This is a genomic window from Gottfriedia sp. ABJ_BB2_2 (genome assembly GCF_055484705.1).
Genome location: NZ_JBVFKR010000013.1, coordinates 1 through 57199, shown reverse-complemented (window position 1 = coordinate 57199; position 57199 = coordinate 1). Strand labels below are relative to the sequence as shown.

General features: G+C 33.7%; 68 protein-coding genes (1 of these 68 cut by a window edge). 12 read left to right on the top strand and 56 right to left on the bottom strand.

Translation table 11 applies throughout. The annotated features are described in order from the left end of the window. Window positions 1–492, top strand: partial view of an ATP-dependent Clp endopeptidase proteolytic subunit ClpP gene (clpP, locus tag ACX6U0_RS19505; RefSeq protein WP_088000792.1) — the 3' portion only. It extends 102 nt beyond the left edge of the window; the window shows 492 of its 594 coding nt (coding positions 103–594); its start codon lies beyond the left edge, outside the window; the stop codon is at window positions 490–492. Between the two features lie 172 nt (window positions 493–664). Next, window positions 665–829, top strand: coding sequence for a hypothetical protein (locus tag ACX6U0_RS19500; protein WP_464961520.1), 165 nt, complete (start codon window positions 665–667; stop codon window positions 827–829). A 38-nt stretch (window positions 830–867) separates the two neighbouring features. Here ACX6U0_RS19500 and ACX6U0_RS19495 read toward each other — a convergent pair whose 3' ends face one another. The 30 genes from ACX6U0_RS19495 to ACX6U0_RS19350 all read right to left on the bottom strand — a co-directional run bounded on the left by ACX6U0_RS19495 (window position 868) and on the right by ACX6U0_RS19350 (window position 26783). Continuing rightward, entirely contained in the window at window positions 868–1377 is a 510-nt protein-coding gene (locus ACX6U0_RS19495) for a DinB family protein (RefSeq protein WP_464961519.1), read from the bottom strand. A gap of 69 nt (window positions 1378–1446) precedes the next feature. Then, on the bottom strand, window positions 1447–1872 hold the full coding sequence (locus ACX6U0_RS19490) for a DUF1801 domain-containing protein (protein WP_464961518.1): 426 nt from the start codon (window positions 1870–1872) through the stop codon (window positions 1447–1449). A 222-nt stretch (window positions 1873–2094) separates the two neighbouring features. After that, entirely contained in the window at window positions 2095–2352 is a 258-nt protein-coding gene (locus ACX6U0_RS19485) for an HPr family phosphocarrier protein (RefSeq protein ID WP_464961517.1), read from the bottom strand. 22 nt (window positions 2353–2374) lie between these two features. Further along, window positions 2375–3325, bottom strand: a complete 951-nt coding sequence (gene whiA, locus ACX6U0_RS19480; protein WP_088000800.1) for a DNA-binding protein WhiA — start codon at window positions 3323–3325, stop codon at window positions 2375–2377. A 41-nt stretch (window positions 3326–3366) separates the two neighbouring features. Next, window positions 3367–4359, bottom strand: coding sequence for a gluconeogenesis factor YvcK family protein (locus tag ACX6U0_RS19475; RefSeq protein ID WP_464961545.1), 993 nt, complete (start codon window positions 4357–4359; stop codon window positions 3367–3369). Beyond that, window positions 4356–5240, bottom strand: coding sequence for an RNase adapter RapZ (gene rapZ / locus ACX6U0_RS19470; protein WP_464961516.1), 885 nt, complete (start codon window positions 5238–5240; stop codon window positions 4356–4358). The genes ACX6U0_RS19475 and rapZ overlap by 4 nt, the downstream gene beginning before the upstream one ends. A gap of 30 nt (window positions 5241–5270) precedes the next feature. Next, the gene (locus tag ACX6U0_RS19465; RefSeq protein ID WP_464961515.1) at window positions 5271–5729 is read right to left on the bottom strand and encodes an NUDIX hydrolase; all 459 of its coding nucleotides are present in this window, start codon (window positions 5727–5729) and stop codon (window positions 5271–5273) included. A gap of 398 nt (window positions 5730–6127) precedes the next feature. Further along, the gene (gene trxB / locus ACX6U0_RS19460; protein ID WP_464961514.1) at window positions 6128–7075 is read right to left on the bottom strand and encodes a thioredoxin-disulfide reductase; all 948 of its coding nucleotides are present in this window, start codon (window positions 7073–7075) and stop codon (window positions 6128–6130) included. A 136-nt stretch (window positions 7076–7211) separates the two neighbouring features. Then, complete coding sequence (locus tag ACX6U0_RS19455; RefSeq protein WP_464961513.1) at window positions 7212–8711, bottom strand: tetratricopeptide repeat protein; 1500 nt, start codon at window positions 8709–8711, stop codon at window positions 7212–7214. A 191-nt stretch (window positions 8712–8902) separates the two neighbouring features. After that, window positions 8903–9409 carry an acyltransferase gene (locus tag ACX6U0_RS19450; RefSeq protein ID WP_464961512.1) on the bottom strand — a complete coding sequence of 169 codons (507 nt, stop codon included), beginning with the start codon at window positions 9407–9409 and terminating at the stop codon, window positions 8903–8905. Next, window positions 9406–10053: a pyrophosphatase PpaX gene (gene ppaX, locus ACX6U0_RS19445; protein WP_464961511.1), complete on the bottom strand. Its 648-nt coding sequence runs from the start codon at window positions 10051–10053 to the stop codon at window positions 9406–9408. Before ppaX ends, ACX6U0_RS19450 begins: the two co-directional genes overlap by 4 nt. Window positions 10054–10075: 22 nt before the next feature. Beyond that, window positions 10076–11017 (bottom strand): nucleoside recognition domain-containing protein, encoded by a 942-nt coding sequence (locus ACX6U0_RS19440; RefSeq protein WP_464961510.1) that lies wholly within the window; start codon window positions 11015–11017, stop codon window positions 10076–10078. A gap of 33 nt (window positions 11018–11050) precedes the next feature. Beyond that, window positions 11051–11863: a prolipoprotein diacylglyceryl transferase gene (gene lgt / locus ACX6U0_RS19435; protein ID WP_464961509.1), complete on the bottom strand. Its 813-nt coding sequence runs from the start codon at window positions 11861–11863 to the stop codon at window positions 11051–11053. A 22-nt stretch (window positions 11864–11885) separates the two neighbouring features. Beyond that, the gene (gene hprK, locus ACX6U0_RS19430; RefSeq protein ID WP_464961508.1) at window positions 11886–12842 is read right to left on the bottom strand and encodes an HPr(Ser) kinase/phosphatase; all 957 of its coding nucleotides are present in this window, start codon (window positions 12840–12842) and stop codon (window positions 11886–11888) included. Window positions 12843–13108: 266 nt separating this feature from the next. After that, complete coding sequence (locus ACX6U0_RS19425; protein ID WP_192603326.1) at window positions 13109–13483, bottom strand: phage holin family protein; 375 nt, start codon at window positions 13481–13483, stop codon at window positions 13109–13111. A gap of 5 nt (window positions 13484–13488) precedes the next feature. After that, the gene (locus ACX6U0_RS19420) at window positions 13489–13680 is read right to left on the bottom strand and encodes a PspC domain-containing protein (protein WP_464961507.1); all 192 of its coding nucleotides are present in this window, start codon (window positions 13678–13680) and stop codon (window positions 13489–13491) included. A 222-nt stretch (window positions 13681–13902) separates the two neighbouring features. Next, window positions 13903–16761 (bottom strand): excinuclease ABC subunit UvrA, encoded by a 2859-nt coding sequence (uvrA, locus tag ACX6U0_RS19415; protein ID WP_464961544.1) that lies wholly within the window; start codon window positions 16759–16761, stop codon window positions 13903–13905. A gap of 14 nt (window positions 16762–16775) precedes the next feature. Next, a complete protein-coding gene (gene uvrB / locus ACX6U0_RS19410) occupies window positions 16776–18764 on the bottom strand; it encodes an excinuclease ABC subunit UvrB (RefSeq protein WP_464961506.1) in 1989 nt (662 codons plus the stop codon). A gap of 248 nt (window positions 18765–19012) precedes the next feature. Beyond that, on the bottom strand, window positions 19013–20248 hold the full coding sequence (locus ACX6U0_RS19405; protein ID WP_464961505.1) for a hypothetical protein: 1236 nt from the start codon (window positions 20246–20248) through the stop codon (window positions 19013–19015). Window positions 20249–20260: 12 nt separating this feature from the next. Then, window positions 20261–21109 (bottom strand): hypothetical protein, encoded by an 849-nt coding sequence (locus ACX6U0_RS19400; RefSeq protein ID WP_464961504.1) that lies wholly within the window; start codon window positions 21107–21109, stop codon window positions 20261–20263. Continuing rightward, the gene (locus tag ACX6U0_RS19395) at window positions 21106–21795 is read right to left on the bottom strand and encodes an ABC transporter ATP-binding protein (RefSeq protein ID WP_192603330.1); all 690 of its coding nucleotides are present in this window, start codon (window positions 21793–21795) and stop codon (window positions 21106–21108) included. The genes ACX6U0_RS19400 and ACX6U0_RS19395 overlap by 4 nt, the downstream gene beginning before the upstream one ends. Further along, window positions 21792–22187, bottom strand: coding sequence for a GntR family transcriptional regulator (locus ACX6U0_RS19390; RefSeq protein WP_464961503.1), 396 nt, complete (start codon window positions 22185–22187; stop codon window positions 21792–21794). The genes ACX6U0_RS19395 and ACX6U0_RS19390 overlap by 4 nt, the downstream gene beginning before the upstream one ends. 174 nt (window positions 22188–22361) lie before the next feature. Beyond that, window positions 22362–22844 (bottom strand): DUF1648 domain-containing protein, encoded by a 483-nt coding sequence (locus tag ACX6U0_RS19385; RefSeq protein WP_464961502.1) that lies wholly within the window; start codon window positions 22842–22844, stop codon window positions 22362–22364. Window positions 22845–22876: 32 nt separating this feature from the next. Next, window positions 22877–23083 carry a transcriptional regulator gene (locus ACX6U0_RS19380; protein ID WP_464961501.1) on the bottom strand — a complete coding sequence of 69 codons (207 nt, stop codon included), beginning with the start codon at window positions 23081–23083 and terminating at the stop codon, window positions 22877–22879. 3 nt (window positions 23084–23086) lie between these two features. Continuing rightward, the gene (locus ACX6U0_RS19375) at window positions 23087–23386 is read right to left on the bottom strand and encodes a YxlC family protein (RefSeq protein ID WP_464961500.1); all 300 of its coding nucleotides are present in this window, start codon (window positions 23384–23386) and stop codon (window positions 23087–23089) included. Next, a complete protein-coding gene (gene sigY, locus ACX6U0_RS19370; protein WP_464961499.1) occupies window positions 23379–23918 on the bottom strand; it encodes an RNA polymerase sigma factor SigY in 540 nt (179 codons plus the stop codon). The genes ACX6U0_RS19375 and sigY overlap by 8 nt, the downstream gene beginning before the upstream one ends. A gap of 233 nt (window positions 23919–24151) precedes the next feature. Then, a complete protein-coding gene (locus ACX6U0_RS19365; RefSeq protein WP_464961498.1) occupies window positions 24152–24757 on the bottom strand; it encodes a flavin reductase family protein in 606 nt (201 codons plus the stop codon). Window positions 24758–24768: 11 nt separating this feature from the next. Continuing rightward, on the bottom strand, window positions 24769–25374 hold the full coding sequence (locus ACX6U0_RS19360) for an alpha/beta hydrolase (protein ID WP_464961497.1): 606 nt from the start codon (window positions 25372–25374) through the stop codon (window positions 24769–24771). Continuing rightward, the gene (locus ACX6U0_RS19355) at window positions 25375–26319 is read right to left on the bottom strand and encodes a ring-cleaving dioxygenase (protein ID WP_464961496.1); all 945 of its coding nucleotides are present in this window, start codon (window positions 26317–26319) and stop codon (window positions 25375–25377) included. Between the two features lie 26 nt (window positions 26320–26345). Next, a complete protein-coding gene (locus tag ACX6U0_RS19350) occupies window positions 26346–26783 on the bottom strand; it encodes a MarR family winged helix-turn-helix transcriptional regulator (RefSeq protein ID WP_464961495.1) in 438 nt (145 codons plus the stop codon). Between the two features lie 178 nt (window positions 26784–26961). On the opposite strand from ACX6U0_RS19350, the gene ACX6U0_RS19345 reads away from it, so the two are divergent. After that, window positions 26962–27789, top strand: a complete 828-nt coding sequence (locus ACX6U0_RS19345; protein WP_464961494.1) for a DUF2935 domain-containing protein — start codon at window positions 26962–26964, stop codon at window positions 27787–27789. Window positions 27790–27873: 84 nt separating this feature from the next. On the opposite strand, the gene ACX6U0_RS19340 is transcribed toward ACX6U0_RS19345, so the two are convergent. Continuing rightward, window positions 27874–28386: an AAA family ATPase gene (locus tag ACX6U0_RS19340; RefSeq protein WP_464961493.1), complete on the bottom strand. Its 513-nt coding sequence runs from the start codon at window positions 28384–28386 to the stop codon at window positions 27874–27876. Between the two features lie 134 nt (window positions 28387–28520). Between ACX6U0_RS19340 and ACX6U0_RS19335 the strand changes: the two genes are divergently transcribed. Next, window positions 28521–29174, top strand: coding sequence for a glycosyltransferase (locus ACX6U0_RS19335; RefSeq protein ID WP_464961492.1), 654 nt, complete (start codon window positions 28521–28523; stop codon window positions 29172–29174). Between the two features lie 45 nt (window positions 29175–29219). On the opposite strand, the gene ACX6U0_RS19330 is transcribed toward ACX6U0_RS19335, so the two are convergent. Then, window positions 29220–30011, bottom strand: coding sequence for an EcsC family protein (locus tag ACX6U0_RS19330; protein WP_464961491.1), 792 nt, complete (start codon window positions 30009–30011; stop codon window positions 29220–29222). Window positions 30012–30510: 499 nt separating this feature from the next. Between ACX6U0_RS19330 and ACX6U0_RS19325 the strand changes: the two genes are divergently transcribed. Further along, complete coding sequence (locus ACX6U0_RS19325; RefSeq protein ID WP_464961490.1) at window positions 30511–31260, top strand: TerC family protein; 750 nt, start codon at window positions 30511–30513, stop codon at window positions 31258–31260. A gap of 98 nt (window positions 31261–31358) precedes the next feature. Here ACX6U0_RS19325 and ACX6U0_RS19320 read toward each other — a convergent pair whose 3' ends face one another. The 3 genes from ACX6U0_RS19320 to ACX6U0_RS19310 all read right to left on the bottom strand — a co-directional run bounded on the left by ACX6U0_RS19320 (window position 31359) and on the right by ACX6U0_RS19310 (window position 32754). Beyond that, window positions 31359–31712 carry a VOC family protein gene (locus ACX6U0_RS19320; RefSeq protein WP_464961489.1) on the bottom strand — a complete coding sequence of 118 codons (354 nt, stop codon included), beginning with the start codon at window positions 31710–31712 and terminating at the stop codon, window positions 31359–31361. A 101-nt stretch (window positions 31713–31813) separates the two neighbouring features. Continuing rightward, complete coding sequence (locus tag ACX6U0_RS19315) at window positions 31814–32197, bottom strand: YkvA family protein (RefSeq protein ID WP_464961488.1); 384 nt, start codon at window positions 32195–32197, stop codon at window positions 31814–31816. A gap of 191 nt (window positions 32198–32388) precedes the next feature. Then, window positions 32389–32754, bottom strand: coding sequence for a hypothetical protein (locus ACX6U0_RS19310; protein ID WP_464961487.1), 366 nt, complete (start codon window positions 32752–32754; stop codon window positions 32389–32391). A 282-nt stretch (window positions 32755–33036) separates the two neighbouring features. Between ACX6U0_RS19310 and ACX6U0_RS19305 the strand changes: the two genes are divergently transcribed. Further along, entirely contained in the window at window positions 33037–34779 is a 1743-nt protein-coding gene (locus tag ACX6U0_RS19305) for an ABC transporter ATP-binding protein (RefSeq protein ID WP_464961486.1), read from the top strand. 246 nt (window positions 34780–35025) lie between these two features. Beyond that, on the top strand, window positions 35026–35643 hold the full coding sequence (locus ACX6U0_RS19300) for an RraA family protein (RefSeq protein ID WP_464961485.1): 618 nt from the start codon (window positions 35026–35028) through the stop codon (window positions 35641–35643). 147 nt (window positions 35644–35790) lie between these two features. Here ACX6U0_RS19300 and ACX6U0_RS19295 read toward each other — a convergent pair whose 3' ends face one another. From ACX6U0_RS19295 to ACX6U0_RS19270, 6 genes are all read right to left on the bottom strand, one after another. Further along, the gene (locus tag ACX6U0_RS19295; RefSeq protein ID WP_464961484.1) at window positions 35791–36453 is read right to left on the bottom strand and encodes an amino acid ABC transporter permease; all 663 of its coding nucleotides are present in this window, start codon (window positions 36451–36453) and stop codon (window positions 35791–35793) included. Window positions 36454–36465: 12 nt separating this feature from the next. Further along, the gene (locus ACX6U0_RS19290; protein WP_464961483.1) at window positions 36466–37104 is read right to left on the bottom strand and encodes an amino acid ABC transporter permease; all 639 of its coding nucleotides are present in this window, start codon (window positions 37102–37104) and stop codon (window positions 36466–36468) included. Between the two features lie 90 nt (window positions 37105–37194). Further along, window positions 37195–38001: a transporter substrate-binding domain-containing protein gene (locus ACX6U0_RS19285; RefSeq protein ID WP_464961482.1), complete on the bottom strand. Its 807-nt coding sequence runs from the start codon at window positions 37999–38001 to the stop codon at window positions 37195–37197. A 15-nt stretch (window positions 38002–38016) separates the two neighbouring features. Continuing rightward, complete coding sequence (locus tag ACX6U0_RS19280) at window positions 38017–38745, bottom strand: amino acid ABC transporter ATP-binding protein (protein ID WP_464961481.1); 729 nt, start codon at window positions 38743–38745, stop codon at window positions 38017–38019. A 231-nt stretch (window positions 38746–38976) separates the two neighbouring features. Further along, window positions 38977–39849: an RNA polymerase sigma factor SigJ gene (gene sigJ / locus ACX6U0_RS19275; RefSeq protein WP_464961480.1), complete on the bottom strand. Its 873-nt coding sequence runs from the start codon at window positions 39847–39849 to the stop codon at window positions 38977–38979. A 20-nt stretch (window positions 39850–39869) separates the two neighbouring features. Further along, a complete protein-coding gene (locus ACX6U0_RS19270) occupies window positions 39870–41180 on the bottom strand; it encodes a phytoene desaturase family protein (RefSeq protein WP_464961479.1) in 1311 nt (436 codons plus the stop codon). Between the two features lie 175 nt (window positions 41181–41355). Here ACX6U0_RS19270 and ACX6U0_RS19265 point away from each other — a divergent pair, with 175 nt between their 5' ends. The 3 genes from ACX6U0_RS19265 to ACX6U0_RS19255 are packed head-to-tail and all read left to right on the top strand — an operon-like array spanning window position 41356 to window position 42732. Next, window positions 41356–41682 (top strand): PadR family transcriptional regulator, encoded by a 327-nt coding sequence (locus tag ACX6U0_RS19265; RefSeq protein ID WP_464961478.1) that lies wholly within the window; start codon window positions 41356–41358, stop codon window positions 41680–41682. Beyond that, window positions 41682–42086 (top strand): permease prefix domain 1-containing protein, encoded by a 405-nt coding sequence (locus ACX6U0_RS19260; protein WP_464961477.1) that lies wholly within the window; start codon window positions 41682–41684, stop codon window positions 42084–42086. Before ACX6U0_RS19265 ends, ACX6U0_RS19260 begins: the two co-directional genes overlap by 1 nt. Window positions 42087–42096: 10 nt before the next feature. Further along, window positions 42097–42732: a hypothetical protein gene (locus tag ACX6U0_RS19255; RefSeq protein WP_464961476.1), complete on the top strand. Its 636-nt coding sequence runs from the start codon at window positions 42097–42099 to the stop codon at window positions 42730–42732. 227 nt (window positions 42733–42959) lie between these two features. Here ACX6U0_RS19255 and ACX6U0_RS19250 read toward each other — a convergent pair whose 3' ends face one another. The 4 genes from ACX6U0_RS19250 to ACX6U0_RS19235 all read right to left on the bottom strand — a co-directional run bounded on the left by ACX6U0_RS19250 (window position 42960) and on the right by ACX6U0_RS19235 (window position 45491). Then, window positions 42960–43598, bottom strand: coding sequence for an NAD(P)-dependent oxidoreductase (locus ACX6U0_RS19250; RefSeq protein WP_464961475.1), 639 nt, complete (start codon window positions 43596–43598; stop codon window positions 42960–42962). Window positions 43599–43736: 138 nt separating this feature from the next. Then, complete coding sequence (locus ACX6U0_RS19245) at window positions 43737–44165, bottom strand: Rrf2 family transcriptional regulator (RefSeq protein WP_464961474.1); 429 nt, start codon at window positions 44163–44165, stop codon at window positions 43737–43739. A gap of 226 nt (window positions 44166–44391) precedes the next feature. Further along, window positions 44392–45009 carry a LysE family translocator gene (locus ACX6U0_RS19240; RefSeq protein ID WP_464961473.1) on the bottom strand — a complete coding sequence of 206 codons (618 nt, stop codon included), beginning with the start codon at window positions 45007–45009 and terminating at the stop codon, window positions 44392–44394. 11 nt (window positions 45010–45020) lie between these two features. Then, window positions 45021–45491 (bottom strand): Lrp/AsnC family transcriptional regulator, encoded by a 471-nt coding sequence (locus tag ACX6U0_RS19235; protein ID WP_464961472.1) that lies wholly within the window; start codon window positions 45489–45491, stop codon window positions 45021–45023. A gap of 227 nt (window positions 45492–45718) precedes the next feature. Between ACX6U0_RS19235 and ACX6U0_RS19230 the strand changes: the two genes are divergently transcribed. Beyond that, complete coding sequence (locus ACX6U0_RS19230) at window positions 45719–46345, top strand: hypothetical protein (protein WP_464961471.1); 627 nt, start codon at window positions 45719–45721, stop codon at window positions 46343–46345. A gap of 370 nt (window positions 46346–46715) precedes the next feature. On the opposite strand, the gene ACX6U0_RS19225 is transcribed toward ACX6U0_RS19230, so the two are convergent. From ACX6U0_RS19225 to ACX6U0_RS19185, 9 genes are all read right to left on the bottom strand, one after another. Beyond that, complete coding sequence (locus ACX6U0_RS19225) at window positions 46716–47111, bottom strand: VOC family protein (protein WP_464961470.1); 396 nt, start codon at window positions 47109–47111, stop codon at window positions 46716–46718. Window positions 47112–47130: 19 nt separating this feature from the next. After that, the gene (locus ACX6U0_RS19220; protein WP_464961469.1) at window positions 47131–47679 is read right to left on the bottom strand and encodes an NADPH-dependent FMN reductase; all 549 of its coding nucleotides are present in this window, start codon (window positions 47677–47679) and stop codon (window positions 47131–47133) included. A gap of 120 nt (window positions 47680–47799) precedes the next feature. Then, window positions 47800–48741, bottom strand: a complete 942-nt coding sequence (gene panE, locus ACX6U0_RS19215; protein WP_464961468.1) for a 2-dehydropantoate 2-reductase — start codon at window positions 48739–48741, stop codon at window positions 47800–47802. Window positions 48742–48834: 93 nt separating this feature from the next. Further along, the gene (locus ACX6U0_RS19210) at window positions 48835–49482 is read right to left on the bottom strand and encodes a response regulator transcription factor (RefSeq protein WP_464961467.1); all 648 of its coding nucleotides are present in this window, start codon (window positions 49480–49482) and stop codon (window positions 48835–48837) included. Between the two features lie 16 nt (window positions 49483–49498). Next, a complete protein-coding gene (locus ACX6U0_RS19205) occupies window positions 49499–50617 on the bottom strand; it encodes a GAF domain-containing sensor histidine kinase (protein ID WP_464961466.1) in 1119 nt (372 codons plus the stop codon). Beyond that, window positions 50617–51060 (bottom strand): SRPBCC family protein, encoded by a 444-nt coding sequence (locus ACX6U0_RS19200; RefSeq protein ID WP_464961465.1) that lies wholly within the window; start codon window positions 51058–51060, stop codon window positions 50617–50619. The genes ACX6U0_RS19205 and ACX6U0_RS19200 overlap by 1 nt, the downstream gene beginning before the upstream one ends. Window positions 51061–51090: 30 nt before the next feature. Then, window positions 51091–51633, bottom strand: a complete 543-nt coding sequence (locus ACX6U0_RS19195) for a GNAT family N-acetyltransferase (RefSeq protein WP_464961464.1) — start codon at window positions 51631–51633, stop codon at window positions 51091–51093. Window positions 51634–51733: 100 nt separating this feature from the next. Then, window positions 51734–52723, bottom strand: a complete 990-nt coding sequence (locus tag ACX6U0_RS19190) for a GNAT family N-acetyltransferase (RefSeq protein WP_464961463.1) — start codon at window positions 52721–52723, stop codon at window positions 51734–51736. A 112-nt stretch (window positions 52724–52835) separates the two neighbouring features. Then, window positions 52836–53624 (bottom strand): YwqG family protein, encoded by a 789-nt coding sequence (locus tag ACX6U0_RS19185; protein ID WP_464961462.1) that lies wholly within the window; start codon window positions 53622–53624, stop codon window positions 52836–52838. Between the two features lie 188 nt (window positions 53625–53812). On the opposite strand from ACX6U0_RS19185, the gene ACX6U0_RS19180 reads away from it, so the two are divergent. Further along, on the top strand, window positions 53813–54553 hold the full coding sequence (locus ACX6U0_RS19180; protein ID WP_464961461.1) for an MBL fold metallo-hydrolase: 741 nt from the start codon (window positions 53813–53815) through the stop codon (window positions 54551–54553). 62 nt (window positions 54554–54615) lie between these two features. Here ACX6U0_RS19180 and ACX6U0_RS19175 read toward each other — a convergent pair whose 3' ends face one another. Continuing rightward, window positions 54616–54984, bottom strand: a complete 369-nt coding sequence (locus ACX6U0_RS19175; protein WP_464961460.1) for a VOC family protein — start codon at window positions 54982–54984, stop codon at window positions 54616–54618. 123 nt (window positions 54985–55107) lie between these two features. After that, a complete protein-coding gene (locus ACX6U0_RS19170; RefSeq protein ID WP_464961459.1) occupies window positions 55108–56844 on the bottom strand; it encodes an aromatic amino acid hydroxylase in 1737 nt (578 codons plus the stop codon). Window positions 56845–57199: the final 355 nt, after the last annotated feature.

Genomic DNA, 57199 nt, shown 5'->3' with positions numbered 1-57199 from the left:
GCAATAGATGATAACGTAGCTAACTCGATTGTCTCTCAGCTTTTATTCTTAGCTGCTGAAGATCCAGACAAAGATATTTCACTTTACATAAATAGTCCTGGTGGAAGTATTACAGCTGGTATGGCTATTTATGACACAATGAATTTTATTAAGCCTCAAGTATCAACTATCTGTATTGGTATGGCTGCTTCAATGGGTGCATTCTTATTGGCTGCCGGTGAAAAAGGCAAAAGATTTGCTCTTCCAAATGCGGAAGTAATGATTCACCAACCATTAGGTGGTGCTCAAGGTCAAGCAACAGAAATTGAAATTGCTGCAAAACGTATCTTATTCTTACGTGATAAGTTAAACGGAATTCTTGCAGAGCGTACTGGTCAACCTTTAGAAACAATCGAGCGTGACACAGAACGTGATAACTTCATGACATCTGAACGTGCGTTAGAGTACGGTTTAATTGATAAAGTAATTTCTAGCACTGCTACAATTAAGTAATAAGTATAGAAACTAGTCGATTTTTTCGGCTAGTTTTTTTATTTTTTATTCTGTTTCCTCGCGTCCCTTCCCACTTGTTCTATAAAACTTGAATGAAGCTCGAAATTTCGTTAAGACTAACGTTAGAGAATTGTCTATAACATTTCTATTTAATTTTGGAGGTCTAAACAGAATGGACAAAAAAAAGAAGCCCCTTCATCTTGAGGAGCAACTAAAGATCACTGCGGATTTAAACAATCTTGAACCAGGTGAGTCCGTAAATGAACATCGAACCATTGAAACGGCAAATATCATATTAGCTGGCGAAGAAATTAAACAACAAAATAACAATCTTTAAAAAAGAATCCTCCAATGGAAAGTTTGGGGGATTTTTATTTAGTTTCTCAAAAATGCCACTATATCTTCTAAATCTGACTTCTGACGTAGATGATGGCGGAAGTGCATGTCGACCAAATCATACCATTCCCTAGCATTGAGCCAGCCGAATCCACCATGTTTAACCTTGTAATTCGGATTAATTTGATTTACTTTCAAATGCCAATATCGCATCTTTTTCTCTACCTGTTCTAGCCGACTCATAAGGACTTCATTACAATCCGAATTATTTGGTGGAGCATTTAATTCATCTGGCAACTTAATTTTAATAGGAGGAAATCCACCGTTCTTAAACAAGTTCTCTCCAAACTCTGTTTTTTCGAGTATTTGCTCTTCCTTAGTAATCGCACATGCTTCCACATTTTCAAGGTATTCAAAAGCAACTAAAATTAAATGGTCGTACATTTGACAAATGGACCATACCCCATCTGCCGGTATATACCTTAGTTGTTCTAACGAATAATTTTGAAGGGCGTTTTTGTAGGTTTCGATTACGCTTATCTCACTCATTTCAACACTCCTTCTTCACATTCATTGCATCATAGACAAAAGAGTTTTCAATACACTTACTAAAAGGAATTACTTATGATCGGGATAGCTTTGCTTCATAAACTTTACTGTATTCTCAATTAAAGACCTCAAGACATTTACATCAACATCAGCTAATTTGTTTATGTACACACATGATTTCCCAGTTGTATGTTTACCTAAATTCTTTAATAAAGACTCTCGATATGGATCATCAGGTGCTAAATATAAGCTAACCTTCGCTTTACGTGGAGAAAAGGCAACTAATGGTGAATCACCTTCGTGGCCAGTTTTATATTTATAATGATATGCACCAAAACCAATAATACTTGGTCCCCACATCTTTGCTTCATAACCTGTTACTTCAGTAAATAGATCTAATAATTTATATGCATCCTCACGTTTTTTAGGATTTTCAATATCTTCAATAAACTCGATAACACTATTATTCGTTTCTTTCGTTTTTGGTTCATACATATTGATAAACCCTCCTTTTCTTTAGGAATTATTTGTAAATCATTGAATTGAATTGGCTACATTTAAATTCTTCTACAAGAAAAAATTTTATCCTTCAGATTCAATCCAAATACATGCCTATTTTCACAATCGTAAGCTATTAACAAAGAGGTTTTTACATTTTTCCTATGGGTCTATAAAACCTAAAAAGGACATTCCATTAAAAATGAATGTCCTTCTACATTATATTTCTTCTCCGATAAACTTAAGCATTTCTTGCATTGCTTCGACCTCGTCGTCGCCAGTTACAGTGATGACTACTTCTTCGCCAAATGGTACAGCAAGACTCATTACGCCCATAATGCTTTTTACGTTAACTTGTTTACCTTTATATGCTAACAATACCTCCGAACGAAATCTTGTTGCAATTTGTACAAATTGTGCTGCTGGACGAGCTTGTATGCCAGTTTCTAATAATACTTTCCCTCTTTTTTCTAACAAAGTACGTCCCTCCCTATTTTTATTATTTTATTTTTATCGGTTCACCAGCTCGAAGTTTATCAGCAATTTCATCAATTTTTCTTAGTCGATGATTAATTCCTGATTTACTAATTGATCCGCTCGATACCATTTCACCTAATTCTTTTAAGGTTACATCCTCATACTCTACACGTAGTTCTGCAATTTCACGTAATTTAGGAGGTAAAATATCTAAACCAACTGAGCTTTGAATATATCTAATATTTTCAATTTGGCGGAATGCCGCACTAATTGTTTTATTTAAGTTCGCAGTTTCACAATTTACTAGACGATTAACACTGTTTCTCATATCTCTCACAATTCGGATATCTTCAAATCGTAATAAAGCCGAGTGTGCACCAACAATATTTAAAAACTCAGTAATCTTTTCTGCTTCTTTTAAATAAGTAATATAGCCTTTTCGACGTTCTAAAGTCTTCGCATTCAAACCAAATTCGTTCATTAAACGACAAATGGCTTCTGTATGTTCTTTGTATAATGAAAAAATTTCTAAGTGATAAGAAGATGTCTCCGGATTATTTACCGATCCTCCAGCTAAAAATGCCCCTCTTAAATATGAGCGTTTACAACATTTCTTTTCAATTAATTCTTTTGCAATTTCATTCGTAAATGTAAACCCTTCACCTGTAATATATAGGTCATTTAAAATGTGCTTTGCTTCTTCTTTAATGCGAACAATGTATACATTATTCTTTTTTAAACGCATCTTTTTACGAACGAGTAATTCAACGTCCACATCGTAAACACGTTTTATTAATACATATATTCTTCTAGCAATCGCAGCGTTTTCAGTAACAACATCTACAATAAATTGGCGATTTGCAAATGATAATGAACCATTCATTCGAATTAATGAAGATAATTCGGATTTAGAGCAGCAATCCTTAATTTCAATTGTTGTTAATTCTTTCTTTGTCTCGGATGCAAAGGACATTTGAATCACCCCCTCCTTTTAACACTTTTTAAAAATTTATTTCATTTTACCTTTTTACCTTTTTTAACTTTAATTTTAGTTGGAATTAAATCACATAAGATTTCAGCCAATTTTACAGTATCATGCCTAATGACATTATCATCATATTTAATGATTGGTTTCGTAACAACTTCAAGTTTTAATTCATTTAATTGATCTAAATCAAACAATACTTGTTGTGATAATTCTTCGTTATATCGTTTTAAAATATTATTTGGGATTTTTCCTTCATTAACGATAATAGTGTCAATAAAGCTTGAATCCATGTGGTCATTTAAAGCTTTTACATGATCGCTTGCACTATAATGTAATGTTTCACCAGCCTGCGTCATTACATTACAAACATATACCTTTTTTGCTTTAGCAGAAATAACAGCCTTACCAATGTCTGTTACTAATAAATTAGGTAGAATACTTGTATATAAACTACCAGGCCCTATCACAATTAAATCAGCCTTCTCTATTTCAACAATAGCCTCTTTTATCGGTTCTACATTACTTGGAGATAAAAAGACTTTTTCAATCTTCTTACCAGAATAAGGAATTTTCGACTCACCTGAAACAATTGTCCCATCTTCAAGCTCTGCTTTTAAAACAACGCTCTGATTAGCAGCCGGAATTACCTTTCCTCTTACATTTAATACTTTTCTCATCTCAATGATTGCTCGATAAAAATCTCCTGTAATATCTGTCATTGCACTTAACATTAAATTCCCAAGTGAATGTCCTGATAAATCTCCTGTTGTTGTAAAACGATGTTGAAATAATTCTTCTAGCATTGGTTCCACGTCTGACAACGCTGCCAATACATTTCGAACATCTCCAGGAGGTGGAATTTTTAGTTCATCTCGTAAACGTCCTGAACTTCCTCCATCATCAGCTACTGTTACAATTGCAGTTATATCTACCGGATGTTTTTTTAAACCACGTACTAAAACCGATAAGCCCGTGCCGCCTCCAATAATGACGATTTTTGATTGTTCGCTCGGCATTATTTGTGGCTCCTTTTCTCAACATCACGATGGCTAACGTTCGTATCATATTGGTCTTTAAAGTAGTTGGCTAAGTACTCTGCTAGTGTAACTGATCGATGTTGTCCGCCTGTACATCCAATCGCGATGATTAATTGTCTTTTACCTTCTCTTTTATATTGAGGTAACATGAAACTAACTAAATCAATTAATTTCAACATAAATTCAGTTGTCTCATTAAATTTCAGTACATAAGAGGAAACCTCTTTATCAAGGCCAGTCAAAGGTCTCATCGATTCAATGTAAAAAGGATTTGGTAAGAATCGAACGTCGAATACTAAATCTGCATCAATTGGAATGCCATATTTAAATCCAAATGACTCAATATTCACTGAAAAACCCTCTTGTTCGTTCTGACGGAATTGCTTAATAATCTTTTCTCTTAAAGCTTTAGGTTTTAAATCTGATGTATCATATATTAACTGCGCTCGACCCTTTACTTGAGCCAATAATGATCGTTCCATCTCAATTCCTTTTAATGGAGATCCAGTTGGTGATAATGGATGCGAACGGCGAGTTTCTTTATATCGTGTAACCAATGCAGAATCTGTAGCATCTAGAAACAATATTTGTGGGATGATTGAAGGAGTTGTCATTAACTGATCTAATGAACTACCTAACTGATCAAAAAATTCTCTTCCACGAAGATCCATTACAAGCGCAACTTTATCTGTTGTATGATGATCTGGATCCTTCAATAATTCTACAAACTTAGGAAGTAATGCTGGCGGAAGATTATCAACGCAGAAATATCCTATATCTTCTAATGCTTGCACAACGACTGTTTTACCAGCACCTGACATTCCCGTAATAATGACCATGTTTACATGAGATCTTGTAGCCATTCTAACTCCACCCTTTCTAAGATTTATTTATTAACTTGGATTTAATCTATATCGTAATAGTTCAAAATCTGGTGTATATACAAATGTACCGTGTAGAATCTCAGTACCTTTTAAAAGATAATCTATAATATGGTAATCACCTTCAGCCATTTGAAGGTTCTTCACATCATCGATTGAATGCCAACGAAGAATTCCTTCTTCACATTCATCTTGGTTTTCACCATCAAATTCTGTAGCTAAAAATGAAAACATCATCCATTCATTAACTACTTTTGCATTTTCTTCTATAATAATTGTAAAAACACCTTTTAATTTTGGGTTCTTTAAATAGACACCGGTTTCCTCTCGATATTCGCGAACAACTGCTTCTCGAATATTTTCACCTGGCTCCATCTTTCCGCCAGGAGCAACCCACCAGTTTCTTCTAGGCTTTTGTAACAGGAGGATGTTATTTTCTTTTAACAAAACACAATGTGTAACTCTTTGCATTTTCTATACCTCACTTACAATCTTCTTACAGTTAGTTGCAACTGCCCAATCTATATTATACCTTTAAACAACTACAACAACAACTCGTAACACTGAATGTTCACTTGAAATACAGAAAGGAAAAATAGCAAACGAAAATCCTAGTTGAAACATAATGAAAGGTTTCAATCTAGGATTTATATTAAGCAATATTTTTGTTAACAAAAAAAAGGGAACATGGACAAGCGCATATCCATGTTCCATATATATTAGGGGGCTCTCTGGTTGGTATCTATAATACAGTATTTATATTGCAAGAAAGTTACACCCTAATTACATATAAATTTCAGAATATTACAATTCCATTTACATTTTAACGATTCTACCATTCAGTAAAAATTGTAAGTAGTTCGTTGGAATTATTTTGTTTTCGTTAATTCTTCTTTTAACTCTTCAACATAATGTTGGACCGCTTGAGCTGCAATACTTCCGTCACCAGTAGCTGTTACAACTTGGCGTAATGTTTTTTCACGTACATCACCAGCAGCAAAAATTCCAGGAACTTTTGTTTCCATTACATCATTTGTTTCAATATAACCATTTTCATTCGTAATACCTAAGTTAGCAAATGGTTTTGTAAGTGGTAGCATTCCAATATAGATAAATACACCGTCTGTTTTAAAGTCAGACTCTTCTCCGTTTTGTGTATTTACTAATGTAACACCACTAACTTTCCCATCTGTTCCGTTGATTTGCTTTAATGTTGTATTCCAAATGAATGAAATTTTTTCATTTGCAAACGCACGATCTTGAAGGATTTTTTGTGCACGTAGTTCATCACGACGATGTACAATTGTCACTTTTGAAGCAAAACGAGTTAAATAAACGCCTTCTTCAACCGCTGAATCTCCTCCACCAATTACTACTAATTCTTTATCTCTAAAGAACGCGCCATCACAAACAGCACAGTAAGATACACCGCGACCGCCAAGCTCTTGCTCACCAGGAACACCAATCTTCTTATACTCTGCACCTGTTGTAATAATAATCGCACGCGCTTTATACTCTTTTTTACCAGCAATGACAGTTTTATATTCTTTACCATCAACGATTTCTTTAATATCACCATAAGCATATTCAGCACCAAATTTTTTCGCATGATCAAACATTTTGTTTGATAAATCCGGTCCTAAAATACTATCAAATCCAGGATAATTTTCAATTTCTTCCGTATTAGCCATTTGGCCACCTGGTACTCCACGCTCCATCATTAAAGTAGATAGATTTGCACGAGATGTGTAAACTGCAGCAGTCATCCCTGCTGGACCTGCACCAATGATGATAACGTCATAAATTTTTTCTTCCATTACTTTTCCACTCCTTGTACTTGAATAACGCATTTACCTAGATCATTAACTAACACTATCCTAATACTAAATAACAGAAAACGACAAATCATATGCTCAAGTAAAATAAAGAAAGCTTGCCTAACACCATTTGGTATTAAAACAAGCTTCGAATGGCGTTAATGCCTTTATTTAATAAATAAGTAGAGATATTATAGTTTGCTGCAATTTTCTTTTGTGATACACGTTTTTCTTCATTTTCTACAAGATAATGTGTAGCTGCTAATAATACAGTTTCATTTACCGGTAATTCTTTATACTTAAGTGTTAATTCACAAATCGAGAAAAACCATAATTGAAGCTGATTACGTAGAAGTACATAGTCATCTTCCCAATAAGTTTGAATTTTTTTCGCACCATTTATAACAACCTTTAATGATGGATGTGGTTCCATATAGCACATATTATTTAACATTACCTGCTCTATTTGTTCATCGATACCGATATGATCTAACGGTTCTAAATCTTGAAGGATTGAACTAAATTTTTGATCGTAATAATATTCCTTCATGAAATAGATTAACCCCCAACGCTCACTATTCGAATTAGAGTATTTTGCTTGATACTCTGTTTCTGACATTAGTTTTTCTATTTCGTTCGTTGAATGTTTTTTATCAACCCACGGAGCCAATTCTTCATGGTCATCAAATGCCTCTGACATTTCTAAATTCCAGATGCGTTCCGCAAGTTCAACTCGACCTGATCTGTATGCTGCATCACTATACATATAATAAAATTGCACTTCACGATTCGGTCTATCCATATAAAGCAAGTGAAATAACTTAAAAGCTTGCTCAAATTGTTGGAATTGATAAAACAGTACCCCAAGTTTATGACGATGTTCCTCGGAAATTGGCACAACATTAGATAAACTCATCAAGTAGTCTTGAGCAACCTCTTGTTGATTTACGATTCTTTTCAACATTGTTAAATGAATAAGTGCTGAAAGGTTCCCAGGATTTTGTTCTAATACATAATGAAGTACTCTCTCAGCTTCATCGTGATTCCCTAAATGGAGCTCAACTAGTGCCAAGTTATTGTATGCTGGCCAAAATTCTTGGTATTTATCCACTATGTTCAACAAAGTCGTTTTGGCAGATTTCCAATCATGGTTAGCCAAATAACTTGTAACTCTTTCTTGAAGTACGAGTAAATCATCATTAATACTTAGATCATCATCTTCTTCACTATGGATAATGTCTAAATAATCTTCCAGTTCATCTAACTGGTCTTCATCAGTACCTATTTCTAAATACTTTTGTGCGTAAAGATTAGCTTTTTGAAATAATCCCAACTCAAAAAAAGCAAATGCTAATAAATAATACACATCTTCATTTGCAGGAAATTTATCTAATATATATTCTAAAATTGTAATTGACGTTTGGTATTGGTGCAATGTTAAAAGCTTACGAGAAATATCGACTAGTACAGTTTGATTTTCTTCGTTTTCAGCAGCTTTCTTTAAATAATAAATCGCTTGGTCAGTATCGTTACTATTATAAGCTTTCATACCTTTTTCGTAGAAATAATCTTTCGGTAACGAGAACGAAACGACATTATGAAATTGATTTGTTTGATTCCCCAATTTTTCAGACATTCGATCCTCCAGTTTTTCCAGCTTATCACAGTATATCATACAAAAAGAGGAAATAGTCGTCGTCCAAATTATAAGAATTTGTATACGACGAACAATTTCCACTTTTAAATAATTCAAAAGTAGTCCAACAATTTATTTTACATAAAACAATGATAAATGGAACCACTTTTTTTATTTTACAAAATATTACCTTAATTACTAATACTACTAATAGCTTCGGGTAACGAAATGATTGTCATCGGATTTCCGCCAACAAATGCTCCAGCAGGTACATCTTTATTGACTAAGGTTGCTGCAGAAATTTTCGCTCCATCGCCAATTACTACACCAGGTAGAATCGTAGTATTTGCGCCAACTAACACATTATCTCCAATAATTACTTCTCCTAAACGATATTCATTTATTAAATATTCATGTGCTAAGATCGTAGTATTATAACCAATGATTGTATTATTGCCTACTGAAATTAGCTCTGGAAACATTAAGTCTGGAGTAACTTTAAAAGCAAAAGCAGTGTAATTCCCAATTTCCATACCAATTAGTCGTCTATACATCCAGTTTTTCAAGCTAAAAAATGGAATATATCGAGCAACTTCAATTACGATTACATTTCGAAAAGTTTTCCAAAACGATACTGTCTTATATAGCTGCCAAAGAGAATTTTTTCCCTCTATATGATATCTTTTCGTATTTCTCACTTTTCTTCAATTCCTAATATTGTTAAGATATCGCTCATTTTTTCTAGCATATAATCAGGATGATACGATTCTAAAAATTCTTTTCCTTTAAGTGACCATTCAACGCCAGCTGTTTTCGTTCCGGCATTTTTGCCACCTTCTATGTCATGGTAATTGTCGCCTACCATAATGGTTTCTTCTGGTGATGCTTCTAACTTTTCCAATGCTAATTGAATTGGCTCTGGATGAGGTTTCGCATTTTGTACATCATCGATTGTAACGACAACATCAAAGAATTGTTTCAAACGACTAAAGCTCAAGCCCATTTCTACAACATTTCTTGCCTTCGTCGTCACAATACCAATCTTATAACCTTTTTCATGTAATGTTTCAATCGTTTCATAAACAGTCTCATATTCTTCTACAAACTCATCGTGCATTTCAACATTAAAGCGACGATATTCTGTAATTAGTTCATTTACTCGATTTGCATCAACTGTTGAAAAAGATTCTGTTAATGTTGGTCCCATAAACGGAATAACATGCTCACGTTTATATTTACCAGGATAAAATTTCTCTAAAGTATGCATGAAGGACGCAATAATGAGCTCGTTTGTATTAATCAATGTACCATCTAAGTCAAATAATAATGTTGTAATCTTCATTAGATTTTCCTCTCTAACTGTCCTATTTCATTTCCGCATTTAGGCTAGTTTCGGATTTTTTACTAATCTTACCTATAATTCTCGCTACAAAACATGTAACAATTAATGCTACTAAGAATCTTATAGCAAATAAATACCATACTGGAATGCCTAAAGGGATAAAGATTAAAGTATCTTCAATTACCGCATGACATGCAACTAAAAATAAGAAGACTAGATATAAATCCTTCTTTGAAACGCCATCTTCTTTTACGGCCTGAATCATAACACCGGCACCAAAAGCTAATCCGAAAAATAAACCTGCCGCTAATGTAACTCCAGCCTTAGATTCCACACCTAGTAATTTTGTAAAAGGTGATAAGAATTTTGTAATGTAGTTCATCCATCCTAATTCTTTTGCAAATTGGATCACGACCATCAAAGGAATAACGATAATAACTAACTTATATATGCCAATAGCCGATGCAATAATCGCAGTTTTGATTAACTCCATACCACTAATGTTTGTTGCCTCTGCTACTGCTATACCCTTATGAACAATTTCAGTTCCACCTGGCCAAAAGAAATGCAAGCATAAAGCAGAAATAATTGCGAAACTGACCCTCACAAATACAACAAAGGATGCACGTATTCCAACTGCGGTTGCTACACTAGTTTCTATGAATAAATTATGTGAGAAGCTTAGCATGACTGCCAAAATTAATGCTTCCTTCATTGTTAAATCCATTGGAAGCATCGCGCCGATCGCGGCATATAAATTTAGAACATTACCTAACACTAAAACGATTGCTGCATCACCTTTTAAACCTATAAAACTCATTAGTGGTTCAAGAAGGTTTACAAACCAGTCCATGAGACTCGTCTCTTTCACAATCGTTAAAATGAATGAAATTGGAAAGATGATTTTCCCCATCTTCCATGATGTCAACAACCCTACTCGTAACCCATTTTTCAATGTTTCCAAAACGAATCCCCCCTCACCTGTTAATATAATTGATTATGCATCTAAATAACGATCATTTGATAATCCTTTAACCCTACGATAAACAAGAACAATGATCGCAACCACAATAATTAATATAGAAATAAACTGAGCCATTCTAATTGTCTCTGTTAACATTAAACTATCTGTACGTAGACCCTCTATAAAGTATCGACCAACTGAATACCAAATTAAATAAGTTAAGAACATTTCACCACGTCTAAGATTTACTTTTCGTAAAGACAATAATAGGATAATCCCTAACAAGCTCCACAATGATTCATATAAGAATGTTGGGTGATAGTAAGTACCATTAATATACATTTGGTTAATAATCCAAGTTGGTAAATGTAGACCCTCTAAAAATGAACGAGTAACCTCTCCACCGTGAGCCTCTTGATTCATAAAATTACCCCAGCGTCCAAGCATTTGTCCAACAAGAATGCTAGGTGCTGCAATATCAGCTAATTTCCAAAATGATAAACCTTTTTTCTTAGCAAAAATATAACTGGCAATAAATGCACCAATTAATCCACCATGTATTGCCAAGCCACCATTCCATATTTGTGGAATTTCATTTAAATGCTTTGAATAATAATCGAATTCAAATAATACATAATAAATTCTTGCCCCTAAAATTGCCGATGGAACTGCAATTAATACAATATCCATAAAAGTTTCTTCATGAATCCCGCGGCGTTTCCCTTCACGGATTGCTAACCATAATCCTAATAAGACACCTACTCCAATTAAAACCCCATACCACTTAATAGAAAGAGGGCCAAGTTCTAAAAACACCTTATCTAATGGTTGTATATTTGATTCCATCTAATTTTTCCCCACTTCATTTTTATATTAAATCATTTAGATCATCTGAGTTTGAATTATTTCCGCCCTTTATAACTTTTTCTAAGCGATCAGCAAATTGTTGAGCTGCATTAACACCCATATTTTTCAATCTAAAATTCATTGCTGCCACTTCAATAATAACGGCTAAGTTTCGTCCAGGACGAACAGGTAAAGTAATTTTTGAAATGTCGGTATCTAAAATCCTTAGTCTTTCATCATCTAAGCCAACTCTGTCATATACTTTTTGTGAATCCCATATTTCTAAATCAATATTTAACGTTATTCGTTTATAAGTACGGACTGAACCCGCTCCAAAAAGAGTCATTACATTGATGATACCTAATCCACGAATTTCTAATAAATGTTCAATTAATTCTGGTGAAGAACCAATCAACGTCTCTTCGTCAGTTTGACGAATTTCCACTGAATCATCTGCAACTAACCGATGACCCCGTTTTACTAATTCTAGTGCAGTTTCACTTTTACCAACACCACTTTTACCAGTAATTAATACACCTACGCCATAAATATCAACTAATACACCGTGTAATGCTGTTGTAGGCGCTAGTTTAGCTTCTAAATAACTAGTCAGTCTACTATATAATTTAGTCGTTTTACTACCAGAGCGTAAGATTGGAACCCCTGTCTCTTCACCTGCTTCAATTAACTCGGTAGGAATTTCAAGACCACGAGACACGATAATACAAGGTGTATCTTCAGCACAAAGTTTTTTTAATCGGTCTTCTTTTTGCTCATCTGTTAAACTTTCATAAAACGTTAACTCTGTCATCCCTAATAACTGCACACGATCAGATGGGTAGTATGTAAAAAAACCCGCAACTTCAATTCCAGGTCTAGATAAATCTGTCGTATTAATGGACCTTTTTAATCCTGCGCTCCCACTAATTACATCTAATTTAAAATGCTCAACTAAATCCTTCGTACGTAACTTACCCATGAATGAGCCTCCTATATTATTCATTTCGCTTGTTCCATTTCAAAATAAATTTATCTTTTCATATTGTACCATTTTTAAAGTTGGTGGGAAAATGTCGAGAAATGGCTAAACTTATTTTTTCAAGAAAATTCGATTATCTTTCAAAGTTTCTTTATCCCTTTACTCCTATTACCGCACGCTATACTCAAAAAGAATGAAAAATACAACTACATATCATTGAGAAACAAGTTTCAATAAAAAAACTCCCCTAAAGGGAGCTTTTTTCATTATTTACGTTCAGTTGTTTTTTTGTTTTTTGGATCGAATACAAAATATTGTATTAACATACTAAATGTACTAATCAAAATTGAAGCTAAAATAGCCGTACCAAATCCATTTACTCTGATTGCATCCCCAAGGATATAATCTGTCATTTCTAATGTAATCGCATTAATAATAAACAGGAATAATCCAAGTGTAAAAATCGTTACAGGTAGAGTTATAAAAATTAATATTGGTCTGATAATTGTATTTAATATAGATAAAACTAGTGCAGCAACAACTGCTGTAGGAATATTTGCAACATAAAAATCTGGTTGAAGAAAACCAGCTACTACAATAAAAACTAAACTATTAATTGCTAACGAAAATAACCATCTCATAAAATTTACACTTCGCCTTCTTTTGGAACAATAAAAATCCAAACTAAGTAAACAAAAAATATAGCACCAAATCCAATAAAAAATAATAATACAAACAATAATCGTATTAATGTACTATCAAAATTAAAATATTGACCCAAACCACCGCAAACACCTGCAAGCATTGAGTCTTTAGAAGATCGATATAATTTTCTCACAGTAATCTCCTCTCTAACAATCAAGCCTCTATTTATATAAAAATTATTATAATAAATACTTTATAATTTATTCTATGCCAAAACAAACAAAAAGAATGTCCAAAAAACGAAAACTACCATAACGAATCCTTTTTGAACTCTTTTTATCAGAGAAATGCTTCTTTAAACATACAAAAACAAAGAGAAGGATTTAGTTCCCTCTCTTTGTTTAAGAAGTATCTTTTACGATTCCATCAATGCCATTCTTTGTTCCATTCGGCTTTTATCTCGATCAAGAACTGCTTTTAAATATTTACCAGTATGAGATGCTTCTACTTTGCAAAGTTCCTCTGGTGTTCCAGTTGCAACAATTGTTCCACCTTTATCTCCACCTTCGGGTCCTAAGTCAATCAGATGATCAGCTGCTTTTATGACATCAAGGTTATGTTCAATCACAAGAACAGTGTCCCCATTTTCTACTAATCTTTGTAGAACAACTAACAGTCGTGAAATATCATCAACATGCAAGCCTGTTGTAGGTTCATCTAAAATATACAATGTTTTACCATTGGTACGCTTATGAAGTTCAGAAGCGAGTTTTACACGTTGCGCTTCTCCTCCTGATAACGTTGTCGCTGGTTGTCCAAGTGTAATATATCCTAAGCCTACATCATTCAATGTTTGGAGTTTTCGTTTAATCTTTGGGATATTCTCGAAAAATACAACTGCATCTTCAACTGTCATATCTAATACTTCTGATACAGATTTATCTTTATATTTCACTTCCAATGTTTCTCGGTTGTAGCGTTTCCCATGACATACTTCACAAGGTACGTAAACATCAGGTAGGAAGTGCATTTCAATTTTAATAATTCCATCTCCGCGACAAGCTTCACATCTTCCACCTTTTACGTTAAAACTAAATCGGCCTTTTTTATATCCTCTAACTTTCGACTCATTTGTAGTCGCATATACGTCGCGAATATCATCAAATACGCCAGTATAAGTTGCTGGGTTCGAACGAGGAGTACGACCAATAGGTGATTGATCAATATCAATGACTTTTTCTAATTGCTCAATCCCTTTAATTTCTTTATGTTCTCCCGGACGTACCTTTGAACCATTTAATTTTTGAGCTAGTGATTTATATAATATTTCATTAATTAAAGTACTTTTCCCGGAGCCTGACACTCCAGTTACTGCAACAAATGTGCCCAATGGGAATGAAGTTGAAACATTTTTTAAATTGTTTTCTTTAGCCCCGACGATTTTAATTTCACGACCGTCACCTTTTCTACGTTCAAGAGGTACAGGAATAAACTTTTCACCTGATAAATATTTACCAGTTAATGAGTTTTTATCTTCCATTACTTCTTTTGGCGTACCTTGAGAAATAATTTGACCACCATGAACACCAGCGCCAGGTCCAACATCGATTAAATAATCTGCAGCTAACATTGTATCTTCATCATGTTCAACAACAATCAGTGTATTTCCAATATCGCGCATATTTAATAGCGTAGAAATTAAACGATCATTATCTCGTTGATGTAATCCAATTGACGGCTCATCTAAAATATAAAGAACACCTGTTAATCTTGAACCAATTTGCGTTGCTAATCGAATTCGTTGTGCTTCGCCACCGGATAATGTACCAGCTGCTCGATTTAATGTTAAGTAGTCTAACCCTACATTTACAAGAAATCCTAATCTCTCCTTAATTTCTCTAAGGATTAAGTTTGCAATTTGTTCTTGTTTTGGCGTTAAGTTAAGCGTATCAAAGAAATCAAATGCTTCTTTAACAGACATCTTTGTTACTTCACCTACATGTAACTCACCGATAAATACTGCAAGTGCTTCTTTTCTTAATCGATGTCCTTTACATGTTGGACAGCTTTGCACACCCATGTATTTTTCCATTTGCTCACGAATATAATCAGATGTTGTTTCTTTGTAACGTCTTTCTACATTTGAAATAACACCTTCAAATTCAATCATCGCTTCACGAACATGACCTTGTTCGTTATCATATTTGAAATAGATTTGTTCTCCGTCACTACCATAAAGGATTTTGTCTCTTTGGTGTTTCGGTATATCTTTATATGGTATATCCATATTAATTCCATAATGATTACATACACTTTCAAGAAGTTGTGGATAATACATTGAGCTGATTGATTCCCAAGGTGCGATCGCATTTTCTTTTAAAGTTAGTTCTTCATTTGGAATCACTAAACTTAAATCAACTTCCAGTTTTGTACCTAAACCATCACATGAATGACATGCCCCAAACGGGCTATTGAATGAGAACATTCTTGGCTCAAGCTCTCCAATTGAAAAACCACAATGTGGACAAGCATGATGTTCACTAAAAAGAAGCTCTTCTTCTCCTATAACATCAATAATAACTCGGCCTTCACCTAGTTTTAATGCTGTTTCAAGAGAATCAGCAAGTCGAGAAGCTACACCATCTTTAATCACGATACGGTCAATTACAACTTCAATTGAATGCTTCTTATTTTTTTCTAATTCGATTTCATCCGATACATCATAAAGTTCTCCATCTACACGTACTCGAACAAAGCCTTCTTTTTTAATTTCTTCAAAAACTTTTACGTGTGTACCTTTACGACCAGAAATAACTGGAGAAAGCACTTGTATTTTTGTACGCTCTGGGTATTCCATCACACGATCAACCATTTGTTCTACTGTTTGAGATGTAATTTCGATTCCATGCGTTGGACAGATTGGTGTACCAATTCGAGCATATAAAAGACGTAAATAATCATAGATCTCCGTTACAGTACCAACAGTTGAACGAGGATTTCTACTTGTCGTCTTTTGATCAATCGAAATGGCCGGAGACAGACCCTCAATCGAGTCTACATCCGGTTTATCCATTTGACCTAAAAATTGACGAGCATACGCAGATAATGATTCTACATATCTACGTTGTCCTTCTGCGTAAATTGTGTCAAAAGCTAGTGAGGATTTTCCCGATCCAGATAAACCAGTTACAACAACAAGTTGATTACGAGGTATCGTCACATCAATGTTTTTAAGATTGTGTGCCCGAGCCCCTTTAATAATAATTTCATTCATACTCTTCAAGTTCCTCACCTCTCAGCCTTTAACTCTAGTATTAAGTCACGTAGCTCAGTTGCTCTTTCGAAATCAAGCGCCTTTGCAGCATCTTTCATTTCCATTTCTATAGATTGAATGAATAGATGACGTTCTTTTTTGTTCATTTTCGAATACTTAGCTTGAATACCATTTTCATAAACTTCTTCATCCTCTGCGACAGAAGTTGCTCGAATGACATCGCGTACTTGTTTAATGATTGTTTTCGGTGTAATACCATGTTTTTTATTGTATTCTTCTTGAATTTCACGTCGACGTTTTGTTTCTTCGATCGCAATATTCATCGAATTTGTCATCTTATCTGCATACATAATAACATGACCATTTGAGTTCCTCGCAGCACGACCAATTGTCTGTATTAACGATCGTTCAGAACGAAGGAATCCTTCTTTATCTGCATCTAAAATCACAACTAGAGAAACCTCAGGAATATCAATACCTTCTCGTAGTAAGTTGATCCCGATTAATACATCATATTTACCTAATCGAAGGTCGCGAATAATCTCAATTCGCTCCAATGTTTTGATTTCTGAATGTAAATAGTTTACCTTTATCCCGATTTCTTTCAGATAATCAGTTAAATCTTCACTCATTTTTTTCGTAAGAGTTGTAATCAGTACTCTTTCATTTTTTGCAATTCGTTGGTTTACTTCTTCTATTAAATCGTCAATCTGACCTTCGATTGGTCGAACATCAATTGTCGGATCTAATAGGCCAGTAGGACGAATAATTTGTTCTACTTTCTCAGGGCATAAATCCAGCTCATATGGACCTGGCGTTGCCGTAACATAAATTGTTTGCTGAACCTTATCTTCAAACTCTTGGAATCTTAGCGGACGATTATCGAGTGCAGACGGAAGACGGAATCCATGGTCAACTAAGACTTGCTTTCGCGCTTGGTCTCCATTAAACATCCCTCTAATTTGAGGTACAGTTACATGTGACTCATCTATAACCATTAAGAAATCCTCTGGGAAGTAATCTAATAAAGTATATGGTGTTGAGCCTGGAGGTCTTAATGTTAAATGACGTGAATAGTTTTCGATTCCAGAACAGAAGCCCATTTCACTCATCATTTCTAAATCGTATCTTGTTCTTTGCTCTAATCTTTGCGCTTCTAGTAGTTTTCCGTTATCCCTCATTACTTTTAAGCGCTCTTCTAATTCAGCTTCAATATTTTTAATAGCAATCTTCATTTTTTCTTCACGCGTTACGAAGTGAGATGCAGGAAAAATTGCTACATGATCACGATCACCTAATATCTCACCAGTCAGTGCATCCACTTCTCTAATTCTCTCAATTTCATCTCCAAAAAACTCCACGCGAATACAATGTTCGTCTCTTGAAGCTGGGAATATTTCCACAACGTCACCACGAACTCGAAATGTACCACGAGAGAAATCAATATCATTTCTCGCATATTGAATATCTACTAATTTATGCAATAGATCATCTCTACTGATTTCCATGCCAGTACGAAGAGAACAGACTAACTCACGGTATTCCTCTGGAGAACCTAAACCGTAAATACAAGAAACACTGGCTACAATAATGACATCATTCCGTTCAAATAATGAAGATGTGGCTGAGTGACGTAGTTTATCAATTTCATCATTTATACTTGAATCTTTTTCAATGTAGGTATCCGTTTGAGGTACATACGCTTCCGGTTGAAAGTAATCATAGTAACTAACAAAATATTCAACAGCATTATTTGGAAAAAATTCTTTTAATTCACTATATAATTGACCCGCAAGTGTTTTATTATGGGCAAACACTAATGTTGGCTTTCCAATTTCTTTAATAACATTTGAAATCGTAAATGTTTTCCCCGTTCCTGTTGCGCCAAGTAGCACTTGATGCTTTTTCCCATTTCTAACACCATCTACAAGCTCTTTAATTGCATTTGGCTGATCGCCTTGAGGTGTATAATTAGAAACTACTTCAAAATTTTGCTGTTCCATCGTCCCCGCCTCCATTTCCAAAACAAACCTATCCTTCTATTTTACCACATTTTTTCAAAAATCAATCAAAAACAGAACAAACGTACTTTATATTTTCTAATAACAATCATGATTGTCCCTGAAATGTAAACTACAAACCTTTTAAACTAGAACGTACATTCCTTCATTACTTTTATTTATATGCTACTTTTGTTATGAAAGCAAATAAAAAAAACTAACCTAGTCCATTACGGAACTAGGTTAGTCTACTAGCGCAGTTTAAATTCATATAAGTCTAGCTTTTTTAGAAGCTGCTCTTTATTTTCTTGTGTATTTTTAACTTTAATTGCACCTTCATAGATTGTTTTTCCTGTAGTTAAATCAATGATAAATATTGAACGATCATCATTTGTTGTCTGATCGCCAATTTCTCTATTCGTAATCGTATACAACTTGCCATCGATTATTTTATTACCAGAAAAAGAGACTCCACTTTCTTTTGAAATAACAGTCGGCTCACCTTCAATTTTTTTGCGTTCTAAGCTATATTTAATCACTGTTACGTTTGGATCATTATGGTTGATAAAGTAAAGCATATTATCACTTTGAAATAATTCACTTTGCTTGCTCATTTCCAACTGTTCTTTAGTTAAATTAAGCTTCTCTTCCTTACCTGTTTCTAAATTCATTATGTGCATTGCATTCTGAAGTTCTTCACTTATGACTTCTCCGTTATCTTGATGAATGTCTTTCATTTTTATTTGTTTATAAACATAATACTTTTTTGGTTTTGTTGTATCTATTTCAGATGGGTTATTATATTCTGTATGAATAGTAGCTCCTTCATCTTTGTCTTTCGTAATCTGTTTATTATCAATCACTTGTTTTTTATTTATGCTAATTCGATAAATGTAACGTTCATTTTCACCATAGTTCTTGTTTTGAAATGTAGTGACCACTAATTCTTTACCGACTAATTGAACATCTTCTATCCCTATATATGAATACTCCTCTTCATTAGGAATATCTACTTTAAACTTAAAGCGGTCCTTACTTTGCAGATCTAAACCATCTATATATAATTTGTAACCATTATTTCTCGCCTCAAAGTTTAAATTCTTTCCTCTTACATCTGCATACCAAGCATAATCTTTATCTAAATAGAAATTAGACTCATTGATTTTCCCGCGCATAAAATTTTTCTCTTCATTTTGTAAATTATTTAGTTTATCTAGACTAAATGTTTTGCGATTAATTTCATCAAATATTGAGTTATTATTTTTGTATTCATTACCTTTTGTTGTAATGGTTACAGTTTCATTAACATTATTTTCATATAGGTTACCTTGAAGCTCTAAATTGTTTGCAGCGCTCGTTTCCCCTTGTTCTGTACTAATATAGAAAACAGGACGATTACTTTCTGATGTTGCAACCTTTGTATAAAACACGCCAAGGCTGATTGTTGTTACGGCTGCAATAACAGCCAGATTTCGATATCGTTTCATTTTTACTCCCCCTTACACCGAAACTTTATTCTGTAGTAAGTATTTACTTAACATGATTGAAATTGCTGTGATCAAACCGATTAAACCTAACTCAATATAAAATACTTCTTTTGGATAAAGTGAAAAGCCATTATTAGGCATTAAAATTAGCTCGTTGATTAGGATAGGTGATATAAGAACAATCACTATGAATGCCGCATATAAAATTCCTAACACAATGCCTTTCCATCTAAAGCTACGCTCTAATAAAATTACTGTGAAAATCGCAAATATTAATACTAAACCGACACCATACGATAGTAAAAATTGAATAAAGTTACTAGGTAATACTGTTGTAAACAACATATTATTTAGGATTAAATCTACTGTACTAACCTTACTTAATAATTCACTAGGGACACTATTTTCAAATACAGTTATTTCAATTGGAAGTAAAATAAATTGGTAAGCTATTAAGCTTAATATCATGATTAGAATTGTGCTTGCTTTTGCAAAATAGATTGTCATTCTTGACGTTGGTACCATAAATAGTCGATAAATAAATGTGTTTTTACCAAAATAATCTCTATACCAAATCATAAAAATATAAAGGAGCATTAACGCCACACAAATCGCTATAGGTGCTACGAAGAAAATGTTATTTGTCACATGATGAAAACTAATAGTGCCATATGAAGAAATAAATTCTTCTAACGCTTTGCTTGAACTAGCATATTTTGCATGTTCTGCTTGATTTAAGTAATCTGATTTTGAAATGAAAATACTAACAAACTGTGAAATTGCAGTTAAAACTAGTAATCCAATAAATAATTTGATAAAACGGTTTATTTCAAAATTTACTAATTTGATAAATCGATTCATGATTGATACACCTCTCTCATTACGTCAATCACTGACTTTCCTTCTTCCGATCGTAATTCTTCTGTATAAAATTCTTTTAAGATTTCTCCATTATCCAATAAGATGACTTTATCTAATAAGTGTTCAATATCATTAATTTCATGAGTTGTAATAATAACACCACGATCTTCTATTAAATGACTCGTGAATACTTTGGCAATTTGCTCTCTACTAAACATATCAATACCTGAGAATGGTTCATCCATTAGAACATAATCTACGTCTAACCCAAGACCAAATAATAAATTTGCTTTTGCTGCATTCCCTTTTGATAACTCACCTAATTTTTCATCTAAATTTAATCGGAAAAATCCAAGTAATTCTTTTGCACGTTCTTGATTCCAATTTACGTAAAAGTCCTGCATGAATTGGATTGCTTCGCCAACTGTAAAACTTGGTAGCATCGTTAAAGTATCAGGGATAAATGTAATATTTTCATACATCGAATGATGAATCTTTTTTTCATCTATTAGAATTTCACCTTGATCAATTGGTGTTAAGCCCATAATTGCTTTCATCGTTGTAGACTTACCTACTCCATTTATTCCAATTAAACATGTTATTTCGCCTTTATTAGCTGTAAAATTGATATTTCTTAGAACATGTTTTCGTCCGAATTTTTTAGATACATTACTTACTTTTATCATTTAGACTCTCCTTCCTCATGATTAGTCTGCTTCAATTCATAATTTTTCTTAACCATTTCAAGTAATTCCTCAACTGGGACATTAATAACTTTAATAGAATCGATAAACTCATTAACTGCTTCCATAATTAACTCATTTCGTATTCCCTTTAATATGTCAACATCTGTCGTTATTTTACTTGGGTAATTTTTTTCAGTCGTTATCAATCCTTGTTCCTCCATTTCCTTGTACGCTTTTTGTACAGTATTTGGATTTATATTAAATTGAACAGCGAGTTCTCTTCTTGATGGTATTTCTTGGCCAGCTTCTAGTAGTCTTTTTGCAATTTGTTGTTTAAAATGCCTAACTACCTGTAAATATACTGGCTCTCTATTATTCACAATAAACTCCATCAGTCCACCTCCTATATTCATCTTACTGTTTTTTAGTGTGTGTACTACTTGGTTCATACACCTTATACGTGTACTATACAGTTAATACACTAGACTGTCAAACACAAATTTCAAAAAAATTACCAACCTTATTAAGAAATCTTCCAAATAAGGTTGGTATACTATTGATCGTATCTATCGATATTTTCTTGAATTCACCAAATATATGATGAACGTGCTGAACAAAATGATTAAAAATAATATCATGAAATATGAATTCAATTTTATATTTTCAACAATTACCCAATTGATATACGCAATGATGATCATAATCTCTAAATTCATTATTGACATCATTCTTACAGCCATTTGATATTGTTTTTCTGCATTTTCTTTCGTAATTTCTACAATATAATTAAACTTATGTGGTATTCGTTGAGTTCTTGTATTCAGTACATAAATTAAAATACTAATTCCTAAAAGTATGAAGATGCTTTCTTTCGGTCCCCGATAATCTACTTCTCCAATATAGTTAAAGTGTATCGGGATTTGATCTGGTAATTTCGCATAATTAACTAGTAAATAAATTGCCGATCCCCCAATAATGAAAACTGAGATAATATTAATCCAATTTTGCAAAGGAGTTCTTTGTGTATTTAACCTTGGCCTACTCTCCATGTTTAGCCCCTCTCTTTCCTTCCATTTCATTTTTATTTTCTATTTGCTTTCCGATCCTTTCTAACAACTAAAAAGTAGAAGAAAATACTAGGAAAAGGAAACTGAATCATTCCAACAAGTCCCCAAAGCCAAGAAGAACGATTTCTTTTTTTAGCATTTGTAAACAATATGATGCTTTGTGATATTAAAATAATAAAAACTAAAACCAATATAATGATATTTTCAACTGTCCATTCCACTGACTACCACTCGCTTTCGATTTTCTTTTTATCTCTCATAAAAATTAATGGGATGGCTATAAACCCAAGCACTTGTATGAATATTAAATTCATCGGTGTTTGAAGTGAAAGAAGGATTGCTCCGATAAAAAGACTGCAAGCTACACATATAAACAAAATTAACTCCTTCATATAAGACGACCGTTTTTGTTGCTGGTGCATAGTAATTTTTTGCGAAATGGAATTTAACGATGGGATATCAACTTCTGTTAATTCATCAATTTGCTTCATTGACGATAATAGTTCATCTGTTTTTTTATTCATCCTGCATTAGCTCCTTTCTTAATTCCTTCATACCATTATGAATTCTTGATTTAACCGTACCTTCGCGGATGTTCATCATTTTAGAGATTTCTTCATTTGTGTATCCGTAGTAGTGCTTTAATAAAATTGCAGTACGTACTTCAGATTTCAATTTATTAAATCCTTCCATTACATCACCCCATTCAAAACCTTTATAGGAAAGCTGCCATTTTAATGAACGGGATAAATGCTCAGTTTCAGTTTTTTGCCAAAACCACTCGCGCTTTTTTCTTCTTTGCTGATCTAAATATAGTCTCGTGGCAATTGTAATTAACCAGGTTGAGAACTTAGACTGAGCGTTATACTTTTGAATATGATCGAAACCCTTTAGCATCGTATCCTGCACGAGGTCCTCAGCGGTTTGTGGATTAAGTGTCATTTTTAATACATATTTATATAAAAAGGAATAGTTTGCTTGAAACAGCTCTGCAAATGCTTCTTGATTACCTTCTTGGGCGAGTTTAATGACTTCTAATTCTTCGAAAGAATCCATTCCTTCCTCCTTCCTCAAAGCAATAGATGATTCATATTTAAATTGATTACATAGGTTATACGTTTAGCTTCTGCAAATCGTTCATTTTTTTTTACATTTTTTTTGGGCTACATTAACTTTGTACTACTTAACATAGATTGCTAACGCAAGATCAATGAACACAGTGTTAAATGTATTATTTTTTACACAAAAATAAAACCCTATCTAATGAGATAAGGTTTCATGTTCTAACGTTACTTTGGTCGTTCAATTGTAAAAATTTCACCAATCTTAGCATAATAATCTCCAGCTAAACGACTGACCGCTTTTAAACCATTTGGATCAATCCGTCCATTTTCGTAAATAGCTTCATCGATATGATAATGTACAATTTTGCCAATTAATAAATCACAGCCTTCATTGTTCGTGCCTAAAGGAATTGCTTGTTCTAGTTTGCATTCTAAGCGAATTTTTGCTTCTTTGACACCTGGCACTGATACTTTTACACTATCAACTGGCGTTAACCCAGCTAATTGAATTTCACTTTCATTAGGAGGTAATGCGGCAGCTGTTTTATTGATTGCTTCAACATTTAATTCATCGACAATATGAACAACAAATTCGTTTTTTTCTATGGCATTTCTTGCTGTATCCTTCTGTTTCCCTTCCTGTCGTTGTACAGAAATAGATATCATAGGTGGATTAGCCGTTATGATGTTAAAATAACTGAAAGGTGCACCATTTAAGATCCCTTCACTTGATTCTGTTGTGACAAAAGCAATCGGTCTTGGAACAATTCCACCAATTAAAAACTTGTAATTATCACGTTCACTCAAATCCGTTGGAGAAAAAGATTTCATGAGTCCACCTCTTAAAAGTTTTTTTCATACCATTCTGTTGCTTTTTCGATTTCAGTTCTTGTTAAGCTATGACCATTATTTTCCCAATGTGTTTCTACTATAGCACCTGCACCCTGTAATAAAGAAGCTAACTCTTCAGTTTCTTGAGGTAGACAGATTGGGTCATTTTTTCCTGCACCAATAAAGACTGAAACATTCTTCATTTGTGGTAAATCTAAATTTCTAATTGGTACCATCGGGTGTAACAACATAGCACCTTTTAATACGTCCTCATAATGGAATAGTAAGCTACCAGCAATATTAGCTCCATTTGAGTAACCAATCGCAATGACATGGTTCGGATTAAAATCATATTCAGTTGAAGCGTGATCGATAAATTCTTTTAACTCTTTTGTACGGAATACTAAATCCTCCTCGTCAAATACCCCTTCAGCTAATCGTTTAAAAAATCTTGGCATACCATTTTCACTAACATTTCCTCTAACTGATAGAATAGAAGCTTCATCATCAATCATACCAGCAATTGGAAGCAGGTCATGTTCATTTCCTCCAGTTCCATGTAGTAATAGGAAAGTTGGTTTACTTGGATTCGTCCCTTTAATATATATATGTTTCATTTAATTTTCTCCTTTCACTTCTCTGATTTTGACTGGTTGCAAATGATTTTCGATGCCTTCACGGTTCACTTCCTGCCATTTAGGAAGCATTAGTTTTTCACCTAAGCTTTCTTTCGGTTCATCAATCATAAAGCCTGGAGGATCAGTTGCTATTTCGAATAATAGTCCGCCATGCTCACGGAAATAAATTGCATGAAAATAATTTCTATCTTTAATTTCAGTTACGCCATAATGATGATCATGAATCTTATGCTGCCAATTTACGTGTTCTTCATCATTACTTGCACGCCAAGCGATATGGTGTACTGTCCCAACACCCATCACACCTCTTCCAACAGGGGCAAGCTCGATATCTATGATATTACCGATTTCGCCACTTGCTATAAAACGCAAGTAATTTCCTTCTTGGCCTAAGCTTTCTAATTCCATCACATCTTCTAATAACTCCGCTGTTTTATGTGGAGCACCGGAATATAAAACAACTCCGCCAAAACCTTTGATTGCTACATCTTTTGTTACACCGTTAAATTCCCATGTATTCACTGCACCTGTTTCTCTTTCAACTAGCTCTAAATGTAATCCGTGAACATCCTCGAACTGTAGAAAAGTTTCACCAAATCTTGTTGTTTTTTTCGTTTCAATTTGAAAAGCTTTTAAGCGATTTTCCCAAAAATCTAATGAATTTGTTGGAATCAAAAATGTAGTAATCCCTACTTGACCGCTTCCTACTTTACCTTTATATGCGTTTGCCCAGGGAAAAAACGTCATAATCGTTCCTGGATCTGCATCTTCGTTTCCAAAGTAAAAATGATATGTTCCCGGATCATCAAAGTTAATTGTTTTCTTTACAAAACGTAATCCTAAAATCCCTGCATAGAAATCCATGTTTTCTTGTGGATCGCCAACAATAGCAGTTATATGGTGTATACCTTTCATTTTTTCCATTTTCCCTCTCCCTTTCTACATTGTTATCATTTATTTAGTTTTCTTAATAAGTTAAGTAATTGTTTTTGTTCATCTTCGGTAAGTTTACTGAATTGGTTTTGTTGAAATTGTTCTTGCGTCGGAACGATTTCTTCATACATTTTTTCACCAAGTTCAGTTAAAGAAAGATATTTATTCTTCCATTCAACTTCTCTTTGAATCCAGTTCATCTCTTCCATCTTTTTCAACAAATGAGTTACATTTCCCTTTGTTACAACTAATTTATCTGCTAATTCTTGCTGTGTAATTCTCTTATTTCTGCCAACATGTACGATGACATCAAATTGAGCAGTCGTTAAGTCCCATTTTTTTAAGTGTTGATTAGATTCTCTAACGTTTTTAAGATAAAACCGTGCTAATCGAAACCATAATAATATAGCTAAATTTTTGGATTTATTTGAAGAAAATTCATGATTCTCTTGCATATTTACCACCTCTAAGATCGATCTTGATATCAGTTTAATATTAAACTGATAATAAATCAAGTAAAATGTTTTATGAATTTAGTATGATTGTTTTTTTTATTATTATGATTTGTAATGTTCAGGTCCTAATTAAAATAACTATAAATGTAGGGTGTAAATAATTAATTGGGGTGAAGTCATGTCCAACCTTTTTGTTTCTCGTTCATTAGATGAAATTCTTTTTTGGTCAAGAATTATGAAAGAGCACTCATTATTTCTTAAGCTTGGATTTAATTGTGATGATACCGAACTCATACATGAAGCCGATCAATTTTATAAATTATTTGAGGCAATTGAAACAAAGGCTCAAAATTTTACCATTCAATCAGATCCAAAACAAATACAACAATTTAATATAGAAGTTCATAATTCAGCATCAATGATATGGGCCTTTAAGCGAAAAATACTGGGGCTAATTATTCAGTGCAAAATATCGGGTAATAATTTCCCTCTGCTAGTAGACCACACAAGTAGAGAAGCTGCATACTTCGCAAATCGTTTAAAGGAATTAAATGAAGGTAAACTAAAACCTCAGCCGGCAGCCATTATTAGGGAGAACGTATTCTTCCTTAGAATTATGGCTGATCATGCAAAATTTATAGGACATCTTTTAGATCCTTCAGAAAGAAAACTAGTTGAACAAGCACGAGATTTTAGCCATGATTTTGATCAATTGCTATTCCAAGCAGTCGATTTAGAAGCAATGCAGCCCCAATCTGAAACTGTTCCACTAATCGATAAATTACTTGATGAAAATCGTGTCTCTGTAAAGTCTCTTAGAGACTTTAAAAAATCCGCTCGTGATTTAATCGAAGCATGTAAAATAAAGAGTATTATACATCCACTTTTAGCAGACCATGTGTTTAGAGAAGCTGAAAGATTTTTACAAATTATAGATTTGTTTGAAGCAGAGCTCACTGGAACAGCTACCCAAAATATTGAAGGAATCGAAAATTTCGGTTTTTAGAGACTAGTTGACACACTTACGGCAATTCAGTTAAAAAAGCAAAAAGAAAACCTCTTTTTGCTTTTTTTTGCGTTCATCTTTTGTTTATTTGTGAAATAGTTTCTCTATGTCTTTATTGTCTTTTATTAAATACACCTTATGATTATACTGCTTAAGTATCTGTAAAATATCTGGTTTATACATGAGTTCAAAATTATGGTTCCACTTAAACATTTTACCTAACATCTTTAATGTCGGCTTATAATTCGCTTTCTCTATATTTAATTTTTGTAAGATAAATCGTTTGAGAATTCTATATTTCCTTTTCTTTTTAGCAACATCTAAAAGTAAAATCATATCTGCTCGTTCAAAACTCTTTTTTACCCATTCATAATGTACCCCTTCAACAACCCAATCATCTTGACCAATGATATTCTGAAAAATAGCATCACGATCGTCCATACTATTTCTTACATCTCCATTACTTGTCCTTTTCCAAACTATGTTATCCAATTCGTGATGAGGAATTGATAGTATTTTTGATATATTTTTTGCTAAAGTTGTCTTTCCACTACCAACCGCACCTATAATATGAATTCTTTTCGGCTTCTTTTCCATTCATGTGTACTCCCAATAAAATTCCGTTCGATTATTAAGAAAATTTATATAATTTTAATTATGAATGAAATTACTAAAAAAATCCAAAATAATATTTGAGCTTTATAGAATTTTATTTAAAAGGAGAGAACAAAGTGAAAAAACAGTTCTTAAAAATGGCAGCTATGTTTTTATGTTTTTCATTAATACTAACACCGTTAAAATCTTACGCAGAAACTGATTCTCGCGTTCAAACAAAATGTATGAGCAAGTCAGCTGTTCAGCTTAAAGAAGATATGCGTAAACTTTGGGCAGATCATGTTATTTGGACAAGTAAATACATCACTAGTGCCGTTTCCGGATCACCGGATCAAGATAAAGTATTAGCAAGATTATTACAAAATCAAAAAGATATCGGCAATGCAATTAAACCTTATTATGGAGTTGCAGCAGGAGATCAGCTTGCAAAGTTACTAACTGATCATATATTAATAGCAGGTAAAATCGTTGAAGCTGGAAAGAAAAATGATATGAATACATTAAATAGCTTAAATGCTGAATGGTTTAAAAATGCAGACGATATTGCTAATTTTTTAAGTAAAGCAAATCCGAATTGGAATAATAAAGTATTAAAGGATTTATTGTATACTCATTTAAAAATGGTCACTGAAGAATTAATTACAAGACTAAAAATGGATTGGGAAGCAAATGTGAGAGCTTTCGATCATGGTATTAATCACATTTATAAATTGTCTGATGTACTTTCAGAAGGCATTATCAAGCAATTCCCTACAAAATTTAAAAACTAAACAAACGTTTGATTAAAGATAAAAAAGATGAATCCTAGTTTGGATTCATCTTTTTATGTCTTTCATTCTTTCCATAATTTTTCTCTTTTTATATAACATTCTTCCTACTTCACCAACATCTTCTATTGCCTGCTTATTTACATATGCTCCAAATACTAAACCAGCAATTGGAACCATTTGAAATAGCTTCTTCCATCCCATATTATCACGATAAGTAAAAAACACTTCTCTCCATCCCTCAATTTGAGAAAAAGCCTTTTTCCCTTCGACATTTGTTAATTCTTCTAATATTGCTCTCTTTCCAACAATATCAGAGGATGTAAATTGAAGACATTTAATAATGAAAATTCTCTCTTCCTGATCATTCGGATCATATCCATATGAAATTGCAATTTCTTGAAGTGTTTTTAAAGTGAGCCCTAATAAAATCGGGACATCAATTGCAAGTGTGAAGATTCCACCAAAACCCGTAGTCGCTCCTTGTACTTTTGCAAATTGCTTCCGACTTAAAACGAATGCACTCGCCGCTTTATCCATCTGTTCAATGGATAACATGTTCACATTTTCTAATTCCGATAATCCTTCCAAGGAAAGCTCTTTACTCATTTTAGTAAGTGTAGACGGTACGCTAACTAAATATTGTCCACCAGCATTTACATATTTAGAAAGCTCATCTAAGATATTACCGATTTTATCGTGAATAAATTTTGGTGTAATCTTATCTAAAATCATAAATGGAATTCTACCTATTTTCTCCCAAAAAAATAAATTCTTTTGATCTTTTTCCCACTTTTCAATTTCTTTTAATTGATTTAATAAATACTCTTGATTTTCCATAAACTCTCCTATGATTCCGACTAATATAGTATCACTATAAAGCTTTTTTCAATAAAAAGTAAATGTTCAAGAGCATATTTTCATTTCTTTTGAAAGAGGTCTTATCTAAAAGATTGTAACCTATTGGATTTTAACTTTTAAACAAAAGTTGATTACAACGGTAAGTGCGTCATTGAGATGTCTTTCAATACAACTTATAATGACGATGGAAACGAAAACATGACTTATTCAAACTAAATTATAGAATAATAATTAATTTAAATTGAATATAATTTATTATAGGAGTTTTTATCTTCTTTTTACTCAACAACGCCTCACCAACAAAAGAACTGCCTCGAATCAAACTCATTATTTTCTGAGTCCCCGAGTTTCTATAAATAAAAATTGCTTCTGAAAACTAAAGTTGGATAAGGAAAGATTTATTATGGGATTATATTGGGGAAGGAGTAATAAATAATTGTACATTTAAATAAAAAGTTCAAATGGTTAGGAGGAACATATGGAACTGTCTTTATTATTGGAGTATGGTTGGGTTTTACTAATATTAATCCTGTTAGAAGGATTGTTATCTGCAGATAATGCTTTAGTTTTAGCAGTAATGGCTAAGCATCTTCCTGAAGAGCAGCAAAAAAAGGCCATTAATATCGGGTTGCTTTTAGCGTTTATATTTAGAATCGGTGCTATCTTTATTATTTCGTTTCTATTTCACGTTTGGCAAGTTCAAGCAATCGGAGCAGCTTATTTAATCTTTATTGCTTTAAAACATTTATTCAAAAAACATGATGATGGAAAAGACCAAAAAGGAAAAAGCTATAGAATGACAATTGCTCAAATTTCATTAGCAGATATCGCATTCGCAATCGATTCTATTTTAGCAGCAGTTGCACTTGTTATTGATTTGCCTGATACTCAAATGGGTGAAATTGGTGGTATGGATGGAGCTAAATTTATCGTCATTATTATTGGTGCAATTGCAGGCTTAATTGTTATTCGATTTGCAGCCGGCTTTTTTGTTAAGATATTAACGAAACGACCTAAACTTGAAACAGCCGCAATGTTATTAGTTGGCTGGGTTGGGGTTAAATTAGTTATGCATACTCTAGCACACCCTGCAGTACACATACTTTCTCATGATTTTGTAGAGGGACCAATATGGAATACAATTTTTTGGTCAGTAATGCTTTTAATTGCTTTAGGTGGTTGGTTTTTATCTAAAGAAAAAACAAATCAAACAAATGATGAAAAGTGATGATAGACACGAAAACACTTGGATATTTGACTACGTCCAAGTGTTTTATTTTTGAATCGATTTTTTAATTTAACATGTTCCAAGCAAACATATCAAATTTAACACTTACAAACCATTAAATGATTTCCATCAGGATCTTTAAAATTAAAATAATGGTTATTCTCAATGGCAGTTGTTAAATGTACATTCATACTTTTCATATACTCATATGCACTTTCAATGTTGTCCGTATTAAAGTGAAAAAGTGGTGTTTTTATTACATTTTCCTCTGAAAAAATCTTACTGTCTAATACAATTCCTGTACCATTCATTGGAAGGATATATAAATGACCATATAATATCTCTCCCTCTTTTGGTAACCCTAATAGTTCACAATACCAATTACTTGCTCCCTCAATATTTTTGACAGGAATAAAAATGGTCCCAACTTGATTTAATATCGGTTTCATCATGTCCCCCTACATTTTTTAAATATTTACATTTCTATCGTTGACTATTATTTTCCTTACATTTTCTTAACGAATCGACTGCTTTTCTTATCAAAAGAAAAGCACTAGATAAATAAATGATACATTTTAAAAACGGCCCAAATGACAAGTAAAATCCAAATCAATACGATGACTGCACCGACAAACCAATTCTTTGGCTTACCTTTTTGCATCATTTCCGATGCCTTCGCTTCACATTCCACCAGCACATTCTTCGGTATCATCTTTACTGCAAGTATAATCCCTATTGGAATAAGAATTACATCGTCTAAGTAACCAAGAATAGGAATAAAATCCGGAATTAAATCTATCGGACTGAATGCATACGCAACCACACAAGCAGTAAATATTTTCGCATACACTGGTACTCTTTCATCTTTACACGCAAAGTAAAGAACGAATATTTGCTGCTTTATTTTCTTAGCCCATTTCTTCATTTTATTAATCATTTCATACTCCCTAGGAACAACATTATTTCAAATTCATCTTTCCATTTAAATTATTTTATAATGTATACAATTCTAGGTTCAACAAACTTTCCCTCTACTTTTTATACGATAACTAGAGTTTCTTCATAGAAAAGCTACTTAATAATATAAAAAACAAACCCTGATCTTAGATAAGAAACAGGGTTTGTTTTTTAATCTTCTTCAATTTTTTCAAAAGGGAATTCTTGCATCGAATATATATCTCCGTTTGCTTGGTCAATTCGAATAACCCATTCAGTTGGTACATCTATTCTTTTGGCAACATTTGTCCAAAAGTTTAATGATTGATATTCAAATTCATAAAAATCGTCTAACAGTTCTTTGTAAGAGTTAATTGTTACATTCATTTCCATAAGTCTCATAAAAGAATAATGCTTCGCTTCGAATTTTATTGATTTTTCTATTTCTTCTTCGGTAGCTTTCCCTAATATCGTACCTATGGGCGGTAAAAATTCAAAAATATTAGGTGGATATTCTTCTTCTGATTCAATCTCTGTATTTTTATCTTTAAAAAACATTCTATTACGCTCCTTTTCTAAGGTTCTATATCATTTTTTGGAAGCGCAGAAATATTATTCGTCTAATTGTACAATACAGTCCTTACATTGACTGATGATTTACAGTTCTCTCTTTTTGGTAATGTGTATAAAATGAGAGTAATAATGAAAAAGGAGGAAATAACATGAGAAATATTGTGAGACAAACCGTACAAACATATAAGGGTGGAACACTTTCCTAAACTGTAAACGGTGTGCCCCCATATATGTGTTAATGTAAAAAACACAATAAAGGGGTATTTTATGCATTTTCCATTTAAAAAATTTTTCTCATATTATAAACCGTACTTAAGTTTGTATCTTTCCATATTAGTCTGTGCCTTTTTCGTATCTACGTTGACTTTGATTTTTCCACTGCTCGTTCGATATATTACAAAAGATGTTTTGGTTGGTGACATTTCCAGTGCACTAAGTGACGTTTACTGGATTGGAGGGCTAATGCTTGTCCTAGTCACGATTCAGAATCTAGGTAATTTCTTTGTGGATTACAAAGGTCATGAAGTCGGCGCACGAATGGAACGTGATATGCGCAGTGAGTTATTTACTCATATGCAAAAGCTTTCTTTTAGCTTTTACGATAAAGAAAAGACTGGCCAGCTCATGTCTAGAATAACGAATGATCTGCTGCTTCTTTCCGAGTTGTACCACCATGGACCAGAAGACTACGTCAAATATCTCGTCCGCTTTATTGGGGCATTTGTCATTTTGTTTTTTATTAACGCACCTTTAACCATTGCAGTATTCTGCTTTTTGCCTTTCTTAGGAGCCTTTACATTGTATTTTAATAAGGTTTTAAATCGGGCATTAAGAAGAAACAAAGAACGAATTGGGGATGTAAACTCTCAGGTAGAAGATAGTCTATCAGGAATCCGTGTCGTAAAATCATTTGCCAATGAAAATGTAGAGATCAACAAGTTTAATAGAGAGAATAATCGTTTCCTCGATAGTCGAAAGGAAACTTACAAGGCAGAAGCCTACTTTTACAATGGAGTTGAAACATTACTCCAACTAATTACCATTACAGTGATCATCTTCGGTAGTGCCAAAATCGTCAATAACGAGTTAGATTTAGCAGACTTGATTACGTTTTTACTGTATATCAACTTTATGATTGAACCCATTCAGCGCCTAACTCATATGAGTACACAGTTTCAAGAAGGTATTACTGGTTTCCAACGATTTATGGAAATCATGAATCTAAAGCCTGAGATTGAAAACAGTCCAAATCCGGTGATTTTAGGGGAAGTGCAAGGAGAAATTGAGTTCAAGAAAGTTTCTTTCCAGTATGAGGATGATTTGGACAATGTATTAGTAAATATTTCACTTCATGTTCAGCCTGGTGAATACATTGCATTAGTAGGGGCATCTGGGGCAGGAAAAACAACATTATGCTCACTAATTCCTCGTTTTTACGATGCAACTGACGGCGATTTACTTTTAGATGGTATCAATATTCGTGATATTGACCTGCTGTCATTAAGAAAAGCAATCGGTATTGTTCAGCAAGATGTTTATTTATTTGCTGGCACAGTGTTAGAAAATATCCGTTATGGAAATCCAGCTGCCAGTGAAGCAGAAATTATAACTGCAGCAAAACATGCTTATGCACATGACTTTATTATGAGCTTGCCAAATGGCTACCACTCTGAGATAGGACAACGAGGCGTTAAACTTTCTGGAGGTCAAAAACAACGACTAAGTATTGCACGCGTATTCTTAAAAAACCCACCAGTTCTCATTTTAGATGAGGCAACAAGTGCACTTGATAACGAGAGTGAAAACTTTATTAAGGAGTCACTAGAATCACTAGCAAAAGGACGTACCACGATTGTGATCGCCCATCGACTCTCCACTATTCGTAATGCAGGACGGATTATCGTTTTAACGGATGAAGGTATTGCTGAACAAGGAACCCACGATGAGTTATTAACAAATGGCGGGGTATATGAACAACTATATTCCAAACAATTTGAATTACCTCTATAAACATAATATAAAAATTGGTTACTCTTTTTCAAAATGAGTGACCAATTTTTTTATTAAACATTATTATATTTTCAAACCTTCTATACTTGCTCATGTAAGTTTGTTGTTGCTTTTTTACGAACAAATAATGAGGTTGATCTATAACCCAATAATATTTTTTTATGACATTCAATAACTTATATGTATTACTCATCTAAACCATAAATTTATATAATTCTATCAAGAAACCTATATAAGGAGAATCATATGAAATCTATTATTAAACAATTTAATCATATCCCTACAACCTGTATTTCAGATGTAATGAATGGATTAAATAATATGCATCCAGCAATTAAACCTTTAAAAGAAGAGCATAAGTTTGTTGGTAGAGCTTTAACAGTTCAGATTCCAGTAGGTGATAATTTAGCTGTATTGAGAGCTATAAGAGAAGCCAAGGCTGGAGATGTAATCGTAATCGATGCTAAAGGTGATCAATACCGAGCAATCGCAGGTGACTTTGTAGTTGGCATGGCCCAGACACTTGGCGTTAGTACAATCGTTGTAGATGGTGTTATTCGTGATATCATTGGAATTAAAAAATTAAACTTTCCAGTATTCTCTAGAGGAACAACTGTTGCGGCTAGTGGAAAAGCTGGAGTTGGTGAAATTAATATACCAATTTCTTGTGGTGGCACATCGGTTAGTCCTGGGGATATCATAGTTGGTGATGCTGACGGTGTAGTGGTAATACCACAATCCGAAGCACAAAATATACTTGAGAAATCACTAGATAAATTGAGAAAAGATGAATTAAGAGAAGAAAATATATCTGGAGATATTGAAGCTATAAAGGCCTACTTAGATCATATGCTTTCTCAGTAATTGTACTTTTTATTACAGCCTAACTATTCGTGGCCAAACTATTTAAATGGTAGGTTGAACCGAGCTTTGTTGTACTATCCATAAAAGTACCCTATAAAATAGACCTTTATATGTGTCTACTCTATAGGGTTATATAAGTTGAATTTTTTATATCTGTTTTAATTCTAATCTTCTCGCTATCATTGACAATGCATAGTTAACGATGAAATACATTAACGACACCATAATCAATACTGGCACTACATATGATCCTTTTTGAGCATATATAATTTGACCGTTATGTAGTACATCAGGTAACGCAATCACGACAGCAAGTGATGTATCTTTCAGTAATGAGATAAACTGACTCACAATAGGCGGTACCATTCTTCTTAGCGCTTGGGGCATTATGATATAACGTAATGTCTGAATATAATTTAGTCCCGAAGCACGGCTGGCTTCAATCTGTCCTTTTTCGATTGAGTTTAAGCCACTGCGAATGATTTCTGAAATCATAGCTGATTCAAAAACCGTCAATGCTGCAATTGCTGCAGCTGTGATTTCCATTTCGATTCCGATTTCAGGAAGTGCAAAATAAGTAAAAAATATAATTAGTAATAAAGGAAGATTACGAATGGTCTCGACAATCATGGCCAGCAATTGAGATACAACCGGAATTTTCGCATATCGAAGAGTACCTACAATACCGCCGATAATGAAACTAAGTACAATTGAAATTGCAGCAACCTTTAGCGTAACCCAAAATCCTTCAAGAAGAAATCTTAAATGGTCAGCTGTATATACTTCTATGAACGGCGCAAAAAAATCCATCTATGCACCTCCTTAATTACTTCTAGCCATGCGTTTTTCTAAAAAGTTAACGCCTAAACTTAAAGGAATCGTTATCATTAAATAAAATAACCCAACAAAAATATAGGTATCAAAGGTAGCATATGTCATTGCAGATATGAGATCACCTTGATACATTAAATCTCCGCCTGCTACAACTGCTAATAATGAAGAATTTTTAACTAAATTGATAAATTGATTACCTAGGGGTGGGATCACGATTTTAATCGCCTGTGGTAGAATAATCATTCTCATTGCCTGACCGTACGTCAGTCCGGTTGATCGGGCAGCTTCCATTTGCCCTTTTGGAACAGACAAAATTCCAGCACGAATGGCCTCAGCAATAAATGCTGCTGTGTAGATGGTCAATCCAATTGTTCCTGCCATCATCCCTCCAAAATCCCCAACTAAGAAAGTAAAAAACACGATAACCAGTACAGGTATATTACGAATAAATTCTACATATGCCGTGCCGACCCAATTAAGTAGCTTAAATGGGGCAATTCTCATTACAGCAATAAGTGTGCCTAAAATAAAACTACATATTAATGCAATTAAACTAGCAATGATGGTTATCTTTAAACCTTCTAAAAATAAATCAGTATAATTCGTTAGTATCGAGAAATCAAGCAAACGATCTCCTCCTAATTAATCAGGATGAGCAGGTCCGTAAGCTTGACCTCGAACTGCTGCACATCCTGACGAGAATCCCGATAGTAATAATTAGTTTTTAATCCACTTATCCTTTATTTCATCGTACTTTCCTGAGTCCTTCAAGCTTTTTAATGCTTTATTTAACTCTTCAACAAGCTCTTTATTGCCTTTTTTAACAGCTATTCCATAAGGCTCTTCAGTGAATGTTCCACCTACTAATTCAAAGGAAGGATCTTCTTCTGCCATACCATAAAGAATTGAGTCATCAGTCGTGAGAGCATCACCCTTCCCAGACTTTAAGGCTGTAAAGGCTTCGGCATAGTTTTCGAATTCAAGTACTGTTGTTTCAGGGGCCTTCTCGCGAATATTGATTGCAGATGTTGATCCTTTAACAGCAAGCACCTTCGTTCCTTTTTTTAAGTCTTCAATACTTTTAACTTTGCTTCCTTTTTTCACAAGCAATGATTGCCCTGCATCAAAATAGACATCAGTAAAATCTACTTCTTTTTTACGTTCTTCATTGATTGTCATTGTTGCAACTACTGCATCAACCTTACCATTATTTAAAAGGCCAACCCTCGTTTTAGAAGTAACCTCTATGTACTCTGGCTTAACATCATCGCCAAACATTTCTTCTGTTAATGCTTTTGAAAGGTCGATATCAAACCCTTCTACATCACCTGTTGATGGATTTTTCAACCCAAACAAACGAGTGTCATGCTTTACACCAAACACGATTTTTTTATCTTCTTTAATTTGGGCAAATACATCCTTGCTGTTTCCTTTAGAGTCCTTGTCCCCGCCGCAACCAGCAAGGAAACTGGCCGCCATAACTGATACTAACGCAATTTTCATGAAATTTTTTGTTTTAAACATGTCCTTTTCCTCCTATTAATGATTTAATATACGGCTGAGAAATAAGCGGGCCCGTTCTTCACGTGGATTCGCATAAAATTCAGCCGGAGTTGCTTCTTCCAATATTCGTCCTTCATCAATAAACACAATGCGGTCAGCAACCTCTTTGGCAAAGCCCATTTCATGGGTTACTACCACCATCGTCATGCCTTCTCTAGCGAGGGTTTTCATCACATCAAGGACCTCACCAATCATTTCGGGATCAAGTGCCGAAGTTGGTTCATCAAACAGCATGATATCTGGTTTCATGGCAAGTCCGCGTGCAATTGCAACACGTTGTTGTTGGCCTCCAGATAGCTGGGAAGGATAAGATTCAGCCTTTTCTAAAATACCTACCTTATTGAGATAACGACTTGCTGTTTCCTTAGCTTCTTTTTCGGATTGACCCAAAACTTTCATTGGAGCTAGCGTAATATTTTCAAGAACAGTTTTATGGGGATATAAATAAAAGTGCTGAAAAACCATACCAATATTTCGCCTAAGCTTATTGATATCTGTTTTTTTATCCCCTACTGAAATTCCATTTACGGTGAGTGTTCCTTCTGAGATGGTTTCCAGATGATTGATGCATCGTAATAATGTACTCTTCCCAGACCCGGAAGGACCAATGATGACAACTACCTCACCTTTGTTGATTGTTAGATTAATATCTTTTAGGACTTGAAAATCTCCGTAAAACTTATTCACCTGATTAAATACAATCATCCTTGACCTCCTAATAAAAAAACCTATTAAAATTAGAAACTCAATTCTTGTAAATTTTGAGAATTAATTAAACTATATTCAAATTGTGTCCAATACATTCTTCATAGTTTTGTCCACGCCTTTTCCAACAAAAAAAGCCGCTATAGCGGCTTATGGTTTTAAATAACTATTGTAAGACTTTATTAAATAGTAAGAAAATCATTATATAAGTAATCTATTTGTTCGAATTAGTTACTTTACTCTTACTTTATCCGGGTTTCTAATTAGGTAAATACTCTTATAGCAATCTCCTACTCTTTCAAAGCAAATAATTGTTGGTTCTTTGCCATCAACTAGTACTCCAATTTGGCCATTTACCATGACAAGTTTGACTTCATAAGAGTCTGCTTCCTTCTTCGCTAAACCTGTTAAGAATGCGATAACATGCTTCTTGGTAGATAGAGGACGCATAGCTGCTTTGACTTTGCCACCACCATCAGATATAAGAACAATGTCATCTGTTAACAGTGCGATCAAAACTTCTATATTTCCAGTTCCAACAGCCTCGATAAAACGTTTTGCCAATAACGAATCTTCTCCAATATTTGCATTCGAAGTTTGATGATCAGCTTGAATTTTTTCTTTTACTCTACTAAAGATTTTTCGGCAATTCATTTCTGACTTACTTAAAATATCTGCAATATTTTTATAATCAAATTCAAAGACCTCTCGCAGAAGAAACACTGCTCTTTCAACAGGATTTAGTTGTTCCAGTAGTACTAATAGTGCATAGGAAATTGTTTCATCTAAAATGACTTTTTCCGCTGGATCTTCTTGTATGCCTTCATATTTCCATTGAAGAATTGGTTCAGGTAACCAAGGGCCTATATAAACTTCTCTTTTCTTTCTTGAAGATTTTAATAAGTCCAAACATCTATTTGTCATTACTTTACATAAAAAAGCTTTTATATTATTCGGTTCTTCGTCTGAAGTTTTACTCAGTTTGTGAACGGCAACAAAGGTATCCTGTACTAAATCCTCAGAGTCCTCGATAGAGCCCAACATATGATAACCAATTGAAAATAAAAGTGGTTTATATTCAGAATATAGTATATCTATATCCATGAAGCCTCTTCCCTTCTGTTCTATAAATGTTGAAATGCTAATTTCTTATCTAGTAATTTCGTAGCATTTTTAGCACTAATTAATGACGCACTCAAAAGAATTTCTTTTTCTCCTACCCAATCTCCTGCAATATACAGGCCCTCTATCCCTATTTCATCTGATTTTATTATATTTCCGCTTTCTAATGGTTTTTTTATTGCATTAGAAACGACCATTTTAGGGAGAAAGCGACGCGACACCACAAAATCTCTCCACCCAGGTTGGATTAGATCCAGAAAACCTTCTAGTTCATATTCATCATTTTGCGCATCATTTTCAATCAATGAATCCAAATATTTCATCACATGCACAACAATTTGACCAGGATCATCTGAAAGCTTTGCTACTGTTGAATGATTTGAAAAATACCACGGTCTATCTACACCTAATGCAAAATTCGTTTTAGGATTTGGAAGTCCCGACATGACCAGATCTAAACATGCTGCCCGGACCGGAATGATTTGATCCACCTTTTTCTGAAAAGATTCCGAAGCCTTCTCACCTACAAGCTTTATTAACTCATGTGGATTAATTGTGGATACTACACTAAGTGTTTTTATCATTTGATCATCTTTTAACGAAACTGTGAATCCAGGATATTCACCTGAAATTTTACTCACAACTGCATTCTTTTGGATTGTGACTCCCACTTCTTTCGCCCTACTAACCAGTTTATTAACAATTGTTTGCCAACCATCATTCACATACAATACACTTGCACCTCTTAATTGACCAATTGCTACACGAGCACTAATTAATTCAGGGTTATTCGCGTATGTGGATAACCGAACAAATGCATAAATTAAGTTTCTCACCTTGTTACTTGATATCGTTTCAGATAGATACTGCTCTAAACTAAGCCTATTTAAAGAGTCTAACTCCATTTTACGAATATGACGATAGAAACGGATAAATTCCATTTTCTCTCTCCACTTTAAATTGCTACCAAGAAATAAATTCACTATATCTACTACGTTCATTTTCTCATTATCTTTTCCAAACACAAATGCACCGCTTAATTTTGGTGATTTACCTGTAATATTGATTCCAACTTCATTAAATACTTCAAGCGTATCTGTATAAAGTGCATGTGGACCTAGATTTACATGTGCTTTTCCTAATTTACTCGTGACGCCCCTTCCACCTAAATTTGCTCCTTTTTCTAGTAATAATATTTTTTTCCCTTCCTGTGCTAAATAAATAGACGCCGTTAATCCAGCTATTCCTCCACCTAATATGACTACATCCCATTTCATGGCTGTATTGGCTGTATTACTATTTTCTGAATACATATTTCTTCACCCTTTCCTCTTATCTCATTAACTTAGACGAATAGCTCGAGGAATTTGTGACAAAACAGAAATAAAAAATATGACGAATTTTTTTCAAGAAATTACTTTGACAGATAGAGTAATTGTTGTTAGTATTACTCTATCAGATAGAATAATATGTTTTAGAAGGTGAATTATGGTTAGAAGTGATATCATACGTGGTCATTTGGACTCAATTATATTGAGGCTTATTTTTGAGAAGGACCGTTATGGTTATGAAATTTCTCAAGAAATCGGTTTACGTACGAATAATCGATTTCAGATTAAAGAAGCTACTCTTTACGCTGTTTTTCAACGATTAGAGAAAAAAGAACTCGTCGAGGCTTATTTCGGTGACATTACTCACGGTGGAAAACGAAAGTATTACAAAATTACATCATTAGGTAAAGCATATTTAAATGAATTAACAAAAGAATGGCATGAAGTAAAAGAAATTATTGATTTATTTATGGAGGACTTGTGATGAAAAAAATTAAAAATCATATTGAAGAATTATTTAAAGAAATTCCTAGAACACAAGAATCAGAATTAGTAAAACAAGAGATTATTCAAAACTTAGAAGAAAAAGTAATCTATTTAATAGACAGTGGTAAGGAAGAAGAAGATGCAATCAATAAAGCAATTGTAGAATTTGGAGATATAGATGAACTAAAAAAAGAGCTAGGCGTTAAAAATCCGGATCAAAAAAAGAGTAAATTAGCAAAACTAAACTTAGCTTATTCACTTTGCGGTAGTGGACTCTTAATTGCACTTTTCCTATTTATTAATTTTTACTATACACCAAATACAATTTGGTTTGTTTATCCTACTTTCGGTCTACTTTGGTGGCCACTTTCAATGTATTTTTATTGGCAACGAAATAAGTGAGGTGTAAATGATGAAAAATTATGTTGGATTCGCCACAGCTGGTTGTATTATGAGTATGATATTTTTTATGATCGTAAATTATATTACCTCACCTAATACACTTTGGTTTATATATCCTTGCTTTTTCCTGTTATTATGGCCTATTAGTTTATATTTCGTATTTAAAAAATCTGCAAAACAGCTTTCCTTATTTTGTAGTCTAGTTCTAATTGCATTCCTTTTTACTGAAAACTTAATTCATTCACCAGATTATTTATGGTTTTTCTATGCAGCTTATCCAATTATTTGGTGGCCAATCTTAATGCACCTCGGAGCAAAATCTGGTTCATTACGTGTTGCAATCATCGGTAGCTTAACAACAATTATCTATTATTCTAGTTTTAATTTTTTCGGTTCCCCAGATTATCCTTGGGCAATCTATCCTGCATTTGCTGTCATTTGGTGGCCCTTAGCGATTTATCATGCAAAACGAAGATCATTCGTATTCTTTTCATTCACTGCAAGTTTATTAATCAGTGTATTCTTTATTACTGTGAATATCGTCTCATCTCCAAATACAGTATGGGCTGTTTATCCAATCTTCGCAGTGATTTGGTGGCCATTAAGTATGTATTTTTATGTTTACAAAAAGAAAAGTATTAATTGAAATGAAAAAGAGATTCTTCAAAATAAGAATCTCTCAGACTGTTGACAAACGCTCGCTTTCTTCGTTGCTTCGCTTACTTGCGGTGCTCATTACCGTTAAAGGTAACTCCGCTCCTCATCCGGCTTTGCGCCTCGAAAGACAAGCGTTTTCAATCAGTCTGAATCTCTTAGTTTTTGTACTTTTTCTACAAACTGAGGGACTCTTCAATAGAAGAACCTCTTTTTTCATTATTCAGCCTCAGAAACAATTGTAAATCGTTGGTTAACATGCTTAGGTTTTTCGATTTCGTCTAATACAGCAATTGCATAATCTGCGTAGCTCACATAACTATTACCTTTTGCATTAACTATAAAATTATCTTTTCCTAATTGATAAGTACCTGTTCTTTTCCCGGTTGGATCGAAATGTGCTGCCGGGCTAATAAATGTCCAATTAATATTAGATTTTTGTAAGTCCTCAAGATTTTTTGCTTGGTTGGATGCAGTTGCAAAATACTCTTTAGGGAATTCAGGCGTATCAATTAAACGAATTGTTTTTTGCTCATCTACATATAAACTTCCCGCTCCACCTACAACGACTAATCTAGTTTCAGTTGTTCCTTTGATTCCTTCAATTAACACATTCCCTGCTTCTATATGAAGGTGCTCTTGTCCAATTGGTGCACCATAAGCATTTACTATAACGTCAAATTCCTTAAGGTCTTTTGCTTGTAAGTCAAAAATCTCTTTTTCTAATACCGAATCAATTTTATCAGTTAATTTAGAAGCATCTCTTACAATCGCTGTTACAGCATGCCCTCTTTCCATTGCTTCCTTTGCTATTAGTTTCCCCGCTTTACCTGTAGCTCCAATAATGCCAATTTTCATCTTACATTCCTCCTAAAGTATATTGTTTAAAGATATTTTCAAGTTGTAACAATAATAGTTACAACTGTGATAAAAAAATAAAGTAACTAAGATGTAACAAACCAAGTTACAACATTATCAAAAAAAATTGAATACTGTTTATCCAATTTTTTTAGTTAATACTGTCACTAATTCTTCCATCGTGACCTCATCCAAAATACGTTCCATCGCTTCTTGAGCTCGGTTTAAAATCAATTCGAGTACAGCTTGAATATTAGCCCCGACAGGACAATTTGGATTCGGATTTTCATGAAACTGAAAAAGTTCTCCCTCTTCTACTACTTCTACTGCATGATAAACATCTAGAAGAGAAATGTCTCTTAAAGGCTTTAGAAGTGAAGCTCCTCCTGTTCCTCGACGAACTTGAATTAATCCAGCATTTTTAAGTTTTCCCATCACTCTTCTGATTACGACTGGGTTCGTATTAACACTTTCCGCAATCCACTCAGAGGTACAAAGCGTACTATTCTCAATCGTAACTAAAGATAAAATATGAACAGCGACAGTAAAACGACTGCTGATTTTCATAGGATTCAACCTCCCGATGTAATCATTATAGTTACATCAAAAATGATTGTCAATTATTATTATGTAATGTTTTATTTGAAAGGAGCCCTTGGCTCCTTTTTTTAAATTCTATAAACGCTAAGATACCTAATAGTATAATAAGAATCCTGCTATTTTGTTGACCCTACTTAAAAACTTCCTCGCAAGCTTGACTTTTATTTAGACGCTTATCTTAATTGTAGAAACTTTATTTAATTAACTCATATAAAGCAATTCCACCAAAAATAAGGATGATGAATCCTGATAAACGGTTGATAACTGTTAACGATTTATTTGTAATCTTTTTCCTAAATAACCCTACTCCACTACTTAAAATAATCCACCATAAAGTAGACCCACAAAATACTCCAATTACTAAAATTACTGAAGATAACAAGTTACTGCCTGCATTAGAGATTCCCAAACCTGCAAAAATTCCGATGAATGATAAAATGGTCATTGGATTTGTTAGTGTCAAAAACAAAACGGATAAAAAGGCATTCCACATATTTTTCTTTTTGGTTTCAGATTGAGAATAGCTTACTTTTGACATAAGTGTTTTTACACCTAAATAACAGAGAAAAATACCACCAATTAGTTGAATCCAAAAATGTTGTCCAATTAAAAAATTCGTAATAACAGTTAAACCAAACCCTGCAATTAACCCATAAATTCCATCCGCCGTTGCCGCCCCTAATCCAGAAACTAAACCTACGACTCTGCCATGTGCTAATGTTCTACGGATACATAACACACCAATTGGACCAACAGGGGCAGCAATTGATAAACCAATTACCAAGCCTTTAAAAAAAATCCCCAATTCCATACTAACCCTCCCTACTCTATTGAAAATTTATGATTTTGTAATGGGATTCTAAACGTTTCTTTCGTTGTATCCATTACTATTGTTGTTTTTGTTCTAACGACTCCTTTAAGCCCCTTTATTTCATGACTAATCACTCGATCTAAATCTTTTGTATTTTTACTTCTTATTTTAAGTAAATAATCGTCCTCTCCCGCGATGTGGTGACATTCCTGTACTTCTACTAACTGATTAATAAGCTCTAAAAAAGGCGCCCTATTTTCTGGGCGTTCAAGTGAAACTGCAACAAAAGCAGTCAGCTCACTCCCGACCTTTTCAGCATCAACTAATACACCATAACTTTTTATTACACCTTGTTCTACCAGTCGATTTACCCTTTCTGCAGTAGCAGGTGCAGACAACCCGATCTCAGTAGCCATATCAGCCCATTTTATTCTTGAATTCCCCATTAATAGATCAATGATTTTCAAATCGTAAGTATCCATTGTTTAATACCTTCTTTTTATAAGTTTTATTATATATTAACTTATTTTATGAAGGTTATTCAATGATATTTAATAAAAAAACTACTTCGTTGATGAAGTAGTTTCAATTACTAAATATTAGTCTGTTTAAACCTCAAGTTAAAAGTATTTAGTGAATTATTTGACTTTTATTGTAATCTATTAATATACTTTTAAAACAAGTCTTTATTTTGGAGAGTGTTACAACAATGAAAATGACATTAACACGAGCTTTAGCTGAGTTAAAAATGTTAGATAAACGTATAGAAAAAACGATCAATGAAAGCCAATACATTGCGTATGAAATTGGAAATAAAGGAATTAAAGGTTTCCAGCAAAAAGATGAATTTAATACATATGCAAAAGGTCAGTATGAAAGTGCACTTAAATTAATTGATAATAGAAAAAAAATTAAAGCTGCTCTTGTAAAAGCAAATGCAGTTACAGTGGTGGAGATTGCTGGTGAAAGTATGACATTAGCTGAAGCTATTGAACGAAGAAATAGTATAAATCATGAAGCAGTTTTACTTAGAGTATTATCTCAACAGTTTTCAAAAGTAACGAATAAAGTCGAATTAGAAAACATTTCAGTTCAGGAGCGTTTAGATAATTTACTAGAAAGCCAATTTGGGAAAGACGGCAAGACTAAAAATGAAGATACGAAGGATTTAATTGATTTATATAATGCAAAACATGCAGCAAAAGTAGTTGATCCGATAGGATTACGTAATGTCATTCAGAAATACCAAGATAAATATGATCAGTTTTCAACAGAAGTTGACTTTATCTTATCTGAAACAAATGCCAAAACTGAAATTGAAGTTCATTTAGACTAATCAGTTCTGAATTGCTACTATTACGAAATGACTTAAAAAACTGCCCGAACGGAACGGGTTATTTCCGTATCTAATTGAGTAGATGTAAATCTACATTCCTGAGACTCTATGATAAGAGAAAGAAAACGTTAAATTTTAGCGTTTAAATCGTAAAGACTAAAGTGTAGCGATTAAACTTCTAACGATTAACAATTACATATTACATTTTTTTAAAACCCAAGAGTACTGCTTTATAGGTGTTCAGTTTCTTACCTTGTCATAGCACTTGGCTGTTCTAGTAGCTCCCCCTCTAACTGTGTTCAGTTTGAGGGGTTTTTTTGTTTATTTTCATTTTAAGTACACCTGAAAGGTTTACTTCTATTTTTAAAAGCTACTTCAATCCTTCAGTATTCATAAATACGACTCTCCAACCATCTGGGTCCTCTACTGTAATACTTTTACCTAGCCAGTAAGGGTTTTCCGGTTCAACTTCGTCATATCCCATTATTTGTAATCTATTTTTTAACTCTTCTATTTCATTTTTATTAGGTATATAGAATACAAGTAGATTATCTTTTGTTGGTGCTGGACATGGACTTCCGCCAATATATTGAGTAAATTCTAAGTGATTCTCTACATCAGGTAAGCCATACATAACTCCATCATAACCGTCATGATTTTCAAATCCAGCTACACGCTTTAATCCTAGTCCTTCCCCGTAAAACTTTTTAATTTCTTCTAACTGATCTGTTGGTCTTGCGATTCTGAATTGGACCCAATTTTTCATTTTACCTCGGACTCCTTTCTTAATAGTTTGATGCACTCCACTCTTCGTTTAACTTTTTAGTTAATTGAGTATAGAGCTTTAATTCTTGAATTAAACCATTTACTAAGTAAGAAGGTTCTTCCGCCAAAGCAACGCCACCTTGGATAAAGTCAGTTGGATCAATGACTAATTGTTTAGATAAGACATTTGCATATAGTGCTCGAAGGACAATTCGCATATTATTAAGCGCATTAATTCCTCCCTTCCCACCACCAGCAACAGCCATTAAAGCTACAGGCTTATCTTTAAAATGCTTACTACCTAAGAAATCCAATGCATTTTTTAATGCCCCACTCATACCGCCATGATATTCTGGTGTCGCGACAATCATTGCATCTGCATTTTCCAATTCAGCCCGTAACCTTTTAATATTATCCAATTCATTTTGATCTTCTTGTCCGTTATAAACAGGTAAAGTTAAATCACTTAAATCAATCGTCTTGATATTATATTTTTTTGAAATAATAGCTGACAATTTTCCAGTACGTCCTTCTTTTCTAGGACTACCATTAATGATGACAATATTCATATGTTCCACTCCTCTTTGATCTGTACTTTTAGTATAGTCAATAAATAGAATGTAATCGTCAGTCGATTGGTAGAACTTTATTACACGTTTTGATGTATTAACAAAATAAAAAACCTACAACTAAAGTTGTAGGTTGAAATGATTTTCCACATGCATTTTTTCATATACTTTAAGATTTTGATAAATTACTTCAAGCAATGGGGCTGAAAGATGTTTCATTTTCGCAAGCTCGAGCAAGTATCCTTGCAAATGATCGCCTTCTATAGAAAAACCTTTTTCCATATCTCTCTGCATTGATGATTTCATATCATACCCTAAAGCATCAATTGATTTCATATGCTCATTAACAATATTCTCCTGAATTGGAGCATTAAGGGCATGCATAATGTTAGCACACTCTTCGAATAATTGACGAATTAACGTCCTTCCGCCTTCACTTTCTCTAATTGGCCCAATTGGTGCACGCATAAGCGAAGTTACACCAGACATGACGGTAATAAACAAAAATTTATGCCACATGTCTCGCTCTATTTGTTCGCTACATACAAAATCAGCTTTCGTACCACTAAATGCTTCCGTTATTTTACGGATGCGTTCCGTGTCTTTATTTAATAATTCACCATATACAAGTCTTGCTGCTTTACTTGTCTGAACTACTTCTCCGTCTTGATTTAAGGTCGTTTCAATAAAGCATAAACCACCTATTATGTTACTTTCTCCAAACGCTTCTTTTAAAGTTGTTAAATGTGAGATACCATTTAGTAGTGGTAAAATGACTGTATGATCTCCTATAAACGGCTTTACATCTTTAATGGCATCATGTAAATGATAGGATTTGGTTGAGAAAAGTACTAAATCGAACGTTCCGGCATTCTCGCTCGCTGAGATGAACTTAGATTGTAATACCATGTCACCGTGGACACTACGGATCACTAGTCCTTTTTCCTCTAACTGTTTTTTTCGATTCGCTCGAACTAAAAAAGTAACATCTTCTCCTTTTTCTACTAAACGACCGCCAAAGTAGCCACCTACTCCTCCAGCACCTAAAACAAGAATTCGCATCCAATCTTCCTTTCTACCAGTTTATTGTTTATAGACTCAATAACATAATCGAAAAATATCGAAAGCTACCAGAATAAAACTTACATGACCGTATTATTCTGATATTCCATTTCGAATCGCATAAAGCGCGAGCTGGGTACGATCTTGAAGTTGTAACTTTGCTAATATATTTGATACATGTGTTTTCGCAGTTTTCTCAGTAATAAATAATGAAGAAGCAATTTCTTTGTTACTCTTACCTCGTGTAATTTCCTTTAAAACATCCATTTCACGTTTAGTTAGTTTGTCATGAATCGTCTCCTCAGATTTCGATTCACTTTTATTCGTTAATGCCGAGACCAACTGTGTAGTAATTTTTGAATGAAACTGTTTTTCCCCATCATAAATTTTACGTATGGCTGTTACAAGCTCATCTGGGTCACTATCTTTTACATAATAGCCAGCCGCTCCTGCCTCGATTGCCGGTAAAATATGATCTTGATCATAAAAACTTGTTAAAATCATTACTTTAACAGGCAGCCCTTCATTTTTAATTTGTTCTGTTGCTTCAATTCCATTTAGTTTTGGCATAGATAAATCCATAATCACAATGTCCGGATGCAATTCTTTTATTAATTGTAAAGCCTCTTCCCCGTTTGATGCTTCACCAATGACCTCGATATCCTGTTGGGTATTTAAAAAAAAGATTAGTCCTCTTCTGACAACGTGATGATCGTCAGCAATTACTAATTTTATTGTCATTATTATTTCTCCCTCTTTAAAAAGGAATATTTGTTATTATTTTTGTTCCTTTATTAAGTTCACTTTCCACGATAAAAGATCCTTGTATCGCTTCCACTCTTTCACGCATACTTTTTAACCCTAATGTAGGAATACTTATATTTTCTGGACACACAAAACCAGCACCTTTATCCTCAATCACCATGTTAATGTTTTTACCATTACTTGATAGCTGCAAATAAATGTCCGTTTGACCAGAATGTTTTCGACAATTATTAAATGCCTCTTGGCCTACACGCCATAATGTCTCCTCTATTTTGGAAGGAAGAACATTGATTCCTTTGACTTTGCTATGTATTTTTAAACCTAGCATTTCACCATAGTTAATTAAAGCACTAACAATTCCATTTTCTATTCCTTGTGGTCGAAGCTGCCAAATTAAAGCTTTCATTTCTGCCTGCGCTTCTTGTGCAATTTGTTGAATATGGTGGAATGTCTCTTTTACATTTTGGTTATCTGATACATTGCCCCCAGCTTTAGCTGTAACGTTGATTGAAAAGAGCAATTGACTAACTGAATCATGTAAGTCTTTAGCTAATCGATTTCTTTCTTCAATTACTTGAATCTCCTTCACTTTTTCAGTTAGTTGAATTCTTTTTATTGCTGTTCCGATTTGTAATGCTACTGCTCCTAAGAGGTCTAACTCTTCTTGATCAAATTGTAATTTATTTGATGCTGCTACATTCAATAATCCAAATGATTCCTCTCCGGCTTGAAGTGGTACAGTCGCATGGTGAGTCACGCCATTTGTGTCACCCCAATTATGAATCACTGATTCTTCTAATCTTTTACATTCCATTATATTCGAAGCTTTATTGAGTCTTCCTTGTACATATTTACTCACGCACCAGCAATCGCCACAACACATCGGCTTGACCTCATCATTTGTTAACGCTGGTGGTAACTCAAAAGAAGCAACTAAATCATAGTTACCATTTTTATCTATTAAAAATATCCATCCAGTTTCTAAGCCTGTAATTTGGATTAGTTTTGCTAATGCACAATCAAGGGTACTGTGTAAGTCAGTACCCTCGTTTAATATTTCAGCAATTTCTTTTAATACTTGTAGTTCTAAAAGAAAAGATTTTTTTCTCATTACTTTATTGTTTCCTTCATACGTTTATCAAGTTGTTCTAGTACATATGGCCACGCTTCTTCATGCTGATCTCTTGATAATTCATCACTGAAACCTGCATGAGTTAATTTAATCATTGGACCATGATCTTTTGAAACGAATTCTACTGTAACAACTGTTTCAGCTTTCGTTCCAGCTGTGATCCACGTAATTTCAACCAGTCGATTTTGCTCAAGTTTTAAGAAACGACCATAGTGTGGATGACGCATCTCATTAAATTCAGTTTCAAAGAAAAAGACAGAGTTCACTTTTGCTTCCATAATGACAGAATCCGGTGCTGCAAACCAACTTCCAAAACCTTCTGTCCAGGCGTGATATAGTACGTCTATTGACATTTCCATTTCACGTTCAACTTGTAAGCTGTACGGTCTATTCGAAAGATTAGGGTAACTAATGATATCCATCTTAACTCCTCCAGATATTTTAGACTTTAATTATTCATTTTCATTGATAATAGCAAGCATTTGGTGATCTTCCCATTTCCCATTAATTCTCACGTTTTTCTTGGCAATTCCTTCTTTATGGAAACCAGATTTTTCTAATACTCTAATAGATCCTATATTATGTGGCATAACACCAGCCTCAATACGGTGAAGCTTTAATTCAGTGAAGGCATATTCTACTACAAGCTTAACTGCTTCAGTCGTATAACCTTTACCGTTTTGTTGCTCATCTAAAGAATATCCAACAAAACAGCTTTGTAAATCCCCTCTTAGAATTTCAGCTAACATTGTATTTCCAATCAATTCTTCAGTTTCTTTTAAGTAGATACCGAAAAAATAGTAAAGATCTTTATCACTTTTTTCTTTATTCGATTTAATGCGTTCCTGTTGAAATTCTACTGTATAAAAACTCTCATCTTTTATATACGTAAAGGGTTTGAAGAACGCTCTATTTTTCACTTCAAAATTTAAAAGCTCTTCTGCATCTTCAACTTCTAGCATTCTTAAATAAACATTATTCCCTACTAATTTCATGATTATATCCCCCTCAAACTGATAATCTTCATTATTATGTAAATTTTCTTTCTATTAATATAATACAATAAAAGCTGCCTTTCCAAAGTAAAAAGCTATACTATCTTCCCTTTGCCCATAACACCCTAGAATCAATATGACGAACTAATCGATGGACTAAAGGTTTAAATCCATTTTTCGACCAAAATCTTGAAGATTCTAGATTAGTCATTCTCCAGTCAGTCTCGCAACTTGTATAACCTGACTCCATTGCATGAGTAAGACCATTTTGTAATAACGCTGTTCCTACTCCCATGCCTCTAGCAGACTCAACTGTCGCACCGACCACCAAACTTACACATGAATCTGGTATAAGCATATTTTCATCTGATGCTTCTGATGGCATATATACTTGAAAACCAACAACTTTATTTTCGTGAATCGCTAACCAAAATGTAACTGTTTCATCATCTATTAATTCAGCGTACCCATCTTGGTAATCTGCTCTTTCTTCTATAAAACCAGGTGCGAATACTGGAGACTTAGCTTGATGCTCCATTATCATCGTCGCCAATGCTCTAATATCTTTTTCATCATCTTTCGTTGCTAAACGGATTTGAAGATCAGGGTGAATACGATTTGGCTCTATCCCCTTTGAAATGTCACGAATTCCGTGGACTTGTTCATATGCAAAACCTAAACGAAACCAAGCATTTAACATTTTATCATCACCGCTTGGTACCATCACATAGTGATGGAAGGAACCATGATTGACCATCTCACTTGCAAATACAGCGTACAACTCACGATATAATTCATCATTTTCGTCTGGAGCTATTGCTACTCCCGCATACTGAATCCATGTATGTCGTTCACGATTTTTATCGGTTTGTATCGAACCAATGATATAACCAACTAGCTGTTCGTCTTTTATTGCTGCTACGCCAATCCAATCTTTTGTAACCAATGATTCAATCGCTTTCTTTGCATACGCTATTTCTTCAAACATAACAGGCAATTCTTTATTTACTTTCCGCTCATTTTGATGTCGAGTGGCCAATAAATTTGCTGCATCATCTATATAAGAATCCTTAAACTCTACAATTTTCATCATAAACCTCCATAGTTTGTATAAAGAGTGCCTTTCTTTAGACTCTATTAACTTCAATAAAAAGAGCACTACTTCCTGCTAAAGAAGTAATGCTCTTTTTATTCAGTCACAATTAGCAACAATCCCAGTTGTATAGGACATTCTTAAAATTTCTATTTAATAAATCTTCTCTTGAAATAAAGAAGTTTGCAACTCCAACGTCACCAAACATACAATCAATTGAATCATCCGAATCAATTTGTAAAAGTAATATAGGATGCTCTTCTTTTTCTCTAGGATCAGCTTGTGTAAAGTATGGATAGCCACCAATTCGATGACCTTCTCCAGCAAATGTTTCAATATATAAATCATGTAAATCATTACAATTTGCATGCTCTATGTTTTGATCAAGTGGGATATTTTCTTCAATACTATCAAAATCAACTGAAAAAGCTGATACGGGTTGAACCACTAAATTAAATATCATTCCTGCTTCTTTTCCAATAGGAAACTCTATTTCTCTATCCTCCGTTACAAATGAGAAATCTTCAATTAAATCTGTTTCATTTAATTGCTCGTGGTAAATTAGTTTAAAGTTATTCTGCTTAGTAGGTTCATCGAAATCCATACCATAAACGTCATCATCAGCTGATATGTATATTTGTAACAACCCTGAGGCTGGGAACTCATTCATTTGAGGTATCTCTGAAAAATTTATTTGTGCAAGGAGCTTCATCGGTTCCCCATTTTCATCCTTTGGATATTCCATTTTTTTAGGAAAATACGGATCGCCACAAAACTTACTTTCTATTAAACTCGTCTTTCTTACATCTGTCTGAATGACAACTGATTCTTTAACTGTCGACTCTATTAGATCCTTGTAGTTTAACAATTCTTTTGGTATTTCTAAACTTTTTACCATGTTACACCTGCCTTTATATTGTTAACTCCATCATATCAATCATCCTGAATTTGACAATTACTTTATTAAATATATTCTATTAAAAGCATTTCTTTAACATCTAGTTGTAAAAATGATAATATGCTATTTTTTTACAGCTTTATTGATTATGTTATAATACTCAAAAACCATTGAAAAGAGTGTTAAACATGGATATTACGTTTATTGGTTGTGGAGATGCATTTAGTAAATTATTAGGACATAATAGTGCGCTTCTTACATTTAATCAGACAAATTTATTAATCGATATTCCAGACTCGAACTACTTTCGTATAGATAAAATGGGATTATCATATAGTGATATTGATAACCTATATATCACTCACTTGCATGGAGATCATATTAACGGTCTCGAAAAATTAGCATACTTTAGAAAATTCATCTCTCCATTAGAACAAAAAGATAAGAATGTGAAAAAGATTAATTTATACATACATGAAACATTGATTGACGGTTTATGGGAAAGTGTAAAAAATGGATTAAAATTCACAAATGACGGTGAAAAAAATTTAGAGGATTATTTTAATATCTATACTGTAACTGACGCCTTTCAAATCGATGGTGTACTATTTAACTTAATTCAAAGTCAACATGTTCCAAACATGCCTGTTTTCGGACTATTTATTGAAGACGAATTTTTCTACTCAGCTGACAGCATATATAACCATCAATTATTACAAGGTTTACTTCCAAAAGTGAAGAAGGTCTTTTATGATATTCATTTCTATCCATTTCCAATTCCAGTACATGCAAGTGTTCGAGATTTTGGTGGACTAAACATTGAGGATAAAGAAAAAGTATATGCAATGCACTATGATGATAGTAAAGTAAAAACTTTATGCATTGAAGGTATAAAACTAGTCCAACCATTTCAAAAAATCCATATTTAGTACAAATGAAAAACCACTGAATACGAGTGATCAGTGGTTTTTCTTTAAAACACAATCCATTCTTAATGATATTCTAAGAACTCAATTCGATTTCCGAATGGATCATTCACAAAAAATCTTGTACGACCTTCTATAGGAGGTTCTTCTTTTATTACCATCTTTAGTGAAACGAATCTTTCTCTTAACGCTTCAATATTTGTTACGATTAATCCAGGATGAGCTTTTTTAGGAGGAGTATGATCTTCTTGGATACTAATATGAATTTCTTGATGACCACAAATAAACCAACAGCCACCTCTGCTTTGTAAGTTTTCCGGCTTCGGTATTTCCTTCATACCAAGAATTTCGCCGTAAAATTCTCTTGCTCTATCTTCTCCTCCCTTTGGTGAAGTAATTTGAATATGATCGATGCCATTTATTTCAAAACCCATTTAATCCACCTCTTCATTCATCGTTCTATCACAATAAATTATTTTTACATCTTTAGCATATCAGAAGATTTAAAAATGAAAAGCATTACCTCTAGTTGAAGTAATGCTTCTCATAATAGCCAATTAAATTAATTTCAAACCATTTGTAATTAGATTTTTAAGTGAATCAATCTTACTTAATTCTTCTAAATCCTTTTTAAGAGGTAATACTAAATGGTTTAATTTCGGATTTACAATTGATAATTCAAGTAATTCCAAACGTAATAACCAATCTTCTTTATGTGAACGATTTAGTTCATCATACGTTTCAATAAGCTTATTAATACAATCATCACAGAATGTGTTCTTCTCTCTAATCACTCTAACTTGTTGGTATAGTTTTTCTATTTCAGTTAAAGGTGCAGGCGTTCCCTCAACAACTTCAACCTCTTTTAGTGAATCCTTAAAGTAAGTAGCCGGATCAGCTGCACCAGGGTAAGCTGATATCACTTTAGAACCAACAGCCATATCAAATGTGCCCCATTCCTTCTTAAACAATTCCTTACCTTCATAAGTAACTGTGCAATCCTCAAATGAAATTAAAGCGACTTTATGATTATTTTTGATGATATTGACAACTCTACCAGAAGCGCTTACATTGCTTAAGAATTCTAAATCAACATAGTTTCCTACAACAATACCTAAATTTTTAAGCATGTCATTATCACATTCTTCTAATTCTATATTCCCTTTTAGAAGTCCGATCGGTGTGCCAAATCCTTTTGCATGGTAATCCTTACCGTGACCTTCTAATTGTTGATGATTAACTGATAATGCTGTCTCTCCCGTTGTATTAACATAAATTGCTTCACCAGTTTCATCTTTTAAAATTGCGTGAACAATTCCTGTCACACTTAAGCCAGAATTTAATTCAAATGTCGCAACACTTTTCGATTTAAGTGCCTTATCTAAACTTTCAGTACCACCAACTCGGAATGCCATGGTATTTGCTAATTCTTCAGCACCCTCCATTAGCTCTTCAAAGCTTTTACATACAAATAACTGTGATTGCATTTCAGTTATATTTTTTGGATGCAATGTAGCAGCCTCTACAGAGAAAGGTAATCTCTCTACAGCATCTGTAAAGCAATGTGTACTTTCACCAACCGATGACAATAAACCTGCACCGTAAATTTTTGGTTGATCAACGTCTCCTATTAGACCATATTCAACTGTTCTCCAGAATACGCGTGAAATTTTTTCTGCTTCTGAAATGCCTACTATTGCGTTTTGTTTTTCCTCAACTAATCTTTGAGCCGCTGCTTTTTCTTCGGCAGTAGATTTTGGGTCTTCCATTACAATCGTTAAGTTTCTTACAGCCTCAAATAATTCTTGCTTCTCCTTAGTAGCAAAAGCTTTTGCACCAATTGAACCAATTTTTTGTACATATTCTCTAAAAACTGGGTCAAATAAAATCGGCGCATGCCCTGCTGCTTCATGTATTATATCTGGAGCCGGTGTATATTCGATGTTTGTTATTTGTCTAATTTCTGTTGCGATTGGTAAAATTCCATTTGCCAATAATTCAAAAAAAGCTGCACCAGGAATTAATCCATTTACAATTCCAGCACCCCATCCAATTTTAGAAAGGCACTCGTTCATTTCAGCAACATTTGGAATTTTTTCCGTTTCAATACCAGATTGTTTTAATCCATCAACAAATGCAGCGTGCGCTTTATCTTTTAAAGCATGATGATTTTGTCGCATAACATAACGCCACACAGCATGATCAATCGGTGTGTACAGATCATAATTTTGCTCCGACAAATATTGTTTTAAATGAGGTGGTATTATTTTTGTCTCAAAAGCTGCTTCTTTCATTTCTCAGTTCCCCTTTTTTTTGTTTTTCACATAATAATCTATTACCTTACTTTCTTAAAAATACCCGTTCCATCTATTCTTGCTAAAGCTTTTTTCGAGCATTTCTAAGCAAGTGTTCATCATTAAACCATTTCTACTTTTTCCAAATTACTCCTTCTTTCCCTAAAATCTTTTTTTATTCTGTATAAATAGTCATACTCATCAATCAAAAACATCACTCCTTTCAAAATAGAAAAGTGGAACCGCCTCGCTCAGGACCGACAAGCATAAGACAAAGATCAGTGAAGGTTGCTCTTTAACCTTTGCTGGGCTTTGGCTTATGACCTCGAGGGACTAGGCGGTGGAACTAGACATC

Bases quoted from the DNA above. Each gene is read 5' to 3' on its own strand.
- ACX6U0_RS19210 (WP_464961467.1), bottom strand. From the start codon at position 49,482: ATGACAATAAAATTAGTAATTGCTGACGATCATCACGTTGTCAGAAGA.
- ppaX (WP_464961511.1), bottom strand. From the start codon at position 10,053: ATGAAGATTACAACATTATTATTTGACTTAGATGGTACATTGATTAAT.
- ACX6U0_RS19295 (WP_464961484.1), bottom strand. From the start codon at position 36,453: ATGGATTTTTTTGCGCCGTTCATAGAAGTATATACAGCTGACCATTTA.
- ACX6U0_RS19200 (WP_464961465.1), bottom strand. From the start codon at position 51,060: ATGGATATCATTAGTTACCCTAATCTTTCGAATAGACCGTACAGCTTA.
- ACX6U0_RS19230 (WP_464961471.1), top strand. From the start codon at position 45,719: ATGAAAATGACATTAACACGAGCTTTAGCTGAGTTAAAAATGTTAGAT.
- rapZ (WP_464961516.1), bottom strand. From the start codon at position 5,240: ATGGCTACAAGATCTCATGTAAACATGGTCATTATTACGGGAATGTCA.
- ACX6U0_RS19280 (WP_464961481.1), bottom strand. From the start codon at position 38,745: ATGATTGTATTTAATCAGGTGAATAAGTTTTACGGAGATTTTCAAGTC.
- whiA (WP_088000800.1), bottom strand. From the start codon at position 3,325: ATGTCCTTTGCATCCGAGACAAAGAAAGAATTAACAACAATTGAAATT.
- ACX6U0_RS19330 (WP_464961491.1), bottom strand. From the start codon at position 30,011: ATGGAAAATCAAGAGTATTTATTAAATCAATTAAAAGAAATTGAAAAG.
- ACX6U0_RS19190 (WP_464961463.1), bottom strand. From the start codon at position 52,723: ATGAAAATTGTAGAGTTTAAGGATTCTTATATAGATGATGCAGCAAAT.
- panE (WP_464961468.1), bottom strand. From the start codon at position 48,741: ATGCGAATTCTTGTTTTAGGTGCTGGAGGAGTAGGTGGCTACTTTGGC.
- ACX6U0_RS19325 (WP_464961490.1), top strand. From the start codon at position 30,511: ATGGAACTGTCTTTATTATTGGAGTATGGTTGGGTTTTACTAATATTA.
- ACX6U0_RS19390 (WP_464961503.1), bottom strand. From the start codon at position 22,187: ATGGAGTTTATTGTGAATAATAGAGAGCCAGTATATTTACAGGTAGTT.
- ACX6U0_RS19355 (WP_464961496.1), bottom strand. From the start codon at position 26,319: ATGGAAAAAATGAAAGGTATACACCATATAACTGCTATTGTTGGCGAT.
- lgt (WP_464961509.1), bottom strand. From the start codon at position 11,863: ATGGAATCAAATATACAACCATTAGATAAGGTGTTTTTAGAACTTGGC.
- ACX6U0_RS19340 (WP_464961493.1), bottom strand. From the start codon at position 28,386: ATGGAAAAGAAGCCGAAAAGAATTCATATTATAGGTGCGGTTGGTAGT.
- ACX6U0_RS19490 (WP_464961518.1), bottom strand. From the start codon at position 1,872: ATGTATGAACCAAAAACGAAAGAAACGAATAATAGTGTTATCGAGTTT.
- ACX6U0_RS19175 (WP_464961460.1), bottom strand. From the start codon at position 54,984: ATGGGTTTTGAAATAAATGGCATCGATCATATTCAAATTACTTCACCA.
- ACX6U0_RS19240 (WP_464961473.1), bottom strand. From the start codon at position 45,009: ATGGAATTGGGGATTTTTTTTAAAGGCTTGGTAATTGGTTTATCAATT.
- ACX6U0_RS19270 (WP_464961479.1), bottom strand. From the start codon at position 41,180: ATGTATTCAGAAAATAGTAATACAGCCAATACAGCCATGAAATGGGAT.
- ACX6U0_RS19245 (WP_464961474.1), bottom strand. From the start codon at position 44,165: ATGAAAATCAGCAGTCGTTTTACTGTCGCTGTTCATATTTTATCTTTA.
- trxB (WP_464961514.1), bottom strand. From the start codon at position 7,075: ATGGAAGAAAAAATTTATGACGTTATCATCATTGGTGCAGGTCCAGCA.
- ACX6U0_RS19385 (WP_464961502.1), bottom strand. From the start codon at position 22,844: ATGGAGAGTAGGCCAAGGTTAAATACACAAAGAACTCCTTTGCAAAAT.
- ACX6U0_RS19170 (WP_464961459.1), bottom strand. From the start codon at position 56,844: ATGAAAGAAGCAGCTTTTGAGACAAAAATAATACCACCTCATTTAAAA.
- ACX6U0_RS19265 (WP_464961478.1), top strand. From the start codon at position 41,356: ATGGTTAGAAGTGATATCATACGTGGTCATTTGGACTCAATTATATTG.
- ACX6U0_RS19235 (WP_464961472.1), bottom strand. From the start codon at position 45,491: ATGGATACTTACGATTTGAAAATCATTGATCTATTAATGGGGAATTCA.
- ACX6U0_RS19455 (WP_464961513.1), bottom strand. From the start codon at position 8,711: ATGTCTGAAAAATTGGGGAATCAAACAAATCAATTTCATAATGTCGTT.
- ACX6U0_RS19375 (WP_464961500.1), bottom strand. From the start codon at position 23,386: ATGAATAAAAAAACAGATGAACTATTATCGTCAATGAAGCAAATTGAT.
- ACX6U0_RS19255 (WP_464961476.1), top strand. From the start codon at position 42,097: ATGAAAAATTATGTTGGATTCGCCACAGCTGGTTGTATTATGAGTATG.
- ACX6U0_RS19400 (WP_464961504.1), bottom strand. From the start codon at position 21,109: ATGAATCGATTTATCAAATTAGTAAATTTTGAAATAAACCGTTTTATC.
- ACX6U0_RS19250 (WP_464961475.1), bottom strand. From the start codon at position 43,598: ATGAAAATTGGCATTATTGGAGCTACAGGTAAAGCGGGGAAACTAATA.
- ACX6U0_RS19180 (WP_464961461.1), top strand. From the start codon at position 53,813: ATGGATATTACGTTTATTGGTTGTGGAGATGCATTTAGTAAATTATTA.
- sigJ (WP_464961480.1), bottom strand. From the start codon at position 39,849: ATGGATATAGATATACTATATTCTGAATATAAACCACTTTTATTTTCA.
- ACX6U0_RS19405 (WP_464961505.1), bottom strand. From the start codon at position 20,248: ATGAAACGATATCGAAATCTGGCTGTTATTGCAGCCGTAACAACAATC.
- ACX6U0_RS19350 (WP_464961495.1), bottom strand. From the start codon at position 26,783: ATGCAAGAGAATCATGAATTTTCTTCAAATAAATCCAAAAATTTAGCT.
- ACX6U0_RS19305 (WP_464961486.1), top strand. From the start codon at position 33,037: ATGCATTTTCCATTTAAAAAATTTTTCTCATATTATAAACCGTACTTA.
- ACX6U0_RS19285 (WP_464961482.1), bottom strand. From the start codon at position 38,001: ATGTTTAAAACAAAAAATTTCATGAAAATTGCGTTAGTATCAGTTATG.
- hprK (WP_464961508.1), bottom strand. From the start codon at position 12,842: ATGGGTAAGTTACGTACGAAGGATTTAGTTGAGCATTTTAAATTAGAT.
- uvrB (WP_464961506.1), bottom strand. From the start codon at position 18,764: ATGGAACAGCAAAATTTTGAAGTAGTTTCTAATTATACACCTCAAGGC.
- ACX6U0_RS19345 (WP_464961494.1), top strand. From the start codon at position 26,962: ATGTCCAACCTTTTTGTTTCTCGTTCATTAGATGAAATTCTTTTTTGG.
- ACX6U0_RS19365 (WP_464961498.1), bottom strand. From the start codon at position 24,757: ATGAAATCTTTTTCTCCAACGGATTTGAGTGAACGTGATAATTACAAG.
- ACX6U0_RS19205 (WP_464961466.1), bottom strand. From the start codon at position 50,617: ATGAGAAAAAAATCTTTTCTTTTAGAACTACAAGTATTAAAAGAAATT.
- ACX6U0_RS19320 (WP_464961489.1), bottom strand. From the start codon at position 31,712: ATGATGAAACCGATATTAAATCAAGTTGGGACCATTTTTATTCCTGTC.
- ACX6U0_RS19195 (WP_464961464.1), bottom strand. From the start codon at position 51,633: ATGAAATTAGTAGGGAATAATGTTTATTTAAGAATGCTAGAAGTTGAA.
- ACX6U0_RS19425 (WP_192603326.1), bottom strand. From the start codon at position 13,483: ATGAGATGGTTATTTTCGTTAGCAATTAATAGTTTAGTTTTTATTGTA.
- ACX6U0_RS19225 (WP_464961470.1), bottom strand. From the start codon at position 47,111: ATGAAAAATTGGGTCCAATTCAGAATCGCAAGACCAACAGATCAGTTA.
- ACX6U0_RS19260 (WP_464961477.1), top strand. From the start codon at position 41,682: ATGAAAAAAATTAAAAATCATATTGAAGAATTATTTAAAGAAATTCCT.
- ACX6U0_RS19495 (WP_464961519.1), bottom strand. From the start codon at position 1,377: ATGAGTGAGATAAGCGTAATCGAAACCTACAAAAACGCCCTTCAAAAT.
- uvrA (WP_464961544.1), bottom strand. From the start codon at position 16,761: ATGAATGAAATTATTATTAAAGGGGCTCGGGCACACAATCTTAAAAAC.
- ACX6U0_RS19500 (WP_464961520.1), top strand. From the start codon at position 665: ATGGACAAAAAAAAGAAGCCCCTTCATCTTGAGGAGCAACTAAAGATC.
- ACX6U0_RS19315 (WP_464961488.1), bottom strand. From the start codon at position 32,197: ATGATTAATAAAATGAAGAAATGGGCTAAGAAAATAAAGCAGCAAATA.
- sigY (WP_464961499.1), bottom strand. From the start codon at position 23,918: ATGGATTCTTTCGAAGAATTAGAAGTCATTAAACTCGCCCAAGAAGGT.
- ACX6U0_RS19360 (WP_464961497.1), bottom strand. From the start codon at position 25,374: ATGAAACATATATATATTAAAGGGACGAATCCAAGTAAACCAACTTTC.
- ACX6U0_RS19220 (WP_464961469.1), bottom strand. From the start codon at position 47,679: ATGAATATTGTCATCATTAATGGTAGTCCTAGAAAAGAAGGACGTACT.
- ACX6U0_RS19395 (WP_192603330.1), bottom strand. From the start codon at position 21,795: ATGATAAAAGTAAGTAATGTATCTAAAAAATTCGGACGAAAACATGTT.
- ACX6U0_RS19310 (WP_464961487.1), bottom strand. From the start codon at position 32,754: ATGTTTTTTAAAGATAAAAATACAGAGATTGAATCAGAAGAAGAATAT.
- ACX6U0_RS19465 (WP_464961515.1), bottom strand. From the start codon at position 5,729: ATGCAAAGAGTTACACATTGTGTTTTGTTAAAAGAAAATAACATCCTC.
- ACX6U0_RS19300 (WP_464961485.1), top strand. From the start codon at position 35,026: ATGAAATCTATTATTAAACAATTTAATCATATCCCTACAACCTGTATT.
- ACX6U0_RS19185 (WP_464961462.1), bottom strand. From the start codon at position 53,624: ATGGTAAAAAGTTTAGAAATACCAAAAGAATTGTTAAACTACAAGGAT.